We start from the raw sequence: 47,651 nt of genomic DNA, 5'->3' as shown, positions 1-47,651 counted from the left end.
ATACCGGAGGTGGGGACTGGATAGAGCTTTCTATCCTTGGTATAAAGGCATTCCAATTATGGATGGGCGTTTTTTGGGTGATTTTTTTCTAAAAATATTTCTTTATACCAATTTATACCATCTGATCCGGATTCCAGATAACCCCATTAGGTCATCAACTTTTCTTCTATTATAGTGCACTATTCTGATGGACGAGATTCCATCTCAATCTTTCGGTCAAGCGCCTTTTTGGCCCTATCCTGCAAATGTGCGATGGCAATTTCCTCTGTTTCATAAGAGTTGCCAGACGAGGAAACTCGGTACTTTAGTGCCGAGAGGAATCGTCGTCTTGGGCAATTCACTTCCTTTCAATTGTTTTTCGTTAAAACGTAAACACTCAAAAAGCGCCCACCCCGTTAGGAGTGAGCGATCTCAATTGAACATTTAAAAACTAGAAATTGAAAGTTAACAAAAATTATAGCAAACGTAAGCCGCTTGCCGTAGTTCTTTTGTTTCCTGCCAAAAAGTCTTCCCCCAACCACGAATATACCTCTGCCAATGATAAACCGGTATCCTTAGAGATGCTTTCCAGAACGCTTTCGGATAAAGTATTATTTGAAAATTTAATAGCACTTTGAATATACGACGGGTTCTCGATTGGAATTACATCATCCAAGGGTTCCCTTATTCTCCATTTATTTCTGTAGATAGTTTGCCGTAAAAAAAGTGCTTGATCGTCAGCTATGAGTCCCAGCTCGTTCCCTCGATAAATAAGTGCTTGGATGGCCACCTTCCAATGGCTCTTTAGCTCGATCAAAAAATTCATATTCGACCTTATCATATCTAACGAAATTCCATAATCAGGCATAAGCAATGCACCTGCAAAATGGTTTGCCTCGCTCTCAATTGTTCGCCTATTTGAACTATTGGCAATAACGTTATTCGGATAATGCGAATGTAGCAATACATGTCCCAATTCATGTGCGAGATTGAATCTTATTCGAACGCTTGAAAGACGTCTTGAATTAAGCAATATATATGGACGCGATAAGATATTTCCATTGATAGCATCGATCTTTTCGCTTTCCAAATCTTCAAATTTAACTCTAATTCCCATTCTTTCAACTATTAGTGTCATGTTTGCAATAGGACCGTCTCCCAATTCAAACTGGGAACGTACACTATTCGCCACTTTATCTATAAATTCATACGATAGAACATTAAAATCCTTAGATTTATTTGCATAGCTCGGTTCCAAATATTGTGGCAAATTTAAATAGTTTGTCAGCAAATTATCTACTAGTGCATAACCTCTTTCTTTCGATTCAGCCTGGATAATTTTTCTTTTAGGTAAGACCGCAGCCTTTCTAAAAAAAATCGGCCCTGAAAAGTCCGGTACAATCGATTTAGATAGAAAAAAATTATGATTTACGCCGAAATGTTTAGACAAATTTAGTATTCCTTCAAATCCAGGTACAGCCCTGCCTTTTTCCCACTTAGAAATTGTAGTTACACTGTATCCAATATCATCAGACACCTGTTTTAGACTTTCCCCTTTTAAATCACGAAAAAAACTAAGTTTAGCTGCTGAAAACTTTCCTGGTAAACTCGATAGCATAATACTCATCCTTCAATATTAAATTCCTGGTATTGTTTGAACTCATCTGCGCTGAATGATGCTACTTCTCTTGAAGTAGTTTTAATATCCTGTTTTTCGCCTGCAGAAATTAACTGTACATTATTTTGCAAATTAAGTCTAGCTTCCCAAGACCCATTAGTATCTGGTTTACCTATCACCGTAAACGCTGGTTTCTCTGTCTGGTATCCATGATTTAATTCTAGATACATAAAGTCTTCGCTGCGAACTTCATCATCAAACAGAACTAATTTATTTTCACATTGATCAAATAAATTAGTTCTAAACTTAGCATTGCGACTGGCACGTTTATCTGATGGCGTTTGGTTTACAGTTAAAACTACATGACTGTCTTTATTGATTAATTTTAGGTACTTGTTTTTATTGCTTTCGATAGTTCCAATCTCATATGAGAACGGAATAATGTGCCGATCGCAAGCACGTCTTAGTGAAAATTCAACTGCCATATTTTTCAACTCAGGGTACAATTTAGCGGCCCTGTCAATTCGCAACCAATCTGGAGCGTTAGTCGTTACGTATCGCTTTTCAGCTTGATAACCAGCAGATACTATGCCAATCAATAGTCTCTGTTCAGAATTAGTAAGCAATGTCTGAACCAACTGCTGTGAGGACTTGCTAGATGCAGAAAAATATGGGACTTTTTTCATTTGAATTAACCTTCTTTACGTCTTTTTTCCTATTTTACATCTTTTACGCATTTTTGTAAACTTGCGTACCAAAAAAGGCGCCCACCCCGTTAGGAGTGAGCGCCTTTTCTAAATCAGTAACGTACAGGCATGGTTGAATTATACTCTCATTTAACGAACTTGTTAATCTTTTTGTTGCCACTGATAAATAATCCATTAGCCAATTGGATTCGAGTTGTGTCTCCATGCTTGACGATCTTAGCAACATCAAACTCAGTCCCAGCTGGTTGCCAGTCCACAACATGCTTGAGGGCTTTGTCCTTGTACCGATGAGTACCGCGAACAGACTTCACTCGTTTGACGCCGCCATCAACGGAATAATATAAGCGATTAACGTTGGCTTGGTTAGACGTGATGTAATAGCCGTTTGCCAACTGGAACCGGGTAATTTTGCCGTAGTTAATCACTTTGGCAATCGTAAATACGGTGCCGGTTGGAAAATTGTCCACTTTGTGTTTGAAGGCAATGTCCTTGTAGCGATTAATTGGCGTCCGGGCATAGATCATCTTGGGATTGTACCGGTAGTAGATGGCCTTCTCCGGCTTAGCTACATGAGTGGTAGTGCCATAGTAGTAGTTTGAGTACATTTGGGACACATCGAAACCACCATAGCACCCGGGGAATTTATGGGTACTGGTCCACTGCCAACCATTATAACTACCATAAAACTTTAGCCCAGCAGGGTTTGACGGGTAATTGGCAATCCACCCACCACGACTCGAATTGTTGAGTGGCATTGAATTGGTCCAAGACCCCATGGTGTAGACGTCGGTCTTGGGATAACCCATGCGCTTAACCTCAGCAACCCATGCTTTAATGATCGCAGCGTTTCGTGACCAACCGGAGTTAGTAGCTTCAAAGTCCAACACAATCACTGCATCTTTACCGAGTCCCGCGTTGAACGCACAGTGAGCCGCCATCTGGGCTTCTGCCTTGGCTCCTGCCACAGTAGTGAACCGCGCAAAGTGATAGCCGTTGACGTGCAAACCGGCTTTGACTGCGTTTCGGATACTTGTCTTAGCTGTTTGGTCCGTAAAAAAAGTGCCCTCCGATAGCTTTGCGACCATCGCGCGGACACCATATTTTTTCATCGATAGCCAATTAGCTTTAGTCATGATTCCGTTATTATTTGACGTATCGACCATATCTAATCGGGGCATTACTTAGCATCTCCCTCCGTTGGGGCTTGAGTAGTAGCCGGGACATTTAAGGGAGCGACTACAGCATCAGCCTTAGCTTTCTGTTCGGCCAATTGTACCTCTTTATCTGCGAACACTTGCTCTGTGGCCGCCTGACCCTCATCAAATTGAGCCTGTTTCGCTTGGGCCACAGTGTTTTGAGTGGTCATCAATTGATAGGCCTTTTCGATAGCAGCTGAGATAATAGCTGGGTCGACATCATGACCCAAACCATTAAGTTGACTAGTGACATCGGCAATGGCCTTCTCTCGCTTTTCATCGCCAGGTATTTCATAAGATGCCGACAGCAGATGAACCGCATTGCTTGCCAGATTGTCCAGTAGACCAAGAACTTCACGCTGGTTGGCGGATTTATTGGATGCAATCTTAGTTTTTACGGCTGGATTGATCCGGGTAAACCAGCCAACCAGGGCAAAAATTAAGACACCTAAGATACCGGTGTCGTTGAGTAATTTAATAATCTTCGTAAATTCAGACATGCGTTTTCCTCCTAAAGTTCACCGTACCGTTCCCGGTACGCTTGATTCTCACGTTCTAAAGCGGCGTTGCGTTTTCGTAAGGCTTCATTCTCACTAACCTTCAAGGCAATCTGCTGGTTAAGTTCTTGTTCCATGGCATCTTTCTTATCCTTCAATTCGTTCAAATCTTTCGCAAATTGTGCTTGATCACTCTCGCGTTCTTTACGAAGCAATTCGTTATCAGCTTTGACTTGCTCCATAATGTACTTCTCCATGCCCTGGCGATCCTGGTCAGCTTGCCATGTGTCAGAATGGTAGCCATGAATAACAGCCCAGATAGTGGTTGCAAACGTTCCCAGCGCACCTAAAGCAACTGCCCAGGACTTAATATCCATGCGTGTCCCCCCTAATCAACGTACCGACTAGCAAGAACAGCATGAGTAAGGCGAATACCCACGTTAGGTTAAACCACACATCAAACAAGCCCCGAACAATAAAAGCCATTGATAAGGCCCCAATTGCTGGTGATAGGGCGACTAGGCCACCATCACGTAACAGCCGCCGGTTGTGAAAGACGCCAACCAGAATAGCGAGACCACAGATAATTAACCACAATGAAAACCACCAGTCGTCAGCAAAGGCAAAGATTGCATGTTCGGCTGGTGGCGGCGGTGGCGGCGGTGTCACCCGTGGATCATCTAAATAACCTTGATGAAACCAAATATACAAACCACCTATCATTGAAAATAAGCCAAAACAAAAATGATTCCAATGTGAAAAGGCCCGTTGAACCGGGCCATCTTTAATACGATGCAATTACTTCACCTCTTTCCCACAAAAAATCCCAAAAGAAAAGCACCGACTAGAAGGATTAAGCCTGCGCAGAGGTATCCCCATCGGTGCTCGTAGAGTTTTTTGCGGAGCCAAGGACATTCTTCACATCGTCCTGCAAGTAGGTTGGAACTTCATCAATAGTTCGGCCCCCGTCCAAGACGTTAGCGGCGTAGATTGCTGAGAGTGCTGAAAATTTAAAATTTAACATAGTTGATTATCTCCTTATTTAGTTTGTTGTAGCTGGTCTAACGCGGTTTGCGTGTCGGCGCGGAACGGTGCGGGGACCTCTTCGAGTGTCCGAGTGCCTTCCACAATCGCTTGTGCGTAAATCTGCGCCAATGCTGAGAATGCCATTACTTCGCCTCCCCGGTTGAAGTGTCAGTTACTGTGGTAGGCGTCTTTGCCAGTTGTGCCGACAGGTAGTCAACAGCCTCCATCAGTCCCTGTTGAGTAAGCTCATTGGCCGCCTTTAGGCTAGCAATTTCTTTGGCCTTTTCCGCATTATCTTGAAGAAGTTGCGTGGTCCCATCGTACACAGCAGGAACGGAATCATCGTCAACCCTTCGTTGTTGCTCTTTACCGCCCTCATCCGTGTAAGATTCAGACTTTTGCTTCACCATTTTCCATCCGAAAAATTCATGGTCACCGAGTCGCACGCCCGGCATCTGATACACTGCGAACCCCACCGGAACAGGGCCCGACAGCATCGCATATTCATCGTTTACTGCCATTAGACATTACCTCCTTAGCCTTCTTGATAGTGCAAGCAGGCTTCATGTATTTCATGTAGAATCCGTAGCTATCAGAGTGCTTGAGCCAGCCCCAGTAAGCTATAACGCTCGCCGCGTCAAAACGGTTTAGCGTTGCTTTCTTGGAAATCTTAGCCATTCTTCGCTTGATTTTTAACGCGTTACGGCGCCGCAAAGTCGTGTGGCCCCGGTAAAGGCGCATTCCCAAAAAATCAATCGGACGTGAATTTACCTTGAAAACCTGCCAATTTGGCTTAACCTTTAAGCCCTCAGCAGCTAGGTAGCTAGAGATGGCCCGCTCTGCCTTATGAAGTTTCTTCTTGTTGGGGCCAAGTAAAACCAAGTCATCGATGTTTCGCACCAGATACGGTACTTGCAAATCATCCTTGATGTAATGGTCCAGATCTTGTAGAAAAAAGTTAGCGAACCACTGAGAAGAGTAGAAGCCGATTGGTAGACCTTTATCGAACTGGTTTACAAGTGTATCAAGCAACCAAAGCGTATCCTGGTCTTTAATTTTTCGGCGGAACTTGGACTTTAAAACTGTGGTGTTGATGGATGGGTAAAATTTATGCACGTCCATTTTCAAGCAATATTTCGTGTTTTTAGGGTCGTTCTGCAGCCACTTCTTAACCGCCTTCTGGCCCATCGAAGTGCCACGATGAGGAATCGACCCCACACTGTACTCGTACATACCTTTCAAGAAGATTGGCTGTAGCACTAGCATGGTAGCCCACTGGATCACCTGGTCTGGGTAGAACTGGGGCTTAGCAATTGTCCGCGTTTTTACCTTGTCACGGATAACACGCCGAACCACATGGTTAGGCACGTACTCGTGGTCTACTAGCATGTCGTGAAGCTTCATGATGTAAAAATCCTTGTTAGCAAGAATCCGAGCGACGCCCTTACGGCTTCGCTTCCCTCGAGATGATTCATCAATTGCGAGCTCCAAATTATCCGAGCTCACAATTTTTTCGAACAGGTTTCCATATCGTTTCATTTGGTTCCTCCTTTCACATTAAATACGCGTTTATGCGGTTAACTATCCTTATTGGCTTCAAGAACGTTCGACATCGCTACTAGCTCCTGCTTTGAGCAGCCTGATTTTTGCCAAGTGGCAAGGAAAATTCGATGCATTTTATGATGCACAAGCTTAAGGAGACGCGACCCGTGGTTCACGTTCGAGTTCGTCGAAGAGTTGTTCAGGTTCCAGTAGAACGCCCCGCCGTTGCTATCCGTGCCGTTCCAGTAGTCGCGCACCGAAAATCCCTAAAATAAAGTTCCCGGGGGAAAGGTCCCCCGGTCCCCCTTTAACCCAAAGCCTTTTTAACGAGACGCGACCCGTGGCTCACGTCCGAGTACGTCGAAGAGTCGCCCAGGCTCCAGCAGAACGCCCCGCCGTTGCTATCCGTGCCGTTCCAGTAGTCGCCGTATGCAGCGACAGTGTTGCCAGTAGTAGTGTACTGGTAGTCAGCGTAATAGGTTGAGGCTGACCCGGAGGCCACAGTAGCAAACTGAGCGAACGGGTGGTTTGAATCATATCCCATTTTAGAAATCCAGCCTGTAGCAGTGGTGTAGCTAAGTGCCTGGTATGGGGCGGCAAACAGGTCTGATTGGTATTTGTTCGCATCATCGCATACCCAAGCATTTGCTCCCGTTAAGTTAACCCCGTCAGTCCACTGATACAGATTGCCGTACATATTCTCGATGCCACGGTAATCCATCGGCCCCGTGCTTGTAGCGTATCCAGATGACCCAGCGTGATTAGAACCGGTGCCGTTGGTCTTGGCTGAACCACTTGAACCATTGTCTAGGTTTCCGTGCATGATACTCTGAGAATCGAGTGTGGCAAACTCGATAAGAAAAAGAACTTGCCATACATCAACAACGTGAATATCAAGCAGCTGATAGCCATCGCCGTTGGCCTTTGCATCCGCACGAAATGAACCGATCGTTAAGCTGGCGGTTGCTGTCACTCCACTCTTAGACTGCAGCAGACCACTCGCGACCGTGCCTTGATAGCGGCCAACATCCACGTAATCCAATTCTTTGCTGTTCGTGAAGTCCCAGAAGCATTTTGGCAGGTACCAAGAATCGTCAATCTTGCTCAAGGAAACTTGCCAGGTAGCCAGCTTATCAGTCTGAGTCTTCTTGATATACAACTTGGGAATCCGAACGAAGGAGTTGCCCTTATCATCGATGATGGTTTTATCCATCTTTGCCCAGGGCCCAACAGTGTCGAAATCGTTTTTGGCGCCGTTAATCCCCGCTACTAATCCGACCGCGGAATCTGTGCGAGTTAACTTAGGATCACTGCTCATGTCCCATGACGCACCGAAGATACGGTCATCCATGGTCTTTACAGTCACCATCACCGAGTAGGGGCTATCGCCGGCATAGTTGGTGACAGAGGCTCGGAATTCGTATTCAGAATTACCCATGAGCCCGGTCACATGGCCCGTCAGCGTGGTTACTGCGGATTGAATGCTGGTCCAATCGGTGTCACCGCTCTTACGGTACTGCACAGTGGTAGACACGATTGAGGCCCCACCATCAATCTTTGGCAGGGTGACCGTCCATTGCGGCTTGTCAACTGAGAAATCCATCGACGCGGTGAACCCTGGTGCCTGAGGCTTATTTGCCATCAGTACTAGATCATCGCCGTATTTGAGCTTGCCAGCGTCGTCTACTCCCAGTTCAACGCCGCCAACTGACACGCCCCCCGATTCACTCGTTTTGGCAAAGTGTCCCTCGGCCGCTGCAATTGCTCCGGCGCCCGTTACATACGGATCACCCGCGGCGTCCACCGGGTCCTGTTTGAAAGTATTGGCGCCCGTGAAGGTGTTGTCTGAACCAGTCTCTGCGATGTCTTGCGGTAGTTGCTTACTCAAATCAGATGCGAGTACGTAAGACTTAAGTACGCCTTCCAGTTCCTCATTTGATACCGAACCATCGGGCGTTATTTTAATACTGACGTTATCAGCAGCACCAACGTGAACTTTCAATCTGAAACTAGTTCCAACGACAGTGGCACCGTTTTGGGCCACCATTAGGTCAGGACTATCAGCAACAGCAACTCCGTATAGGATTTCCCCATCATCATCGGAATTAATCGGCTTAGCATAGATAGCCAGCCCGCACAGCAGATAGTCCTGTGTGACATCCTGGTTCGTGACCTTAACTGGGACATTAACCGTGTGGTCGTCCTGCACACTCACAATTCCGACCGATAAGTCCTGAACAACGCTGTCTAGCTTCGTGACAGCCTTCAACTCATCTGACGTCATCGATGACATATCTTTATTGGTCGTTTGAGCGTGGGTGTATTGAATTTGTTTACCAGATAAGGTCTGAGCAGAAAGTTGGTATCCAGCATCGGTGATAACTAATTGATTCCATTTAGCCATGATCTACCTCCTCACTTTCGATTTCGTAATTCGTTGTAATCTGCTGCGTTGCTCTGATATAGGTACTATTGGTTAATATCCGTTCGGTTGTGTGTGTGTCAACATCGCTAGTCAGCTCAACTAGATTCATAGTCGTTAAGGCGGTCGCAATTGAAACATTCGCCAAAAGACTAGTCACAAACGTTACTTTTGACAGCGTAACGCCCATCAACAAAGCATTTTGAAGCTCTTCAATGAAAGTCTGGACAATTTCAGGGTGCTTAACATCATCTAGCGGAAGATTCCAGACAGACACCTGAAATGGCTTACCTGTAGTGGTGCCATCCTCGTTAATCTTATAATCATTGCTAACTTGAAAATCATGCGGATCAACATCGAAAGTCGCCGCAATGATGCGGATGACCTCGTTAAACGTCCCTTGAGATGTCCGATTCGTTGACCGCAATTTTAGTAGAAAGCGATAGACATCATCGGGCTTGCCAAGTCGTGGTAGTTTCCAATCATCCCCGTAGTCATCGAGTTGACCTCCAGCCATATTATCAAGTGAAGTCACGCGTTCCATTTCTTCAACATCCTTGATGTCGTCAAACAGGAATTTGTCAAATACCTTCATCATGCGTTCAGTTGGACTACCAGGGGCTGTGTTGATTCGATTGGTAGGGACAGACAGAACTTCATCTTCATGGTAAAGCTGAAACTCAGACTTAGTTGTCATTAATCGTCACTCCAATCGCAGTATCGTTGCTTTGCCCGACCGCAAAATTATCGAGTTGAATATCCGCCCGCTTCAAATTATCAGCCGCTGTCCCCCACGTCAGGTCAGTTACGTTGCTAACAGAATCGACGTCGTAAATCACACCGAAGAGCTGAGTATATTTCAGCTTATCTCCCATGCTGAACTCATCGAGCCAAGCTAGAATACTGTCACGAATATCTTCAATGACTTCGTCAGTAGTCATTTCACCGATATCACCCAGGTCGACCTTGATGCTCATATAGATTTGCTGAGTTGAACCTACAGAAAAAGCGATGTGATTAACATCGCCATTGTCCAAAGGTATATCGAATTTTTGATCACCGGTCAGCACGATTCCTAACCCTACATTGTCAGAAATAGTTTGCGCAACATCTTGCTGATTACCGCCCAAAATATATAGATGAGTCGTATAGGGTGCGTCCCCGCTGATTACAGGAACATCCGTATTGACTACGTGACGGAAACTCTTAACACCGGGAAGCTCAAACAAGGCCCGAGCTATCCCATTAGGTGTTGGTGAAATCGTAGAGTTCTGAGCCATTTGCACGCGACGTCTGAAGTCGTAATCTGATTCCATATCTGCTCCGCCACTCGCCGGAATCGGATTAGTAACATCGTCAATTTCCTCGCTGTAGGTAACCTGATCCGTGATAGTACCGGCATCACAGTTATAATCTTCCCCAACTTCCTCACCATACGCGGTTACTGATACAGTGCCAGCCTCGCCGATGGTAACCTCATCTTCAGTGGCGTAGTTGCGATCCTGGTTGTTGCTGAATAGTGTCTCAGCTTCAATCACATATCCTGGTGTACCGGTAATCGTGAGTGAGGTCCGCGCATAGGCCGCGGTATTCCGGGAAATGCCGAAATTATTTCCCAAGCGGCCCAACGCCACACCCTCAGCTAGAAGGATTGAAAAACAATCATGTAGATCTTGTTTGGTAAGGTCAGACTCTTCAAGCTGCCGAGCTAACGACTCCGCAAACGTTTCTACGTAGGACCCTGTCGATAAATCAACATCCGGGCCAAGATTCTCATTTTTCTTCAATTCATTTTGAATAGCTAGTAGCCATTCTTCATAGGATTTTGGAACAAATCCCGTTAAGGTCATCGGCATTGCATCACCTCCTTAGATGCCGATACTGGAGCTGAAGTCCAAATTGGGATTACCACCGTTATCAGTTATTAGATTGTCGTCAGCAAGCTTGCAGACAGTTTGAATAGTGGCCCTACGTGCGTTGTAGTCAGGAGTGACAGTAACACTCATCACAGACGAGATTCGGTCATCCTGTTCTAGTGATTCAGCGATTTTACTAGCTGCAATATCCGAATTATCGTTATCGCCAAAAAATCCCAACCACTCAACACCAAACTCTACATCGTTAACTGCCCACCCAACTTGTGATAGCAAGCGCATCTCAAGTGATTGTTTTAGCTCATCAACACCATTCACGATATCTTTGCCATTGGTAATATCAGGATCACCATTCTCATCCAGACGAACATCAAAGCTCATTTGACCACCCCCAATACGACACTGGAATCAATACTGTACTGGCGATTCTCATCTGAAATGTGGGCTTTGCCATCCTTGCTACTGTAATCATTAGCAGTCACTATGACGAGAACGGTATCACCCACTTTCAAGCCGCGAGAACCACCCATATCCAATTGACCAACACCACGGATAGGAACTTTCTTCTTCCCATCGATGGTCATGTCCAACGGTTGAATAGTAAGCGGCGCAGTATCTAAGACGGTTGCCTTGTACGGGCCATTCTGGTCTTCAGAATTCTGCTGAATCATTAAACTAATCAGCTCACGTAATTTATTTTCACCGGATTTCACCTAGTAACACCTCATTTTTTGGCTCTAGCAGCCCGTCTCTTACGCACTTTAGACTTGCCTTTGCCATCCTTGGCCCGTTTGTTCTTGGCCTTAAGCTTGGCCTTAGCACTGTCCTTAGCCGCAGCGGACTTGGCCTTCTTAAGCTTGGACGCATTGGCTTTCTTGTACGCGTCATAGGGCACGAATTGGAAAGTGATGGTACTCGAAGAAGCGGTAAACTCGCGCTGACCACTGAGGACAACGCACTTACCGTAGTTTTTTAATCCCGTATCATCGACGTTTACTAACGCGCCAACATCAATTTCTTTGTACATGAGGCACTGAACCTCAAATTTTTGTCCATTATAAGTATCGTCATCAGTTGGCGTTGGATGTGATAAAAGTCCTGACTTAGGATTAAGCGTCACAGTATCTTTTTGACCAGTCGTTATTTCACGGATGTACAACTTGCCGTTTTTAATTACGACTGTCGTTGAGGCTCCATCAGCTAGCTTCTTAATTGCGTTGATGGGCTTGCCACTAACCGTGTACCCATTTGGATACTTGCGGTCGTAAATGAGTTTGACGGCTCCCAGTGGGATTTTAGCCTTCTTAGCAACCGATTTAATCATCGTTGAAGTCTTAGTGTGCGCCTTGAATGACAGATTTTCGTACTTAACTTGCTTGGCATATTTGGCCTTCGACTTCTTACGTTTGGCAGTCTGTGCGTATTTCTTGCGAGTCTTAGCAGAGTATTTCTTTCGCTGCGCAGCAATTCCTTTACGCTTAAGGGCCTTCTCATGCACCGTGGCATTAGGGTTATTCTTCAGCCAGCTATTAAGTTCCTTCGTCTTCTTGGCATTATACGTACGAATTAATTCAGTAGCACTCTTACCACTGGCCTTCTTACGCGTATTTTTGACGCGAACCTTGACGGTCTTCTTTACTTTGATTGTATCGGCGCTAATATCCGGAAAGTGATTGAAATTAACCTGAACCGTTTTATCAACACCATCTTGTGCCATAGGTGTTGATGACTTGATTGTGCCCTTGGTGATTAGGCCACCGTTCTTATACGTGTAATCTGAATTATAGAACCCGGACGTGGCCTCAATAGTACGACCTTGCAGGAAGTCGCCAAACTCATCTTTTGTCAGGTTGTACAAAGTTAACTGGTTCATATCAGGGTTAACACCCGAAGTAAATGGTGAGGTTAACTCCATCGTGCCATTATGTGGAGGTTTATCCCAAGATAGATATATCTTCTGATTTCCTTTCCACTTCACATAAATTCTCATGTATGGGTGAACTAAATACATCGTTATTCGCCTCCGAATTCATCAACATCGTCACTATCATCGAAGTCGTCATCGTCATCATCCGGGAGGTCCGACTCATCGACATCCATATCCATCTTTGAATCATCGCCATCGGGGTTGAAAATACCCTCATCAGTGTTACCAGGGTCAAGCTCACCCGGAAAAGTATCGTCAATCGTGATGAAAATGTCTTTGTTGACGTTGGCAAAGTTAACACATGTTGACTTACCAGTTTCATCAATTAAGACCAGGTCCTCGCTTGGTAGATTAGTGTCAGAAACACCAGCAAATAGGCGCTCACCAGCCACTAACTTCTCATTGGTGACTAGCGGCTCAAAATTTTCATCGGAAATACTCAGGTAAAGCCGGTCATTGACCTTGTTGTACATGATTTCGAAATTGTATTCGACCCCGCTTAGAACCTTCGAGAAGTTTTCTGGCAATTCGTATTTGTTAAATTGAATCGTATTGCGATACATCAGCTCACCTACTTCACACGGATTTTCTTGCCAATCGGAAGTTTCCTATCAGGGAAACCGTTCCAGCTTCTTAGCTTTTTGATAGATGTTCCAAACTTCATGTGATACCCCCAGTAGGTGTCACCTTTTTTGATAGTCAAGTACTTTCGGCCTTGGGTTTAGTCGCCTTTTTGGTCCCCTTCTTAGACGACTTTGGCCCAGTATTTTTCTTCTTCGGTCCGGTCTTCTTAACCATGGTTTCGGCCCACTTCACGTCTTCGGCCGAAACTGATACCGGCAGAGCGTTATCTCGAGGTGCATCAAAGTTCGCCGCTACGGAAGTCAGAACCGCACTATTAGTCGGCCGCTGCCCGTGATGTATTTCAACTTCTGTTCCTCGTTGTGACCAGTGCTCCAAATTATCGAATTGCTTATTTAGACCGCCTAATCCGCCATCACCGGAGCTCAGCGCACCACCGAGCTTCCCATCAATTTGATGTTGAACTGGTGAAACCTGAGTGTAGTGATTCACGTACTGACCGGGCGAAATTGCGTTTGTGGTGATATCAGTCGTGGAGGTTTCACTTTCGCTAGTATTATCGATAAAGACCCAGCTATTAATCGTCCCTGGATATTTGGGAATGATCAACGGTCTCCCCGCCTTCCAGTAACCTGGCTTGTCCTTTTGCACTTTGGCCAAAATATCTTTTTTAAGTTGGAGGGTAGCCTTACGCTTCTCAGCCGCCTGTGACTTCTTAAAGCTCGATAAATCACTCTTTGCCTGCGTGTACTTGGTAGAAGCTTTATTCTTGGCGGTTTTAGCTTTATTAGCTGTTCTCTGTGCCTTCTTCAATTTACCCTTGAGCTTGTTTTTGGCAGCGGTGGTTTTGGCACTTTTAATCTTCTTGTTGAGCGTGGCAACTGCCTTATTATCCTTGGTATATGTGGATTTCGCCTTGTTGTACTTGGTTTTGGCCTTGGATACAGCACTATTATATGTGGCTAGTGTTTTCTTGCTTGCCATGAAGGTCCCTCCAATCGATTAAATTTATATATGTAAAAAGGCCCCCGATTGGGAGCCTTCCTTCTATTCTGCTGCCATGATTCGAGCACAGAAATCATTCATCATCGACTCAAAATTACGCTGATCTTTGGTCGACTGCTTTGCGAAAATCTTGGCGGTTTCCTTAGGGTCACCTGAACCAGTAATCGTAATTTTGGGGCTGTAAATGATTTGTGGACGAAGTGACATTTCACTCTTCTTTGGCGCAGAGCTATCGCTAGTTTTTGCCGTGAAGGTTGTCTGTGATTCCTTCATCTTGGCAAATTCATGCTGCATTTTGGTAAATGCCTTGAGCTGGCCAAAGACGCTGTTAGGCGCCTTGTTAGCTCGGTCACTCATAGCCTCCAACAGCAATGGGTCAGCACTCGGTCGCTGAGTATTTACGGCGACTTCGTTCTCACCCTTAGCTTCACCAAACACATTGACAGCACCATTCTTGGCCCAGCCACCATTAGCATGAAGAGCAGCTTGAATCTTGCGGGCACCTTCAACATGCTTTCCAGTATATCCACCACGTTCCCACTGATTAGAGAACTTAGCAGCTAGAGAAGCAACTGAACCTTTTCCACGCAGCACACTCTTTAAGAGCGCGCTGTCGCTACCTTCACCGTGTAAAGCATACTCAAGCTGAGCTCCAGCAGACTTCCAGTTTTTGTGATGACGTCGGGCATAGTTAATCAGCGCTGTCTTCCGACCGCCTAACCATTGACCAAGCCCTGAAGCACCACCGCCGGGATTAATTGCACCTGGATTCAGTCCACCAGATTCGAATTCCCAGTTACCAAGAACGGCAGCAATACCTGCATTTGTAGCAGCAGGATATAGCTTCTTCAAAGCTGCGGCTAAGGTGCGTGCACGTGAACCAAGTCCACCACTTAGGCTCAGGCTACCGATACTCCCGATAGCATCCTCACCCAACTTGTCAGAAACCCACTTCAAGCGGCTACCAAGTTCAGACTTAACAAGCTTGGTAAGCGCCGGATTCTTAGACTTCTTCTTATCAGTAGGGTTTCCAAAGCTACCATGAAGTTTAGTCACATCAAGCCAGCCTTTTGTTGATGAACCGCCATGATCCCAAAGACCTTGGGTCGTTGCGCCAATGTGGACGTGAGTACCACTTGGCCCAAGCTTGGCAATAGCTTGTCCCTGCTTAACATGGTCTCCCGCATGAACAAGCAAGGTGGCTCCGTGTCCACTCTTACCGTTAAGCTCTTGATAAATCAACCGTAAGCGACCGCCCTTAGTACCAATGACTTCACCAACACCATCGCCTCCAAGCCAGCGACCAGCACCAGCCTCTGTGACAATAGAGTCCTGAAGCGCGTGTACTGTCTTAGCGCCAGAAAAATCATTTCCGTCGTGGCTAGAAAAACCACCACTGACACCAGTACGATGGCCAAAACCAGACGTCTTAGACCATCCAGCACCAGGCGAATGAAGCACAGGACCGCCACCACTGCCAGACATAGCATCCTTAAACTGTGACCAGACTTCGCCATTCCACGGAAGACCAACGTGGCTAGAAGCACCCTTACTGGTCCTTAACAAACCATTCCCGAGTGCTGTGCCTAATCCAGCGTTGACATTAGATGTGAAATCACGATTCCAAGCTGACTTGGGGTCCTTGTTACTGCTAGTAATGAGTCGCTTAAGGCCGCCAGTACCCTTTGCAAAGTGTGGTAATGCGCCAACATCTTGCAGCTGAGCGGTTTCAGTCCCGTTTAAGACTTCGTCACCAGGAGCAAGTGGAACAGTGACGTCATTACCTTTCGGCAGTAACGCCCGACCGTTAGCCTTCACAATGGCTTCTTGACGTGGTCCGACCTTGGCGTCGTTGACCACTGCCATTGTGTGTTTACTGATGGGGCCCTTACTACCTTGAGCATAGTGAATCATAGGCAGAACACTACCACCGCCACCAAACTTGTTGAGAACCGTGTTAATACCACGAATCCCACCATTTAGTTGCTTGATAGCCGAGGCCATTGCCTTGTGAGCATAATTATCGAGCTTTCCAAAAATCTTGTAGAAGTCCTCAACCATGTCTTTTGCAACGGCGTTCATACCCTTGTGCATTTGTTTCATTTGCACGAGAGTACCCTTTTGCATGGAATCGAAGTCGTGAACGGTGTTCTTACGCAGCTGGTCCGTGCTCTTGCCGGTAGCTTTGTTAATCTTCTTGGTGGTCTTGTTAGTGTCCCGCTGAATAGTCTGCCACGTCTTCTTGTTGCCCTTTGAGAGCTTTCCAAGTGACTTGGTAGACTTCTTAGTAGACCCGCCGAAAGCGTCAAAATTGATGCTCTCTGTCCCCTTTTTCTTACTCTTGACGAGCTTAGCGGTACCTTTAGCATAGCCAGGAAGTGTTGTACCACGTCCAGCACCACCATTAGCAACACCAGCCGAGTCTTTGGCATTGAGGATACGTTCACCGGGGTTAACTCGGGCCAACGTGGGCCCGTTCTTCCCCAGCCAGCGCATATATCCTTTACCAGGATGGTAGGCCATTTCTGGACCTTGTTCCCCGACCAGTGCGACATGTTGCGAAGACATGAGGCCGCCTTTGGCATGGCCTTTGCCCTTAGGCGTGTCACCCCCGCCAAACCAGCTTGAAACTGTTTTGACTGGGTGCTTAACCAAGGTTGCAATTTTGCTACCCAGGTCAGCGATGCCATCCCAAACCGTTTTAAGAATATCTTTCAGCACATTCCCAAGCGTTCCAAAAATTCCGGAAAAAATTTGGACCGCGTCTTTCCAGATGTTCTTCCAGCGTCCGTGAATGATGTCACTAATCAGTGAAAAAACACCAGTGATTGTTTTAATCAAGCCTTCGACCACATGCGCAACAATCTTGATAGCGGTCTTCACAACCGCACCAAATACCTTGAATGCTGCCCCCGCAATCTTCATGGTTGGCACTAGAACCGCCTTGAAGACCTTCATTGTGTCTTTGATAGCCCCGCGGCTATTCTTACCAGACAGCGGTTTGATCACATACTTACTCCATGACTTCGAGATACCTTTAGTCGCTGAGCTCCAAACTTTGGAAATGGACTTCACAGTCGCTTTGAAAGGCTTGAGCAAGTTCTTAAACGTCTTGCCAATATTTTTAGATATTTTTCCTAACGACTTCTTGATACTCTTAGGCATGGATTTCTGAATTATCGATCCAAACTTGGTTCCAAGTGATTGGCCTATTACTGCCCCAGCCATGCCACCGATAGGACCAAACATAGAACCAATCGCGCCACCAGCTAACATCCCACCAGCAGAACCCACCTTTTTCCCGGCATTCTTTTTGTTCATTCCGATAAGGTTAGTTCCTGCCATCGCAACATCTAAAACTGGTACCTTGGACAGCACATTTCCACCAAGCTTCAAACCGCCTTTAGCTAAGCTGCCAGCTTTACCAAGCCCCGGAATCTTTGACAAAAGCCCTGCGGCTTTGGATCCGCCGGCCTTCAACCCAAGCTTAGCAAAATCAATACCTTTACCAGCTGTAGACATGGCCTTGGCGATTACCGACTTGACTGAAGCCTTGCCAAGGTCAATCGCAGGCGACACAAAACGACCAAGCCGCGTTGACTTGGCACTTTCTTTTACTGTTGATGCATCAGACTTGATGCCCTTCCAATTCCAACCATTCAAGATACTACTACCAGGAACTCTGGACTTCGTGCTGAAATGTGTTGAGCCGGAGCGTGTGAGTGCACCTTTTGGATTATTCTTTCCTTGACCAAGTCCTAGAAAACCACTGACTTGATCCAAGATACCTAATCCGCCTTCGGAACCTTCACCGCCTAATTTACTCATCGCTTCCATAGCAACACGCATTTTAATTAATGAACCAGCTGCCAACGCTAAAGGTCCGACAATTGCGGCTAAACCAACTGTAACGCTAATAAATTTCTTAGCCGGTTCAGGTAACTTTTGAAACTTTTGCAATAGGTCTGCAGCAGCTTTGGTTACTTTCGTTAAAGATGGCATCCACGTATTTGCGAGGTCCACACCGGTATTTCCAAGTATCGTTTTAAGCCGTTTCCACTGTGCTTCCAAGGTATCAAGGTTTTTCTGAGATAATTGGCTTACGTAACCTTTACCACCGTTCATCTTAGATGAGTCCTTGACCTTTTTATCCAGCTTATCGACTTGCTTATAGCTAGCACCTAAGGCTTGAGCGGCACTCGAAGCATTAGTACCAAACAAAGCAGCATAAACCGCACCTTTGTCGGTTTGGCTCATGCCCTTCATTTTGTTAGCAATCTTGCCAAAAATGTCTTGAATTGGTAGTAACTCGTTTTTTGAATCACGAAAATCACTGTAATTCAGTCCAATTTGTTTCATTGCATTAGGTGCCTTGCCTTTAGCGGGAGGGTTTATCAATCTTTGATAAATTTGCCGCATTGAGGTACCGGCTTGGCTACCATCAATTCCGTAATTACTAAGATCGCCTAGTGCAGCGGCCGTATTGTGCAGAGACTGATGTGCAGCGTGCGCATCGGGACCGGCAAACTTCATCGCCTCACCTAAGTCAGCAAAGCTTGTGGCGGTCAGGTCAGCACTATAAGCCATTTCATTAATGGCCGTCTTACTTGCCAATGCCATGCCTTTAACCGTATTGGTCTTCATGCCAAACTGTTCAATCGCAGATGCGGCGTTGTTAACGACATCGGTGTAAGAGTCACCCGAGGCAATAGCACCTTGCAAATAAGCTTTTTGTGAGCCTAACGCCTGATTAGAAGTGTAACCACGTCGGATGAGTGTTTCATACCCAGACGCAATCTTCTTTTGTGATATGCCATAAGTGTCAGAATACTTAGTACCATCTTTCTGCATTTGGTTCACATTGCGTTGAACCTCAGCCGACCTCTCACCGCCAGTGACGGCCAAATTGTTAATGACCTTATACCGGTTCTGCAAATTTGTTGCTGTTTTCAATGCGAGACCAGCACCAGCTGCAATCCCAGCTGATATAGCAGTCGCTTTAGCACCGAATGACTGCATCTGTCCACCAAGCTTGTTTAAATCACGTGTTTGTGATTTAAAATACGGTTTACCTGTTGAACGGCGCATCGTTTCGCCAAGTTTAGAGGTCTTAATTCGGGTTCGTTCAACTTCTTGCCCAGTTCGCTTTGCACTGACAGTAACATCATCAAAACCACGCTTTTGCTTATTTAGGCTAGTGTCAGCTCTACTACTTGAAGTAGCATCATTCATCCGTTTAATCGACTGTTGTGCACTCTGAACAGATTTGTTCAATCGTGGCATCAGTCTTTCAATCTGCGCTATGGTGCCCTTCATACCGTCAAGTTGTGATAGACCATCTACATCAATCCGGTAGTTAATGCGATCACCGGCAATATCTGCCATTAGGCTCCCTCCTTTCCTCCGAATGCAAGGGCGATGGAAGCCGCCTGGTTGTACCGACTCATCTTAGAGCGCTTCTCGATCGAGTACTGCAGAATGCTAAGCTCATTACCCGACATATGACTGATTTCATCACGCGTCACATTCACCGAACCATGAATGAAAGCCGACCACTCCATGGCCAGTTCTGGGTATTTCTCGAAAAGTTTCTCGATCTGGCGTTTGTCGAAGAAGGTATTACTCCTCGAGGTAAAACGTCTCGATGATACTCATCAGGTCATCCAATTCACTCTTGGTTACGCCAATCTTGGAAAGGCTGTCGAATGAGATTGAATGAAGTGGAGCACCATCAACTAAGATTATCCGGATAATGTCGGTCATGACCATTTCATAAACTGCCATGTTATTGACCATCATGTAACGTTCGCCTGAATCAGTTTCGTTGAACCGAATTTGTGCATCAGATAGCCGAGTGCTGACCCCTAAGTCCGGCTTGACAACTGAAATCTTTAATTCCTTACCATTCTTGAGCACGTATTTAAGATTGAATTTTTCATCAACCCCCACATTTTCAGTTTTCTTACGCATGATAGTTGGCGCGGCGTTCAAAATATCAGGATGCTTGTCTTCCTTTTTTGCAACCTCAGTAGTGGATTGTGCTTCGACACTAGTTTCTGGTTCTGGATTTGATGGTGCCACCGGTGCAGTGGTTGGTACCCCTGCTGCCCCATCGTTACCTTGAGCTAATACATCGTTAATATCTTCGGTCATGTGTTTCTCCTTTCAGCTAAGCGGCCTTATTTCCTTCGAGTGAAATCTTGACACATGAGAATGCGGCATCGACCGTTTGAGCGGCGCCACCAACATTGATGTCAGGGTTCTTCGTAAGCAGTGATTGACCTGAGTAAATGTGTTCATATGGAGTGGCAATATCGATCTTGTGGTAACCGGTCGATACACCTTGATTCATGATGTCTTGCCAAGTGTCCGATGCTCGGTTCAAGTGAAGCGTAATCGTCCCACGACCGTCATGGTTCTTGACAGCTGTCCCAGCACCTTGAGCGTCAATTTCAAGCGTGACGTTATCGGTTGTCCATGAAACAGACGCCATGTCGTTACCGTTGAAGTACTTAACCAACTTGTCATCTAAATAAATGGCAACGTCAGCCGCATCAAACAAAGGTTCATCGCTTTCAAGATTCGTATTTGCTAAATTTTGGGCCATTGTTTTCCCTCCTTTACATCACAATTGTGTTTTCGATATAGACATCTTCGATCATTCCCATTGGGTGGTACTTGGTCTTCACACCACGCATTTCGCGAGCCGTTTCGTAGCTCTTTGGCAATTCACCCGGCGTTACATAATCAACCGAGTAGTCTGGCTTGCCCGTTTCGGCACCGTTCACATCCAACAACGGTGCGATAATGTCCATATCCCCGGCATCAATAAAGGCACCACGAATGACGTTGACGATCGATTGAAAACCGATGTCACTGTACGGAATGCCTTGCTTGGCGTTTTGAACAAACAGATTGGTTGTCCGGGTATTGATGGTGTTTTGAATCCAATCCCAGCCAAGAATGGTATCAATGTGAACTCCATCCGCCGACATGCGGGAGCTAGTAATTCGAGGTGAATCTAGAACGTACGCATACGTGACGATGTTGGCCTTATCCAGGTCAGCTAAATCATCAGGAGTGAAATCAAATCGGTCTTGTGGCTTGGTATAAGGCAAGTCACCCAGTGAGTACTTCACTGCTGAGTGAGGGTTACGCCCGTATTCAGCACCAATGAAGGCAGCGTCCAGAACATTGTTGTAAGTGTCCTGAACATCTGCAGACGAGTCATCTACAGCAGGAAGCGTGAACTTCATCGTCTTTTTGTTGTCTGTGTAGCCTTGCAGCTTCGTGGCATCGTTGGCATAGAGCACGAAGATACCGGTGTTTTGCAGTTCGACAAAGTTGGATACTGCTTCGGCAACACCTTCATCGAAGTCTGTCAGGAACCAGAATTGTGGTCCGGCAAAGTAGTATTTCTTAAGCGCAGTCACTGCCCCCATAGCATCCGCTGATAATTCAGCGGTCGTTGGTGTTGCAGCCGTCTTCGGCGTCCCTCCGTCTTCCGTTGGGGTCGTTGGTGAGCTGGTTGGGTCACCAGCAGACGTATCCCCGGGAGCGTAGGTCAGGGCCAACAGGCTGGCCGCTTCATTGTTGGCTGAGAAGTAGGCCCGCGCCTTCTTCCAGAATGGAGAGTAAGCTGCGAAATCATCTTCTACAGCGTCAAGGTTTTCGTAGACTTTGATACCTTGCTTGTCGCCCTTGACTAATCCGCCAGCGAAGACGGTTTTAGCAGCGGTAATATATTGATTTGAGATATGAGCCGGAGAAATCCGGTTCAGCGTACTAAATAATGTAGTCGCCATTATTCATCCTCCTTTGTGGTATAAGAAAAGCCCCCGACACTAGTAATCGTGTCGATGGGGCTTTGATACTTTCTGAAATATTGAATTGTTAAATCAAATCCGTGGTGATGAACGGTGGAAAATGGCAGGTCAGTAATTGACCTAGTCTGCGGTACGCTAGCTGAACGAATGGCAATGTGTCCATCTCGTTTGAGTAGCTGCCGTGTGTATCGATCTAGCAAGTATGACCGCAAGTCCCCGCATTTCTGCATGCCTACAGACAGCGTATCAGCGAACACGTCCAACGAAATGACAGCTTCAAACTGTCCATCATTGGCCGTAGCATCTCCAAACACCGGATCATCAAAGGTCAGCGGGTAATACGTCACGAAGGGAGGCTTGGTAGCCTTTTTAATCTGCTCGTTTGGAACCACTTTGATATCGGTAATCTGACCAATCATCTTGATTAGCGGAGTCAACGTCTGCTCAAAATCCACCGTCTTATGATCGAACGGGCTCAAGCGCGTCATCTCCCTTCAAGTAATAGACGAAGATACCGGCAACGTGGTCATAGTCAGCAATCTGGTCAATCTGGAAAACGTGACCTAAACATTCAACGAGAGTGCCAGCTTTATAGGTGTGCTCTGAATACCAAGCGTATTGACGTGGGACAGTGTTACCACCACCAGATAACGACTGTGACAAGCTAGCTGTAATGTTTGACGACCGCGGTACTACTGGGTCACTTAGCTTTTCAGTACTTTCATCGGCTGCCAGGTCATCTCCAACAATGGGAACAGTCTCATTAAGCCCGTTCAGCTTGCCGCCTTCCAACACGTTCAAACTTGGATGAACGACAATTGGAACGCTGAAAACGCTGAGTGCTTCATATAAGTCTTGAATCACACTCATCGCCTCAACACCTCCCCATCGATTGACCGATACAGCCCACCAGTATCAACCAGCGGTTGGTTACGTCCCTTCCGTTTGATAGTTGATGCCGCATTTTGAGGGCCAATCGTATCAATTTGCTGATGAACATCGTCCACCATTTGTTGACCCATAATCTTGTAGGCCTTGTTGCCGGTAATTTGACCAGCAACTACTCGCTTAACCACTTCATGACTTGCAAACCGCCAGCTATGCTTACGATTTTTGTACACCGTGGCACGCAAAAAAGAACGCGCTGGGATTTTACTGGTCCCGAACTCGTTGTATCGAACAATTTTTTGCAACTCCTCAGGCGTGTGTTCTGGGACGCTCTTGATAGCTCCGACACTTGCCTGATAGGCATTAAGCTGGTTTAATCGGTTTCTTTGAAGTCTGAGCTTCTTAATTACCGCATCGGCTCCCGACTCCATTAGAGCACCAACGGAATCTTAATGGACTTACCAGATTTGACAACATTGGTAGTCAACTTGTTGGCCGTCTTAATAGCGCCAACAGTAGTGCGACTGCGGTGTCGTTGCCAAATACTATAGATGGTGTCACCATCCTTAGCTTTATATTGAGCGTATGGAACCTCTCGCTGGTTTAGGAGCACAGTACCCTTAGACACCAGCCCTGTTACATTCTTCTTAGTTACAGACATAGAAACCTCCAATCTAGTAAAAATGGATGACATTGCGGCCATAGCCTTGCTCTTTCAGTAATCGCTTGAACTCATCCCAAGCGTCATCTGAATTAGCACCGTCAAATTTCGTATACTCGCCGTTTTCTGCCTTAACTGACTTGAACCGTCCCTTACGCTTGAGAACTCGCATAAAGAGCAAGTGGCTAGCGTAAAGGTAAGTAGCATAGCCAATAATCTCATCCTTTAGCGGATAAGCTTTGACCAGTTCAGTTGCATCAGAAACAGCATTATCAATTTCGCTGACATCAATGGACTTGTAGTCCGGAGCCAGCTTGATGCGCGTAGTGATTTCATCATTAGTCAATCAGCTCACCCCTATTCTGCTGTTAGATATGCTAAAAGCTGGGCCTTAGTATCAGACGCCTTGTAAGCAATCCCTTTAGTGTCTAGGTATGCTTTGATCTGATCGTTGGTCCAGCTCTCGTCTGGGTCGCCGCCATTTTCAGACGGCGTACTTAGTTTTTTGCTGGGGTGTCAGTAGTCGTTGTCGTACCAGAATCACCGGCTGGTGTTTCAGCTCCCGCAACGTTCATGACCACAATGTTACGCGCCTTATCCAAGGTAGGCAGTACCTTTTGTGAGACGTAAGTCATGGTGGCGACTGGATTGTCTGTTCGCTTGGTATACATCGTGATACCGTCGGAAGTCCGGGATAACTGATATTGACTACCGCTTAATCCCAAATCTTCATTGGTGTCTGTCCATGACATCCGACCAACACCACCATCTGGAATCAGAACAACCACATCATCAGGAATAAAACGGTCCTTGCCCACTCCCTTGTTATAAATTAAGGGTTGTACACCGCCCAAAGTATCAGTAAACAGCGCTTTTACCGACGATTGTGAAATAGCGATGTTGTTATTAGTCTTGGCGATTGCCAAACTATTAATGACTTCACCAGACTTGCCAATCTTCCGGAAAGTGCGCCCGTTCATGATGGCATACGCAATGACTGTTCCGTTATCATCATTAATTTGGTCAATTTGGTCTTGAAGGTCAGCCAATGGCGTTGAATCCATAGTTCCCCAAGGAGTCTTAACTGTTACTTTGTGCTCTTCAGGTAACTTGAAGTCTCGCTTATAAAGAATACCGTTGCTATTTACCGTGATACGACCCGTTGTTAAGGCCTGCATTGCTAAAATTTCACGGGTATACAATGCGTCACTAAGCAATGAAGCTGGGTCTTTGTATTGTGTATTGGTAATAGCTTCGACTTGTGCAGCATTAGCATTATTCGCTAAGGCACGAACCAAGTCATTACGGCGCTTTTCGTTCATCGCCTTATAGTTCTTGAAAGGAATGGCCTGCAGCGTTTCACTTTCAAATCCGATGTTATCGCGCTTGATTGAAGCCACATCATCAGTCGTAGCTGACATCATTTCAACCGGGTGTTCTTGTCCATAAAGCATTTCAATTTGATCCGTAGCGCTATATGACACATCAAAAACGCTTTGATATAGATATGGCCCACGCTCGTTTACCCGCGTATTCCACCATGCAATAATGGCGGTTGGATTTTCAATATCTGAAATTGTTCGCATTAATGTTCCCTCCTAATTCCGGTCGATTACTGACAATTTAGGCAGAACTGCCTTTAAAGAATTTTTAAATTCTTCAGTGTATGTCTTTTGAGTATCTGAATTCATTCGATGCCGGTTAATTGTCCCAGAAGTGATAATTGACGCCGGAATCGCACCTTCCAAAATGTTATAATCTTGGCGCAAAATGCCTTGAACAGCCGTTGCATCAGTTGTTGGTACTAAAACTACCGAACCATCGTCACTCAATTCGAAGTCTTTGCTTGCAGTCAAAGGTGTACCGGCCAACAAATACTTATTACCATCTGTATCTACGACAGCGGTGGGATCATCAACCATACCAGCAATCATCGTGGCATTTTCGTCGTCAATTAAAATATCTGGACTAGTTCCATATTTCTTAGTCACTGTAAATTCCTCCTATTCGTATCTCTACTTAAAACTATCCAAAGAAGCACGTGACTGATTTGATTTAGCAATCGATTCGCCAAGATCCGTAAGTGATTCCGTCTTATGCTTGGTATCACCAGGAATTTTGCCAGCCTGATACTCTTTACGGACACTAGTTTCAGTATCCTTCTGGATAAAAGTGACGAATTTCAACAACTTACTGGCATTGTCGATAGTTTGGTCATGATCGTCAGTAACAAGAACCTCAACAATGTCTTTGGGAACGCTGACACCACTTTCGTTAAATACATTCAGCGTTTCATCAACAGTGTCGCGGCGAGCTAGCTTAGCTTCAAGCTCAGCAACCTTCTGTTGCTCAGGAGTTTGTTCGATAGGTTTCTTGTCAGGCTTACCCTTGCGGAGCTTCTCCAATTCAGACTGAGCCTTGTCCAGTTGTTCTTGCAATGCGTTCTTCTTCCCTTGTTCCTGTCCGATACGGCCTTTTAGCTTTTCAATAATGGCTTCATTTTTGTCATCATCGTCTGGCTGTTCAGAGCCAGCCCTTCCATCAGGTTCAACATCATCATGGCCGGGTTGTTCTTCCGCGCTTTCGCGCTCTGTTGCGGTAGAATTATCATCTGGATCAGGGTTAGGGTCAGCAAAGTATTGCAAGTTCATTGGCAAAGTCGTTGTTTTAAGTCGTTTCATGTCATTTACTCCTTTCGCGCATTTAAGGCCGTGGGAGGCCATACTCGGTTGTTTTTTAGGCCGCAAACAGGAAAAAGGCCATGAAAAAAGAGCCATAATTGTAGGTTCACAAATCGGCTCCAAAATATTATTTCTTATTCTTTTTCTGTCCTTCAATGAACTTATCAATCAATGCTTGATACTCACTGTCGGGCATACGTCGTTCACCAGAATAAGAGGTGTTAGATTCAGGAAACATTGGCGGAAGACCACCATATTCCGTAATGCCATCATGAGTGTACGGCTCACCAGCTAGCATCTTCTTGATATTTTCTTTCTCATCATCAGTTTTACTCATGCCCATCATCTCCTAGTTCAATTATGAACTTATTATCCTTGTCAACAAAAGTGTCAAGTACCCTAAACTCTGCTCCACGCTCATATAATACTTCACCTTCAGCTTCGTTAAAAGCACCGAGATTATGTCCACCTTTTGATTCTTTAATAAACAGTTGAACAGCGGCTGTACCATTATATTTATCCGCATTTTTGGTAAAAGAAAGGTACTGCTTTGAACTATACGAAGAACTGTTGAACTTCCAAAGAAAGTCATTCAGCTGTTGACCACTTAGATCGACTGAACGTTGAATGTATCCGTTATACCTTGGTAGCTTTGCCAACGCTGAATCTAATTCATCCATAGTTGTCTTCAGTAATCCAGTTGGTTCATTACCTTCACGAAGTACTGAATTGAGCTTATATGAATCTCCACTAACCCAACGTAATACTCCCGCTTGCTCATCTTGAGTCAAACCGTACTGCTTAACAGTCTTTTGCTGATTATCCATCGACTTCACATAAGGAACAATGCTACACCGACAATTAGGATGGCTATCACCTGGAATTTCTGGAACGTCATCAATAGCGTAAGGACCACCAGCGGCAATCCCTTGGCACTTGCTGCAAGCCCCGGGCTCCGTGAGCCACTTAACCCACTTAACACCTTTCATACGATAGGTCGCCAGGTCAGTCTCATACTTCAGTCTTGCCGACTCTGTCCGAACCAATCGCTTAGTCTCATAGCTCATTTGCTCAACTCTGTCAGCAATAGATTGGCCTGGTTTAAACTGGTTGGGATTAACATGCTTCTCCAACAAGCGAGGGAGATTATCAAGTGAAAGCCCATGTTTCAAGTTTTGATTAACCAGATACTGCACATCCCCAGCCAGCTTATCGCTATCGACCCACAGGTTGGCGCTCCACTGCTTTCGACTACTTACTTGTGTAATTACACTGGTTGTCTTTTTTACCTGCTTAGGCGCTAATTTTAGGGCCTTTTTAAGATGACTTACCTCGTCGACTCCGTCAGATTCAACACGCTTTTCAATGGTTCGCTGATTCTTGACCGTCAAGCCGATAATTCCCAAGGCTAGGACGGAACCAATCAACTGCTGCCGATTAATACTGGCTACATAGGTTTGAATTTTGAGCCTGTTTTGAGCTTCCTCAGGCCAATCGCTGGTATCCCCCAACGAATCCAGTGCCTGTTTCCACTGCTCAAGGTCCCACTTAGAAACGCGAGTCATCGTCTGAGCCAGCGTCAATCCATTATCATCAGCATAATGTTGATAAAATGCCGTTAAGTGGTCACGAATATAGCTAAGAAACTCATCGTAGTACTGTTCGCTCTGCTTATCGGACTGACTGTCCATTTTTATCAGTTGCGCCATTCTTTGACGCTCCTGCTGAACCGTTATCATCGACGGATTCGCCATCAGCTACACCGCCCTTCTGTTGGTCATTAAGGTATTTTTGCATTTGTGATTGAGCTTGTTTGGTCTCCTCATCTTGCTGGTCCTTCAAACGTTCTACAGCCTTCTGTGGATTATCGATACCAGAGAAGAAACTCAGCTTGGTAGCATCGTCGACTTGACCATTTAACTTGGTTACAATATCAGCTTCTTCGCTAAGGTTGTGCGGAATACTCTGCTTGTGGTCAAAAGTTAAATCGCTAACATGAAGTTTAGGATTTCCCCAGAAGTCAAACAAGATGGTGAATAGTAATCGGAGCGCTTTATCCATCTTGAGAGCCTTAGTACGTGCCTTCGCCTGCATAGGCTGATAGCGCTGCAACAATGCAACACCACTAATTGACTGAGCCGACATTCCCATGCTGGAATCGTTCAAATTAACAACCTGTGAAATCTGGTAAACCATGTCAATCGCACGATTGAGAAAGTTTTCTTGAGTGTCATCATTTGATGCAGGTGTTAGAAACGCTGCTGATTGCTCACCATACCCGGTATTATTCTCGAAACTATTACCTTGTTGCCACAGGTTAATCAACCGATTATCCTGAATGTCCTTAATCTGGTCCTCGGAAATTTTTTGCCCAGTGATAACTAAATAAGCATCAGCAAACGAGGTAATATCATTTCCCTTAGATGACTGCACACTATCAATGGCGTCAATTAAACTGATGACATCATCGAAGATGCCCGTACGCTCTTCATCCTCAGCGAGTTCAATCAGTGGAAGTTCTGGAAAACGGTGCATGTCATTCTTACTAACTGCAGTTGAATCTTCATCACTCGCATTAGTCAGAACGATTTTGCCATCTTTTTTCTTTAAGTCGAAATTGGCATCCCTTGTTATTAAAGTTGGAATTAGTCCGTCAGTTGTTGTAGAGTACCGAATACCAAATACAGGCCGATGCATGACACTATCATCATAGACAACAATCGTGTCACGCGGTGAGCAGACAGTGAATCTAAGCTCACCATCATCGAGATATGCATACAAATAGCCCCGGCCAAAAATGTCCGCCTGCTTGGACCATTCACTAAATGTGTCCGCCGCGTCATTGTCATTCAACCAATCCTGAATGCTTTCGTTAAGTGCCTCATCATCTGTACTATCTGACTGGTGCTTAATCGATACCGGGTCACCGCTAAAGTAACCATTGAAAGTATTAACAAGCTTCTTTGGCAGGTTAATGATTAGCCGATGGTCCGGCTTGTTGAGCGGCTTCTTATCCTTGTGGATGATGTCATAATGGCGGCCTTTGTAGTATTCACGCTTCATCTTGTACTTCGGGGCAATGAAACTATCATGATAGGCAACAATACTGAACACATCCTCGAGGTGTTCCTTGATGTCCAATCCTCGTGGATACAAAAAAACGTCATCATCATCGATAGTGACGTTCTCGCTTAATTTTGTTTCGCTGTCACCAGCTTGGTCGGACTTACGCAACGGCATACCACTCAAGAGAAAGTCCTGGTTATTGACAGCGAAATAATTTTGCATATTCAAATGAATTCCTCCTAGTAATAGGCCACGGCTTGGAGCCCACTTTCTTCAGTCGTTGGTGCTAACACCTTCATGCAGAAATACCTCATGGCATCACACGCATGGTCGTGTTCCTTAACAACTTTATCTTCGCCGTGCTCCGCAGCCTTATCATCCCAAACATAGCTAGCGAGCTCCTTGAATAAGTTCGTTAACCCTGGGACAAATTTAATCAATCCATTGCTCATAGCCGACTGAGTGATTCTGATTCCATCTAATACATCGTTATTAGCTGGAACTACCGTGAATCCACGCTGCTTGAGCTTGATGGCAAAGTGAACAGCCGATGGGTCAAGAATGACTGGTGCTCTAATTGGCCCAAGAAACCGCTCGAGGTCATCGGCATACTGGTCATCACTCTTCTGACGGCTATTCGAAGCCTCACGGGCGTTGTAGTAATACTCATTGAGGCAGTACCAAACGCCATTAGAAAAACCCCACAGCAGAAATACCGTAGGGTTCAACGCGCCGTAGTCTGACGACACCACATATTTAGTTATGGATTTAGGGTCAGGCGACTCGGTAACCATCCTTTGTTTATCGAAATTGTCATAAACAATCCCGTCGCTGAGTACCCATAGTCCTTGAATGAAGCGCTGATAGAAGACACCGGTGTACATACGCTCGTACCGGTCAATGGTGTCTTGCGACAATGACGGATTATCCTGCATCGTGAAGTGAATATGCACGGCTTTATGTTCCTTTAATTTATCTAGCCATTCCAGCTTGAACCAATGATAGGGACCGGCCGGGTTACAGTTGAACCAGAACTTGGCGCCGTCTACAGAAGCACGCGCTGTGGCCTGATTAACAAATGATTGTGGCATTAATGCCACTTCATCGAAAAAGAAGGCAGCGACCGTGATCCCTTGGACTAGGTCTTGGCTTCCTTCGTCCTTACCACCAAACAGGAAAAAGGTGTTAGTGGTCGCGCCATAAGTGATAGTCAGAATATTCTCTGACCGTGAGTCCTTTACCGTGTAATGCCGAGCCTCTAGCATGCGTTTAAGCGGCCGTATGACGTTCCGACGCAATGACCCGATAGTTTTACCGGCAATGCCAAATTGCTGGCTCTGGTAGTTTGTCATGGCCCACAGGACATACGACATTGACATAATCATCGTCTTACCAGCACGGACCGACCCATCACAAATAATTGCTTCCTTGTCACGCCGGTTTAACCACTCAGGGTGTTCCTTAATTGCGGCGTCAAAATCATCAGCCTCAAAAGCTTTCGGGTCAATCCACCAGCTCAGTACGTCAAGCTGTTTATCAGAGAATGGTGCGTAATCAAACTGTGCTTTCTTAATACGCTCACTCCCTTAATTCTCACCATCTCCGCCATCCTCATGTTTTTTGTGCTTGATAGCCTTACCAATAGCACCTAGGAAGCTATCATTCTCAATATCCGTGTCAATTGGTTCAGGCAGCCGGTCTAGCAGCTCACGCATAGCCTTTTGATTGTCATGAAGTTTAACTACTAGGCCATCTTTGCCAGTATGAATATCCTGAATCACGGACCAATCAATCTCATCACTCGGCTTCAAAAAGATATCCGTAACGTGACGGGTAATTGGATTGTCGTCCGTATCAAGCCGCGGCATCCCCTCACTGTCAGTCGCCATCTCTTCATGGACTCGATAATCCATAACATCCCCAAGTGAAGCAAATGCCTGTTTGGCGTACTCTTTTAGAATGTCATCGGCAGTTAAATAAATATCGGCTTGCTGCTGTCGTTTTAACTGCTCGATAAGTTCCTTCACGTTAGCATTAGTAAGCAGACGGCTCCCGTTGGTCTTAGCAACGTCATGCCTAGTCCCATACGCCTTCTGATAAGCCCAAGTTGCGTTGTAACGCTGTAGGTAGTAGGCACAGAAAAGTTTTTGCTTCTCAGTTAAGTTACTAATATCGATGACGTGCAATGCCGTTGCAACGTTGCGATGTGTTGCAACGTTTTTTTGTTTCGTTGCAACACCATTGCGTTTTCCATTCTTAGGTGGTGCGTCACCAGAACGATGCCAATGCTCTCGGCTCTTGCGGCTTCAGAGCGTAGCAACCTTCACGCCATACTTAGCAGCTAGTTCTTTTGGCGTGGAATCTGAGGCCTCATAATCCTTTCGTATTGTTGTCCAGTCCATTAATCATCACATCCAACTACTGGAGGGTACTATACGGTGGGTTCAGCTCAACTCCTGCAGTCTTGCAAGCGATAAAGAAGGCTTGGTCATCGCTAAGGCCAGCACTCAATCCTTGCGTATAGGTATTCGTCACAATTGCAATCGCGTTTGTAACCGTTTGATCCATCGTGCCATCCGAAATTTCACGCTTCAGCGTCTCGGCGCGTACCGCGTCCTCATTACTAATCTGACTAATCTTATCGTCAAGCTGAGCAATGAATTTATCCTTACTTGTCATATGAATCCTCCTTAATTATCAGCGACAACTTACCTAGATAACCGTGAACATCACGCTATCTAGATCCTGTGAGTCAGGCATCTTTTGTTGGAATACTTCAAATTCTTTCTGAAAGTCAAAATATACTTCTCGCAAGCCATATCTTCCCTCAATTAAGTCCATGGCTGTACGATACCATTTATCGCTCGGACTAATCTCAACACACACTTCCTCACCTGGAGAATGGAACATGCTAATGTCATTAAGCATTTCTCTTGTGTGATCCAAAAGCTGCTGGCGATTATCATTGAATTGCTGTACCTGATACTTATTTTTCACCACCGTTGCCTTCACAATTTATCTTCCTTTCGGTTGCTTCGTCTACAGAAAAAGCACCACTCTTTTGCGAGTGATGCTTGATTCAAAATCTGAAAATTTAAATTTATAAGTGTCATTTACACTATCTCTTGCAGGATCTCCTTATTAGACAAGCAAATTAAAATGTGGAATAATACTGTTGTAACAAATACATTATGGGAGGTTATATTATGAGTCTAGATGACAAGATTGATAGCACCAAAGATAAGGTAATTGGAAAAGCTAAAGAAGTTGAAGGCAAGGTTACGAACGACAAGGCCCGTGAAGCTGAAGGTAAGGGTCAAGGTATTCTAGGTAAGGCTAAAGATAAACTGTCAGATGCCAAAGATGCTGTTAAAGATACGGTTGATGACGTAAAGGAAAAGTTAGATAAAGACGATAAATAAATTATCATTTTTAAGAAGACCAAAATCTGGTCTTCTTTTATTTTTTCACGCTTGTTACCTTTTTTTCCACACTGTAATACGCGGCTTATGTGGTCGCTGCGGCTTTTTACGTTGCCACCGTCCATCTTTAAGCTGTCGCTCTAACTCGCCCAAACAACGCGCTTCTGTGCGGCTGACTAGGCCAAATTTTGTTTTGATCATTCTGGCCATGCCGGCCACCTCCTATTTTTGGGCAAAATAAAAACGCCCCGTAGGACGTTAATTATTTCTATAAACCCAAGTCTTCATACACTTTATCTTTATAAACATATTCACCGGTTTCCCCATTGCCTCTATGTCTTTTATCACTATCTGGCCAATTATCCATTGCGTACTTAATAATTTTTTCTTTATAGGGAACAGTTATATGTAATTCGTCTCGCAAAACTGCAGGCATTAAATCATCACCTTGTCGTTTGTCGTTCAAATTGACGGCGATAATTGGTAAATTCAATCGAATCGCCACTTCAATTTCCCATTTAACAAACTTTGTTAAGTATCTTGTGTGTTCGCCAATCAAAAGAATGAACAACTTAGAATTATTAAATCTGTCCATTAAACTTTTTTTAATTGATTCTTCGGTACTTGAATCCCTTGCACTGTGTAAGTCGTGTGCATCATTAAAGTCAAAATCATCTTTGACGTTCCACCCTCGCATCAAATCATAGTACCGCATATCGTTGTCACCATCAAATGCAACATATACCTTATTTCTGTAAGCCATAAAATTTACTCCTTAACAGGAAATAGTCGATTTCCCGATTTGTATTTTTGTCTAGAAGGATAATTAACTTAGTAGGCCTCTTAAATTTAATTCTTCGGAGCTTGAAAGTCCAGAGTATTGTATCCAATATCTCTGTCGCACTATACCTATCATGGTCTAGCCTGGTTATACCCGATCCGAATAGAGTTATGACTACAGTTCTTCCAGCATACATTTCATCAATTTCATCCCAAAAGTTAATTAGAAATTTCACATAATCTTGAATAGACAAGTACGCTCGGTTTTTGTCATCAAAATGAGTTAAGGCTGTCAAGAAAACATCTTCTGAAAATTTATGAATTGATCCAAGTTCGTATCTTGTTTTTTTACCTCTTGGCCTATCTCTATTGATATCCAATTTGTGTCTATGTTCTAGTCTCCCATCTTCATCAATAGAAACATCTAATTTTGAGATGTTATTTACTTTTTTATCAATAAATTGTCCGTTAAGAGAGCCATGCGATATTATCTCATCATCAACTTTTGTATCAAAATACTCGTTGAAAGCAAACACTTTAATAAACTTACCGTTGTCATAATATTTACTGCTAAATATATCTCCGTGTTTCACCGATATATTCGAATCCCCAACCTTAAAACCAGCGCTTCTTATCAAGTTTGCCCAAATTAATTTAACAATATAAAATACAAGCGTGAGCAATACAAAACCAATTAGTACATCCTTTTTCGTCTGTTCCTTGAAATCAACAAATGACAATAATGCACCAATAACCCCGAAAAGCCAACCGGCACTTGCAGATACTGATTTCAACAGTTCTTTATTAAAAAATCCTACATTCATATTTCTATATACTCCCCGGTGGTTAATTTAATATATCATCATATTACTCCACCGTTAGTGAGAAAAGAAAGGCTGAAATAGAAAATATGAGGGCATTAATATTTCCAATGAATATTGACATAAAAATCAAATCGACGGAAATAATAACCTTCACACATTTGAATGTTGCCATCATAGATCCCTCCTAGTTGATGTACTGTGTACAAAAAAGGAGCCGCTCTACCACAGACGGCTTCTCAGACTAATTTCAAACTAAACTGAGAGAAGTTTTCACCTCTTTTCAGGTTAGTTTTATGACCCAACGTTAAGCAAGATTTGTTTAGGGTCAATGTGATTGGTGTGGAATCAACCACACGCGGTAATGAACCTCCTGACGTGGACAGTCCCCATTAGTGGGGAATTTCTCAGCCACGTTTCAACCACCCGTCGACTTACGCTTTTAAGCTTAGCGTATAGAACTCGCATTTGGGGATTGCGCAATACCGTGGTTGCTGACCAATGGACCTTGTGGGACTCGAACCCACAACCGACAGATTAGAAATCTGATGCTCTATCCAATTGAGCTAAAGATCCCTAAGACAATACGTGCAACGGGAGTCGAACCCGTATCTTCTTTGCTCTGCCGTTGAGCTATGCACGTTACTCAGGGAGGTAATCTTGTGGCCGGTTCATCATTCTACCACAATGCACGCAGCGGGGTTCGAACCCGCGTCAGGCAATGACTGCCTGCTCTGCCATTGAGCTATGCGTGTTTTTCTTAATTCTTTCGATGATACTAGAATAACCCTTAAATATGGCTGGTGCCTGCAGTCCGACTGCACAAAAACTGCACTCAAACTGCATCAAAACTGCTTTTTCTTAAAAATATGGAGATCATCCAGCATGTAGCAATCGGCAAACTGTAATAGTGCTTTGGGCTTCCAAACGTGGAAATAGCTAGACTCGGAAAATCCTAAGTCCATAAAGCACATAGTATCTGATAGCTTTTGTAGATATAGTTCATCTAAGATATTCTGGCAATCTTTATCACAGTGTTTAATCGCTTGGATTGTCCGTTTGACGACCTCTTCAGCATATAACCGCCGCACAATTCTTGACTCTGTCGTGTTACCTGATGGCTGAGATTTTGGCATTCCATCATAGCTAGGTGATTTTAAATCACTCATTGATTGTCCACTGATACGAACCATCTTAGGCAATACTACAGATAAAAAGTGTGTCACGTTTTGCAAAGTTGCTCCAACATCTACCTCTGGGAAGAGACTTCCCATGTTCATATTGTCAAAATCTAATTCAGCCAACCCTTTCAGCCCCTATCAATGGTATAATTAATTTGTTGACCATTGAGTAAGAACGAATTGGGTGAGGGCTGTTGCGTCAGCCCTTTTTTGCTATCTAAAATGGCCGTGTAAGCTTGTGTAGCACGTTAGTAATTTCCACATTGCTCAGCATACCCAAAGCAATGTAAACTTCCTTAGGCACGCTGTGCTCGCTTAATCTGGATTGAAACTCAGCTATTCCTATCAATACACCGCCATTGTCAGCTCATGAATAACCTGGTTGCGTTCCTTCGCTGATAACTTGTTAATCGCGTTGCGTTGGCTGTCGTTCAGCTTGATAAAGTGATTGCCACACCACACTAACGCCTGTGCCACATCGCCACCATAGCTTGCCATGCCTTGCAGCACGTATTTGCGATACTCAATCTGTTCGTGTGTCATGCTGTGCCTCCACTTGATACCCGTCCAGCCATGCCTGAGCAACTAATTCCTGATGTTTTCGGTAACGATCATTATCAAAATTATAATTTCCGCGCGTCTCATCGGTAGTTGTATCAACATTCTTCGGATACTTAAACTGTTTTAGCCGACCAATGTAAGTCAAGGCCTTATCTAAGTCCTCTTCGCCATTTTTATCCGCTTCGCGAGTTAGATACTTGATGGCATTGGCCTTGTAAAAGCCGATAGTTTCCTCAGGGGACAAAAGTCCAGCCTCAAATCTGTCAAACAAATCTTTGCCATCACTACCGCGGTAATAGTCTGGTCTAATTTCTGTCATTGTCTGCCTCCCGTAGCTTCACTCGCATGCAGCGCACCCAATCTTTGTCGCGTCCCATAGCGCTAGTAATTTTTGGGTTGCTAGGATTGTCCATGTGATCGAGGTTGTATTTCAACTGTGTTAATTCATCTGGTGTGGCTTGGTAATCCAATTCGTCACGACTTTTCATTCTGCCACGTAATTGCTTTAGATATTTCAGTGACTTTGACCGTTCTTGTGCAATATATTCGCTGGTGTATCCACGGATAATCAGGTGGCGTAGGATATTATTTTCTGCCGTATGCTGTTCCTCATCTTGACCGCGGATTTCTTTTTTAACATTTTCCGGCCACTTATCTGGATCATCACCATAATTGGCGTAAGCAGCTCTAATTTCAGCCATTTCCTTGTTTAATGACATACGCTTCTACTCCTTATCAACAATTTTGAACGTGATTTCTCCTGATTTTTTAATCATTTTTGTTTACCTTCCTTAGCCTCAGCTTGGTGTTCCCGCGCGTGTTCCGCCATACGACGCTTCTTTTGCTTCACTGTACGTCACTTAGAGTGCTTCCGTTGTTTCGACATTACTCTGCCGCCTCAAATGCAATTTCAGTGGTCTTGGCTCCCAGATAGTCTAGCAACTCACGCATTCTTCGAAAGCTCTTCCCCGTAGCCTCAACCTTTTGGGTCGAAATATTAACCAGCATGAATTCCCCTGAAAATGTGTTGAAGACGATGCTGTAAAGATCACCCTTAAGCATGAAGAAGCGGCCATTCATATCCACTCTCATACTCCCGCCTCCGTAACCGTGACTTCAATCCGCGGATCGTCCGAGTAGTACTTACTGGCCGTTAAATCAACAATCAGGTTATCATCTTCCCAGATAACGCCTGTGAGCGCGTCTTCAATCAACTTGACGTAATTTGAGGTGTCCGGCTTAACGATTGGCCGCTCTAGTCCTTCAGCTCGACGCTTATGCTTGAGCTTACTTATACTGGTCTGAATCGGTCGGTAAACCTTGATTTCAACGCGAAGCGCTTTATGCTCGAGCATCGGCCCTTTGTACTGTAGCTTGGCCTCCTGAGTCACCATTCTCTTGTAGACGTGACTCTTTTTTGGGTCGTAGGCGTGACCAGTTCGTGTAAAACGTGGGCGTCCTGCAGGTACTGGATCACCATTAACAACGATTGTAATAGGAGGAATACGATCCAACGGTCGGGCCCGTAAGCCCTTTGGCAGTAGCATTTCCTTTATGCCTTTTTTAGCGCTGGCCATCGATTCATTAAATGAAATTCCCCCGGTATTAATTGGCATGTATTTCCGCCTCCTTCAGTACCCGTTTACCCTTGCTGGTCACCCGAATGGTTCGCGTTTGCATCGGCATATAAGTAATGCAGTCTGCTTCGTACAGCGCCGTAATCCGGTCATAAATCATCGAGCTACTTGTGTACCCTGCCAGCTCTCCAATCTCGCGAACAGACGGGGAATATCCGTGTTCTCGAATTAGGCGATCAACGGCGGCAAGTACCGCAATTAAATTAGGATTAGTCATCGTTGTCCCCCTCCAACAGTTCTGGGTCCTCGTGGATGTTCCCAACAACTTGCAGCGCTTTGTAATCGGTCCAGTATTCTTGCCGCCACATCGTCTTTACGCCGTTGTAGAAAAACACGCAGTATCCATAACGTGAGTTGTATCGGATGTCGCCTACGATTCCCTGGGCGGTCGCAAACAGCTGAAAACGTATGATGTCGCCCTCGTAGATCTCTCGGCCATTGGTATCATTTACCCCGGTGTACTGCTCAGCAATCAATCCCGAATCATCTAAAGCATCAGAGAAGCAGCATAGGTCATCGTCGTATTCGTGCTCTACGTTGTAGATATAACACTTTCTCACGCAATTCCACGCTCTGAATTTAATCTCTCGCATTGCCTACGCCTCCTGCTTGATTCTCAAGAACTTATTGATGAAGTACCGCTGCCCTTTGCCAGTCACAAGCGTGGTTCCTTTGATGGTCGTGTGACCGTCTGAGTGCTCAATGACCAGTTCTCTTACCCGAAATAGTCCCAAATCCATGGACCGTTGTGTCGGACGATTACGGTCGCGCCCACTACGGATTAAATATCCGTGTTCACGAAGCCAAACGAACAGGCGATTCTGACCAATAAGCACGCCGTTTTGTTTCAATAACTTGGCTAGTTCACGAATTAGAATCGTATCGGTTGATCCTCCGACAGCGTCTGCAAACCGTGCCTTAGGTGCCATAATCTGGTTCTCGTCGTGTAGGCGTTGAACCTCAGCTTGGGATCGCTTGTACTTCTCCAGAAACTTGATCATGTTATCCGGATTCGACATCCAGTCATAGGCCGTTTTCGGAGTCACATAGGCACCCTCTCGGCGAATGGATGGGAGCACTTGCTCGTAAATCCAATCTTGAAAAGGCTCAGCACTTGGCAAGTGGCTTTGACCGGCTAGCTGATAGACACCTGGCTCAGAAATAACCGTCATCAGCTGGATTCCAGAGGGGGTAACGATTCGTTCCTCCCTCTGATACTTAGCCTTTACATGATCTTTAATGGCTTTGCTCGTGTTTAGATATCCGATTGCCAGTGCAACGTCTTTCCCAACAAAATACGGTTCATTGTCCATAACTACCGTACGTACTTGTTTCCCCTCAAAGTCAAAGGGTGTAATTTCGTTCATGCTTGTGCCTCCTCAGGCGCTCTCTTCGCTTTAAATTTCTTGATGCGTGCATCCAACTCCGCCTGCTTGTCAGGACTTAGCCCCTTTGTCTTATCCGCGAGCTTATCAGGCGTCTTCTGCGCCCAGTCTGGCAGTGTCTCCTTGGCCCTTGTAGGCTTAGATCCACCTCGTCCGCGTGACGCCGCCTGCATTTTCATTTGGTCGAATTGTTTACGGAGCTTGGCTCCTGATAAGATATTCGACTTCCAGAAATCATCGTGCTGGCACCAGTCAACCATGCCATCAAGCTTGTCGTATGCGTGGCCATCTTGGGTGTGAGCCAAACGAATATCATTAGCCCAGGTCTGTAGCTTGCGTTCGTCACCCTTAGGCGAGAAGTCAGGGTCATTATCCCGAATGGCCTTAAGCAAGTGCTGGGCGATTTGATACGGCTGATCATCAGGTCCGTACTTCGGCTTGTCCGAGTTCGGACGTATTGTTTTTTTATCCTTTACTTTACTTTCCTTTACTTTACTTTCCTTGCCATCCGAATCAGATGGCATTGCCATAGCATTGCTATTTTTCTGAGATGGCTTTGGCTTAGATTCTTCTTCGCCAGTAGATGGATTAGCTTTAGAATTGCCATTCCAACGGGAATTGGCACCCTTTTTACCAGCTTCTGACCGCCGCCTACTTTTAGCATCCTTTAACGCCATTCTTTTGTTAAATCCTTCGGAGTAGAAGTACTTACCATCATCGGTAAAGGCAAATAACCCGAAATCTTCAACAACCGCTTTTATCTGCGAAGCATCAACACGAAGGTCAAAGGCTATAGCATTATAATCTTTGACACTCGTGTAATCGTCTTCATCGCGGAGACGTTCAAGAAGCATAAAGTAAATGGCGTACCCGATTGCACCGACTTTCATCCGAACCTGCAGCATCTTACTTGAATTTCTAGCATTGCTATCATGAGAGAAGTAATTATTCAAAAGTCGTTCACCTCTCTATTCCTCCCACCCACCACTTGCTTTACTAGAACGGTAAATCGTCGTCTGTAACGTCGATTGAATCGCTAGCCGGTACGGTCTGCTGGGTATTATGTTGTTGTGATTCACTCTGACGATCAGGCAAGTCAAAATCATTAACATTAACCCCTAGCTGGGTCTGACCATTGTACTCAGTGATTTCTAGGTCGCCCGATACAATAACATGGCTTCCCTTATGGTAGAAACGTTGAATGACGTTCGCACGGTTCCCCCAGACGGTGCATCGGAACCAGTCGGTCCCATACTGGCCATCTTCACTCTGCCGGTTCTGACGAACCGCAACACTGAAATTAGCAACCTGCATACCGTTTTGTGTTGATCGCACTTCTGGATCCTTACCTACGTTTCCGGATATTGTGATTGTTCTCATGCTGTTTTATTCCCTTCTTCAGATAACTTAGTTAGCTTGTTTGTTGCTAAAATAACCAGTTCATTTGCGCTTTCGTGTGTTAGCTGATCCATACTCGTTGCCTCTGCCTTATTGAGAATGGCGGTCGCAACGACATTTAAATCGGTCTTAGCCTTGTCTGAGATTGCTTGAAATAGTTTCCCCAGCGTGTCCTTTTGTTTCTTAGATGCTGGCGTAGGATTAGGATGTTGGCGTTTTTGAGTTCCCTGGGTATACCCGCCATTGGGATTACTATCATCGGCGTCCGGATCTTCATCCTTGTCGGTAATATTGAATAGTTGTTTGTAGAAGTACTTCTGCGCACTCGTGCAAGCCTTAGCCATTGCCTTCTCACCAGAATCTTGACCACTACCGGGCATGGTTCCAACAACCGTATTTTCTCCATCCGTAATGGTAAAGGTACCCATCACATCGACGAAATGATTCTCGCCGCCTCGCTTTGAAGCCTTATCGTACTGATTGATGACTTCATACTGAGGAATAATTCGAATACCAGCTTCACGAATTGCGGACTCGACAGCGTACTTAATTGCTGTTTCGCTTTGGAAACGATAATTTTGGAAGGAGTTGTTTCCGTCCTTTCCGATTGGACCGATATGTTTTGAAGCTTCATTCAATTTCTGAATCAAATTGAGTTCTTTTGTCTCGACCATAATGTTTACCCCCTATCGAATCCGAATGGATCGGCCTTGCGTTAATTCAGCTCCTGGAACGTCTTCACCGTCTTTAAGGGCGGCGAGAATACCCTTCTTATCGAGACTAGTTGTCGTTTTGATAAAGTCACCAGGTACTTTCTCCTCGTCCGTTAAATTGACACTGGCCGGGTTATTCTGAATCCAAATTGCTAGGTCAACGTCTTTAACGTGGTCTAAACCGGCCGCCTCTAGTCCTTGCTGTAAGGCATCCTTTAATCGTCTAATGTTGCTAGCGAGTGAAGCCTTTCGGTCAGCATCGGCCTTCATTTTCTCGGCAAGTTGCTTTTCATCAGACGTTAGCTGCTTGATTACCTTGCCATAGCCGATTGCCTTATCTGCAATGCCATCTTTCAGACTGAGAATCGTGTCATCAAACGCCTGTTGATCTTCCGGATCGGCACTTTCGGCTAATCGAACGACTTGGTATAGATTGTCTTCCAATTGATAAAGATTCATTACTTAACCTCCACTTCGGGTTGCCATTCTGCCAGCTGATCGTTAATTCGATACAAATGATCGAGTTCTTCGTTGGTGATTGGGTGTCCCGGTTCGTCGATCGCTTCGATAAGATTAAATAGTTCGCCGCGAATATCGGCCAACCGATTACGACTTTCGCTAGTAACCTGGGCCACAAGAATTACGGGGCCGCTTGCAGTTTGCTTGCCTAATACTTGATCCATGTGATCACCTCCATGTCGCCAAACTCTTCGCCAACTAAATCAGTTAGTTCCGATCGATTGTCCGGGAGGCTGTCGGTGTCCCGGTCGCTGTAGTCGTACAGGAAGTTCCGAATCGCTTTGACATTGCGGGGCACGTAGATATCCCCACCGTCGAGCTTTAGATACTCTTCGCCGTCGAACAGTCGTAACCCGGTGATGTCTTGCGGGGTAGTGTCGCCAGCCGTTAACTCATCGTAATGTGGTGCAAATCCGCCTAAAGTCATTGAATCCACCACCCTTTCAGAGTAGAATTGAAGTCAAAGAAATGTGATACATGCAATTTATCTTCGAGTTCTGACGGCCAGGTCAGGGCTCTTTTTTTGTGCCATAGAATCATTTCTGTTCCTCCTTTAACTCAAGTCCAAAGAAATCAATTGACCAGGCCTTCCAGCCGCCCATTGCGTGAACCGATTCAGATAGCCAGTAACCGAAGCTGACACACACTGCAATCAGGCCGAACCATGAGACGACCTCGCCAACATAGTAGTAAAATAAATCCATAATTATTAACTCCTCTCATCTAAGTACCTGCGCCAGGCGTCCCGAACTTCCGGGAACAACCAAACGCGTTTGCCACGCTTGCCAGGGGCTCCTGCACGACGTTCGAGCTTTGCCACGTATCCCAGTGGAACGAAGTTTTGCTCAAGATTGCTAGTGGAGACCCCGGTCATGTCCGCCAGCTGACTAAGGTTAACGGAGATTTGAAGCTTGTCATTTTCGCCAAGCATTTGGTTCACTTGGTCTTCGATGACCCTCTTGGCAACCGCTTGTGGATCGAACGTCGCCATGGCTCTAGCCTCCTAACCTTGTGTTAGCTTTATTGAAGACATTCTGTAAATTGATGCCTGCATAATCTGCCTTCATCACAATATCGGTATTTTCCGACATGATTTCTTCGGCATATTCATCAAAGTATTTGTCGATGAGTAGCACTTGCTGTGGAGATCTAAACTTCTTTTCAGTACTCATTGCCTCATCGAATTCCTCTTCAATTGCTCGCCGATCGTTCTCCTCCTTGCGCTGCCGAAACATCGCTGAGATAACATCGTTGTGCTTCGTCGTGTCTTTCAAGAAAGACAGCAGCCCATAATCCGTTCTGGCACCCGACAGGGCTAAGAGAATGCTGTGCAGCCTGTGCGCAATTGCAACTCTCATACTCTTGTCACCGGACCGTTCACCATTGGACATCCGGGTAAGCTGTGACTTAGAAATATGTGCTCCTTCAGCGACATCTTTCCGCATAAAACCAACGAGATCCAGACTTAGCTGCTCTGCAAATTTATTTTTCATTCAATCACTTCCTTTACTTGGCAACCCATTCAAATTCCTTTGACGAGGACCACTGATACAATTTAGTTATTGGAGGAACCGGCAAGCATCACCACCACAACGATGATTCCCAATACTCCGGCCATCAGCTCACCTCCTCGGAATGCCTTCCCTATGCGATAATCGTTTTAGGGAGGTGAAAATTATGAAGCCAAAAGCATATTTCAAGGCGAGAATCACACTTAAATACCTTATAAAGACTAGGGTCACCACTACTAACGAAATAATGGAGTATTCCGCACACGCGGCAATTTATAAAAATCCTTGGTATCGGTTTATTAGACATATAAAGGACCAGGATGTGTACGACGCCACTGATTGGTTGGAAAATAACGGATATATTAAACGTGACGTTCACGAATTAGGCGACATATACCTAACGCAAGAAGGACTACATTACTTTGAGTTACTTCAAGAAGATAAAAAGTCTGTCTTACTAAAGAGCTTTGCATTACCACTCATTGTTTCGATAGCCATAAACACACCAAACTGGTGGCCGTGGCTACTAAAATGGGTATCCAAACATCTGTAACAGTTGGGTGCCTCTCAGTAAAGACAAGAAACCAATCCCCAAAAGACAAATGGTGCTTCTTCATCAGCTCACCTCCTCAATCTCAATGGAATTAAGTGTTGTATTTTTCTTAACGGTTACATCAAAAAAAATATCATTAACACCCATATTTTTATTTAACCGTTCTGACAACTTAACAGCAATCTTTAATGCCGTGGTGGGCGCCGGATTAGCCTTACCATTAATAATGGTAGATGCATAAGATGCCGTTATATCAACGGATTCCGCCAATTCCTTTGTTGTTAGTCCAGCCATTGCAATTTGATGTTTCAGCGCTCTTGAACTTCTCACTTTCAGTCTTGATTTAGTAATCATCGTTTTCACCTCGCTCTTAACAATATCTATATTACCCCTTCGTTTAGAAACATGCAACACTTATTGCTATTTTTTATACATTTTTCTCAACAGATATATTATTATTAGTTCATGAAAAGTAAAGGAGTGAGCCGACAGATGCCTGAAATAAACGATTCTCAGCTTGGAGACTACATTAAAAATATTTTAGACAAGAACAAGTGGTCAATACGTAAAGGTGCGCTTCAAATCGGCGTGTCTGCTGCCTACTTATCCAAACTAATCAACCATAAAGCTGACTCAAATCCTAAGCCAGCTACTCTGCGGAAACTTGCGAGCGGCTTGCATGTTAGTCCAGAAGAATTATTTGAACTCGCAGGTATTAAACTAAGTGATACAAGCGATTCAGACAAGCCCGAATACGTTGACCTTAAGGAACAAATCAACGATAAAAAGAAAATCATGACCTTTGAAGGTCGAATAATACCTGATGAAGACTTAGAGTATATGGAGCGTTTGCTCAGGGGCGGAAAGAAGGACTAGCTGTATGGACGTAATTATCGTTAATCTTATGAAATACGCGTACGATCATAAAATAACCGTAATTTTAACCAACCATTTTGATGGCCATACCCCTTCTGCATCCCGCCCTGATACTAAAACGATTGTCGTTAATACGAATTGGCATGAGAAGAAAGAAATCCCCTTCCAAATGGCTCATGAACTAGGACACGTCGTTAATGGCGATGAAGGAACACTCTACTATTCTAGTTTCTCCAACAAGTCAAAGTATGAACGCGCGGCCAATATGACCGGATTAGACATTTTGATTCCAATTTATGTTGATGCTACTGGATACACGTTCAATAATGTATCTCCCTTTATGGAGCAATTTGGCATCCCCAACTATCTACTAAATGCTGTAATTTCACGATTTAAAAAGTGCATCAATAACTAGAAGAAACGCATTGATTAGATTTTAATGCGTTAGAGACTAATATTTCCGTCCACACCCGACGACGTTAAAAGCTGTACATATTTTTAGGAGGAATTATCTTATGGATAATGATACGAAAACGCATTGCACTAATTGCGGAAAGGAAATACCGTCAAAAGTTGATTTTTGCCCTTTCTGTGGTGCTAAGCAGGCATCTTCAGCGAGTAGCGATCAAGCAAAAGACGTCGAAAACGCCGAAGATAAGATTGAAGGTTCGCCCAAGAAACCAAAGAAAAAATGGTATAAGCGTTGGTGGGTTTGGATTGTAATTGTTATTTTAGCCATTGGAGTTATTGGTGCCCTTGGCAGTTCTGATGATTCGGATTCATCATCTTCCTCTGATGAATCTTCTGCAACATCCACTGCAAAAAAGAATAGCTCTTCCAGTTCCAGCAGTAGTGCATCAACTTCCGTACGCAAATCCGTACAAGTTCTCGATAGTAACAGCGAAGATCAATTAGCCGAAAAAGGGGAAACTAACGCCAACCAAATTAGATACGGAGAATTAATCAAATCTAATGATTATTACGGAAAGCCCTACTCTATTAGTAAAGGAGAGGTCCTACAAGCTAGTGAAAGCAAGGGCGTTACGACATTACTTGTTTACATCGATGACGACACAGATCAACTATTTGAAGTAGCAGTTCGTGGAAAAACTAAGGCGATTGAGGACGACTATGTTTCCATCAATGGTGTTCTAGATAAAATGACTGACTATGATACACAGTCTGGTGGTTCTAATACCGTCCCGGTAATATTTGCAAAAAAAGCAACAGTCGTTGGTCATGACGATAATTAGTCCTTATTTTTAATTAAGTAATAAGCTCCTAGCTTCAGTCTGGTGACTCCCCTCGGTCCGATTCCGGGGTGAAGCATAGTCCCAAAGATGGTGACATTAAAAGATAAATATGTACTTGGGCCCGTTCAGGGCTTTTCTTTAATCGTCAAAAAGAACGCACGTTCGGAATGGAGGAATTATCATGGCTCAAATATTCAAACGCGGTGACAGCTGGAAGGCCAAGGTCTACTTCAAAGACATTCACGGCAAGCGGACGTCACGCTCACAGGAAGGATTTCGCACTAAGAAGGAAGCCGAAGCGGCCGCCCGGGTGATGGAAGACACTTACAAGAACGGATCCGACGTCGACGACAAGAACATCTCTTTTAGCGACTACTTTCAGAAGTGGTTCCACATCTTCCGGGAACCTGGTCTGTCAGATACCACAATTGCCCGGTACCAGTACACCATCAACGTCATTGATGAGTATTTCGGCGACACCCTCTTACGTAAGATCAAAACGGCCGACTACCAGGAATTTCTCAACTGGTTCGGGAACGGAAACGGCAAGGACGCGAAGCCCCACGCTAAGGCGACAGCTGACAAAATCAACACACACATCCGGGCCGCTGTCCGCAATGCAGTCAACGATTCGGTCATCAGCCGGGATTTCACGCAAAACACTCACGTCGTCTACGACAGCAGCCGGACCCGTGAGATCAAATGGCTCTCATATGACGATGCAGCCAAGCTGTACAACTACACGCTGAACCACTTGGAAGGCATTGACGTTGTTCCCTATATGGTTCTGACTGCCCTACTCACCGGCATGCGCCAGCAAGAAATCGCGGGGCTTACCTGGGACGACATCGACAGCAAGGGTGGCTTCATCAAGATCACGAAGACCTGGAACTGGACGAAGCGTGACTTTGGCCCCACCAAGAACCCGGCATCCGTCCGGACCATCTCGATTGACCGCAACCTGGTGAACATCTTGACCAAACTGCAGTATGAGCAAAAACGCTACTTGAAAGTGAACGACAAGACCAATCCACACAGCCTGGTTTTTCTGTCGCGCTACAACCGTGTCCCCTCTTCTAAGGCCCTCAACGACCGGTTACACGAACTGATGAAGGACGCCGACATCAACATATACCTGCGGTTCCACGGGCTCCGGCACACTCACGCGTCCATTCTGCTGTATCAGAAGATGTCGATTGCCTATATCAGCCACCGACTTGGTCACCAGGACATCGCCACAACAACGAAGACTTATCTCCATATCATCAAGGAACTGGAGCAGGAAGAGACCGTCCGCACCCGTGAGATCTTCACTGACCTGGGGAAGAAGGCCGACTGGTCCGACTTCAAAGTCAAGGCCGAGTGATGGGTGCACCCAAATGGGTGATTCTCACTCCTGAATGGGTGCACCTTGGGTGCGCACTTTTGCAAAACCATATGCGAATATATTTTTTTAGATATAAAAAAGAGCAGGAACGCTGTTATATCAACGTTCCTGCTCTTTTGAAAGTGGTTTATGAATTATAGTTATACCGGAGGTGGGG

General features: G+C 45.1%; 65 protein-coding genes, 2 tRNA genes and 1 pseudogene. 6 read left to right on the top strand and 62 right to left on the bottom strand.

The window, feature by feature from the left end:
• Positions 1 to 454: 454 nt before the first annotated feature.
• From EKM96_RS09090 to EKM96_RS08910, 38 genes and pseudogenes are all read right to left on the bottom strand, one after another.
• On the bottom strand, positions 455 to 1,597 hold the full coding sequence (locus EKM96_RS09090; RefSeq protein ID WP_125642828.1) for a helix-turn-helix domain-containing protein: 1,143 nt from the start codon (positions 1,595 to 1,597) through the stop codon (positions 455 to 457).
• A 5-nt stretch (positions 1,598 to 1,602) separates the two neighbouring features.
• Positions 1,603 to 2,283 (bottom strand): hypothetical protein, encoded by a 681-nt coding sequence (locus EKM96_RS09085; RefSeq protein WP_011667833.1) that lies wholly within the window; start codon positions 2,281 to 2,283, stop codon positions 1,603 to 1,605.
• A 146-nt stretch (positions 2,284 to 2,429) separates the two neighbouring features.
• Entirely contained in the window at positions 2,430 to 3,482 is a 1,053-nt protein-coding gene (locus EKM96_RS09080; protein ID WP_125642810.1) for a GH25 family lysozyme, read from the bottom strand.
• A complete protein-coding gene (locus tag EKM96_RS09075; protein ID WP_125642807.1) occupies positions 3,482 to 4,000 on the bottom strand; it encodes a hypothetical protein in 519 nt (172 codons plus the stop codon). Before EKM96_RS09075 ends, EKM96_RS09080 begins: the two co-directional genes overlap by 1 nt.
• An 11-nt stretch (positions 4,001 to 4,011) precedes the next feature.
• The gene (locus EKM96_RS09070) at positions 4,012 to 4,374 is read right to left on the bottom strand and encodes a hypothetical protein (RefSeq protein WP_125642804.1); all 363 of its coding nucleotides are present in this window, start codon (positions 4,372 to 4,374) and stop codon (positions 4,012 to 4,014) included.
• The gene (locus EKM96_RS09065; protein ID WP_225417737.1) at positions 4,364 to 4,795 is read right to left on the bottom strand and encodes a hypothetical protein; all 432 of its coding nucleotides are present in this window, start codon (positions 4,793 to 4,795) and stop codon (positions 4,364 to 4,366) included. Before EKM96_RS09065 ends, EKM96_RS09070 begins: the two co-directional genes overlap by 11 nt.
• Before the next feature lie 55 nt (positions 4,796 to 4,850).
• Positions 4,851 to 5,021, bottom strand: coding sequence for a hypothetical protein (locus tag EKM96_RS10615; protein ID WP_164511016.1), 171 nt, complete (start codon positions 5,019 to 5,021; stop codon positions 4,851 to 4,853).
• A 14-nt stretch (positions 5,022 to 5,035) separates the two neighbouring features.
• Positions 5,036 to 5,167 (bottom strand): CD1375 family protein, encoded by a 132-nt coding sequence (locus tag EKM96_RS10775; protein WP_258115468.1) that lies wholly within the window; start codon positions 5,165 to 5,167, stop codon positions 5,036 to 5,038.
• The gene (locus EKM96_RS09060) at positions 5,167 to 5,544 is read right to left on the bottom strand and encodes a hypothetical protein (RefSeq protein ID WP_125642801.1); all 378 of its coding nucleotides are present in this window, start codon (positions 5,542 to 5,544) and stop codon (positions 5,167 to 5,169) included. The genes EKM96_RS10775 and EKM96_RS09060 overlap by 1 nt, the downstream gene beginning before the upstream one ends.
• Entirely contained in the window at positions 5,528 to 6,562 is a 1,035-nt protein-coding gene (locus EKM96_RS09055) for an RNA-directed DNA polymerase (protein WP_125642798.1), read from the bottom strand. Before EKM96_RS09055 ends, EKM96_RS09060 begins: the two co-directional genes overlap by 17 nt.
• Before the next feature lie 310 nt (positions 6,563 to 6,872).
• Positions 6,873 to 8,969 carry a fibronectin type III domain-containing protein gene (locus EKM96_RS09050; protein WP_125642795.1) on the bottom strand — a complete coding sequence of 699 codons (2,097 nt, stop codon included), beginning with the start codon at positions 8,967 to 8,969 and terminating at the stop codon, positions 6,873 to 6,875.
• Complete coding sequence (locus EKM96_RS09045) at positions 8,962 to 9,684, bottom strand: hypothetical protein (protein ID WP_125642792.1); 723 nt, start codon at positions 9,682 to 9,684, stop codon at positions 8,962 to 8,964. The genes EKM96_RS09050 and EKM96_RS09045 overlap by 8 nt, the downstream gene beginning before the upstream one ends.
• Positions 9,674 to 10,843 carry a baseplate J/gp47 family protein gene (locus EKM96_RS09040; RefSeq protein ID WP_125642789.1) on the bottom strand — a complete coding sequence of 390 codons (1,170 nt, stop codon included), beginning with the start codon at positions 10,841 to 10,843 and terminating at the stop codon, positions 9,674 to 9,676. The genes EKM96_RS09045 and EKM96_RS09040 overlap by 11 nt, the downstream gene beginning before the upstream one ends.
• Before the next feature lie 12 nt (positions 10,844 to 10,855).
• On the bottom strand, positions 10,856 to 11,242 hold the full coding sequence (locus tag EKM96_RS09035; protein WP_125642786.1) for a GPW/gp25 family protein: 387 nt from the start codon (positions 11,240 to 11,242) through the stop codon (positions 10,856 to 10,858).
• Positions 11,239 to 11,574, bottom strand: a complete 336-nt coding sequence (locus EKM96_RS09030) for a hypothetical protein (RefSeq protein ID WP_125642783.1) — start codon at positions 11,572 to 11,574, stop codon at positions 11,239 to 11,241. Before EKM96_RS09030 ends, EKM96_RS09035 begins: the two co-directional genes overlap by 4 nt.
• Positions 11,575 to 11,585: 11 nt before the next feature.
• Entirely contained in the window at positions 11,586 to 12,734 is a 1,149-nt protein-coding gene (locus EKM96_RS09025; RefSeq protein ID WP_164511015.1) for a hypothetical protein, read from the bottom strand.
• A gap of 140 nt (positions 12,735 to 12,874) precedes the next feature.
• Positions 12,875 to 13,351 (bottom strand): phage baseplate plug family protein, encoded by a 477-nt coding sequence (locus EKM96_RS09020; RefSeq protein WP_125642776.1) that lies wholly within the window; start codon positions 13,349 to 13,351, stop codon positions 12,875 to 12,877.
• A gap of 136 nt (positions 13,352 to 13,487) precedes the next feature.
• Complete coding sequence (locus tag EKM96_RS09010) at positions 13,488 to 14,354, bottom strand: phage baseplate protein (RefSeq protein WP_125642770.1); 867 nt, start codon at positions 14,352 to 14,354, stop codon at positions 13,488 to 13,490.
• Between the two features lie 63 nt (positions 14,355 to 14,417).
• Positions 14,418 to 19,760: a phage tail tape measure protein gene (locus EKM96_RS09005; RefSeq protein WP_125642767.1), complete on the bottom strand. Its 5,343-nt coding sequence runs from the start codon at positions 19,758 to 19,760 to the stop codon at positions 14,418 to 14,420.
• 234 nt (positions 19,761 to 19,994) lie between these two features.
• Entirely contained in the window at positions 19,995 to 20,528 is a 534-nt protein-coding gene (locus EKM96_RS09000; protein WP_125642764.1) for a hypothetical protein, read from the bottom strand.
• Between the two features lie 16 nt (positions 20,529 to 20,544).
• On the bottom strand, positions 20,545 to 20,982 hold the full coding sequence (locus EKM96_RS08995; RefSeq protein ID WP_125642761.1) for a hypothetical protein: 438 nt from the start codon (positions 20,980 to 20,982) through the stop codon (positions 20,545 to 20,547).
• A gap of 13 nt (positions 20,983 to 20,995) precedes the next feature.
• Positions 20,996 to 22,180: a hypothetical protein gene (locus EKM96_RS08990; protein WP_125642758.1), complete on the bottom strand. Its 1,185-nt coding sequence runs from the start codon at positions 22,178 to 22,180 to the stop codon at positions 20,996 to 20,998.
• On the bottom strand, positions 22,180 to 22,680 hold the full coding sequence (locus EKM96_RS08985; protein WP_125642755.1) for a phage neck terminator protein: 501 nt from the start codon (positions 22,678 to 22,680) through the stop codon (positions 22,180 to 22,182). Before EKM96_RS08985 ends, EKM96_RS08990 begins: the two co-directional genes overlap by 1 nt.
• Complete coding sequence (locus EKM96_RS08980) at positions 22,661 to 23,071, bottom strand: hypothetical protein (protein WP_125642752.1); 411 nt, start codon at positions 23,069 to 23,071, stop codon at positions 22,661 to 22,663. Before EKM96_RS08980 ends, EKM96_RS08985 begins: the two co-directional genes overlap by 20 nt.
• A complete protein-coding gene (locus EKM96_RS10610) occupies positions 23,068 to 23,277 on the bottom strand; it encodes a hypothetical protein (RefSeq protein ID WP_164511014.1) in 210 nt (69 codons plus the stop codon). The genes EKM96_RS08980 and EKM96_RS10610 overlap by 4 nt, the downstream gene beginning before the upstream one ends.
• A 242-nt stretch (positions 23,278 to 23,519) precedes the next feature.
• Positions 23,520 to 23,750: a LysM peptidoglycan-binding domain-containing protein gene (locus tag EKM96_RS08970; protein ID WP_164511013.1), complete on the bottom strand. Its 231-nt coding sequence runs from the start codon at positions 23,748 to 23,750 to the stop codon at positions 23,520 to 23,522.
• 13 nt (positions 23,751 to 23,763) lie between these two features.
• Entirely contained in the window at positions 23,764 to 24,096 is a 333-nt protein-coding gene (locus tag EKM96_RS08965; protein ID WP_125642744.1) for a hypothetical protein, read from the bottom strand.
• A gap of 11 nt (positions 24,097 to 24,107) precedes the next feature.
• Positions 24,108 to 24,203 (bottom strand): annotated as a pseudogene (locus EKM96_RS10850) (hypothetical protein); the annotation flags it as partial.
• Positions 24,204 to 24,247: 44 nt separating this feature from the next.
• Positions 24,248 to 25,336, bottom strand: a complete 1,089-nt coding sequence (locus EKM96_RS08955; protein ID WP_125642741.1) for a major capsid protein — start codon at positions 25,334 to 25,336, stop codon at positions 24,248 to 24,250.
• 12 nt (positions 25,337 to 25,348) lie between these two features.
• Entirely contained in the window at positions 25,349 to 25,741 is a 393-nt protein-coding gene (locus EKM96_RS08950) for a hypothetical protein (RefSeq protein WP_061776563.1), read from the bottom strand.
• A 24-nt stretch (positions 25,742 to 25,765) separates the two neighbouring features.
• A complete protein-coding gene (locus EKM96_RS08945) occupies positions 25,766 to 26,431 on the bottom strand; it encodes a capsid assembly scaffolding protein Gp46 family protein (RefSeq protein ID WP_164511012.1) in 666 nt (221 codons plus the stop codon).
• 127 nt (positions 26,432 to 26,558) lie between these two features.
• Entirely contained in the window at positions 26,559 to 26,768 is a 210-nt protein-coding gene (locus EKM96_RS08940; RefSeq protein ID WP_125642735.1) for a hypothetical protein, read from the bottom strand.
• On the bottom strand, positions 26,761 to 28,140 hold the full coding sequence (locus tag EKM96_RS08935; protein ID WP_125642733.1) for an ADP-ribosyltransferase family protein: 1,380 nt from the start codon (positions 28,138 to 28,140) through the stop codon (positions 26,761 to 26,763). Before EKM96_RS08935 ends, EKM96_RS08940 begins: the two co-directional genes overlap by 8 nt.
• Positions 28,103 to 29,719, bottom strand: a complete 1,617-nt coding sequence (locus EKM96_RS08930) for a phage portal protein (RefSeq protein ID WP_225417744.1) — start codon at positions 29,717 to 29,719, stop codon at positions 28,103 to 28,105. Before EKM96_RS08930 ends, EKM96_RS08935 begins: the two co-directional genes overlap by 38 nt.
• Before the next feature lie 17 nt (positions 29,720 to 29,736).
• Positions 29,737 to 31,071, bottom strand: coding sequence for a PBSX family phage terminase large subunit (locus EKM96_RS08925; protein ID WP_125642727.1), 1,335 nt, complete (start codon positions 31,069 to 31,071; stop codon positions 29,737 to 29,739).
• A 12-nt stretch (positions 31,072 to 31,083) separates the two neighbouring features.
• Positions 31,084 to 31,683, bottom strand: coding sequence for a terminase small subunit (locus EKM96_RS08920; protein ID WP_225417735.1), 600 nt, complete (start codon positions 31,681 to 31,683; stop codon positions 31,084 to 31,086).
• A 232-nt stretch (positions 31,684 to 31,915) separates the two neighbouring features.
• A complete protein-coding gene (locus EKM96_RS08915) occupies positions 31,916 to 32,176 on the bottom strand; it encodes a hypothetical protein (RefSeq protein WP_125642724.1) in 261 nt (86 codons plus the stop codon).
• A gap of 33 nt (positions 32,177 to 32,209) precedes the next feature.
• Positions 32,210 to 32,509 carry a hypothetical protein gene (locus EKM96_RS08910; RefSeq protein ID WP_125642722.1) on the bottom strand — a complete coding sequence of 100 codons (300 nt, stop codon included), beginning with the start codon at positions 32,507 to 32,509 and terminating at the stop codon, positions 32,210 to 32,212.
• A 194-nt stretch (positions 32,510 to 32,703) separates the two neighbouring features.
• Here EKM96_RS08910 and EKM96_RS08905 point away from each other — a divergent pair, with 194 nt between their 5' ends.
• On the top strand, positions 32,704 to 32,919 hold the full coding sequence (locus EKM96_RS08905) for a CsbD family protein (protein WP_061777550.1): 216 nt from the start codon (positions 32,704 to 32,706) through the stop codon (positions 32,917 to 32,919).
• Between the two features lie 54 nt (positions 32,920 to 32,973).
• On the opposite strand, the gene EKM96_RS10605 is transcribed toward EKM96_RS08905, so the two are convergent.
• The 23 genes from EKM96_RS10605 to EKM96_RS08800 all read right to left on the bottom strand — a co-directional run bounded on the left by EKM96_RS10605 (position 32,974) and on the right by EKM96_RS08800 (position 43,407).
• A complete protein-coding gene (locus EKM96_RS10605; RefSeq protein WP_156470530.1) occupies positions 32,974 to 33,129 on the bottom strand; it encodes a hypothetical protein in 156 nt (51 codons plus the stop codon).
• Positions 33,130 to 33,187: 58 nt separating this feature from the next.
• Complete coding sequence (locus tag EKM96_RS08900; protein ID WP_125642719.1) at positions 33,188 to 33,682, bottom strand: TIR domain-containing protein; 495 nt, start codon at positions 33,680 to 33,682, stop codon at positions 33,188 to 33,190.
• A complete protein-coding gene (locus tag EKM96_RS08895; protein WP_125642716.1) occupies positions 33,666 to 34,523 on the bottom strand; it encodes a macro domain-containing protein in 858 nt (285 codons plus the stop codon). The genes EKM96_RS08900 and EKM96_RS08895 overlap by 17 nt, the downstream gene beginning before the upstream one ends.
• A gap of 499 nt (positions 34,524 to 35,022) precedes the next feature.
• Positions 35,023 to 35,096 (bottom strand) — tRNA-Arg (locus tag EKM96_RS08890).
• A 9-nt stretch (positions 35,097 to 35,105) separates the two neighbouring features.
• Positions 35,106 to 35,163, bottom strand: a tRNA-OTHER gene (locus EKM96_RS10600).
• A gap of 202 nt (positions 35,164 to 35,365) precedes the next feature.
• Complete coding sequence (locus tag EKM96_RS08880; RefSeq protein WP_125642713.1) at positions 35,366 to 35,824, bottom strand: ArpU family phage packaging/lysis transcriptional regulator; 459 nt, start codon at positions 35,822 to 35,824, stop codon at positions 35,366 to 35,368.
• Positions 35,825 to 36,046: 222 nt separating this feature from the next.
• On the bottom strand, positions 36,047 to 36,244 hold the full coding sequence (locus EKM96_RS08875) for a hypothetical protein (protein ID WP_125642711.1): 198 nt from the start codon (positions 36,242 to 36,244) through the stop codon (positions 36,047 to 36,049).
• Positions 36,225 to 36,581, bottom strand: a complete 357-nt coding sequence (locus EKM96_RS08870; RefSeq protein WP_125642708.1) for a DUF3310 domain-containing protein — start codon at positions 36,579 to 36,581, stop codon at positions 36,225 to 36,227. The genes EKM96_RS08875 and EKM96_RS08870 overlap by 20 nt, the downstream gene beginning before the upstream one ends.
• On the bottom strand, positions 36,568 to 36,981 hold the full coding sequence (locus tag EKM96_RS08865) for a hypothetical protein (protein WP_125642706.1): 414 nt from the start codon (positions 36,979 to 36,981) through the stop codon (positions 36,568 to 36,570). The genes EKM96_RS08870 and EKM96_RS08865 overlap by 14 nt, the downstream gene beginning before the upstream one ends.
• Positions 36,982 to 37,147: 166 nt before the next feature.
• A complete protein-coding gene (locus EKM96_RS08860; protein WP_125642703.1) occupies positions 37,148 to 37,354 on the bottom strand; it encodes a hypothetical protein in 207 nt (68 codons plus the stop codon).
• On the bottom strand, positions 37,351 to 37,878 hold the full coding sequence (locus EKM96_RS08855; RefSeq protein WP_225417734.1) for a RusA family crossover junction endodeoxyribonuclease: 528 nt from the start codon (positions 37,876 to 37,878) through the stop codon (positions 37,351 to 37,353). The genes EKM96_RS08860 and EKM96_RS08855 overlap by 4 nt, the downstream gene beginning before the upstream one ends.
• A complete protein-coding gene (locus EKM96_RS08850; RefSeq protein WP_125545413.1) occupies positions 37,868 to 38,116 on the bottom strand; it encodes a LexA family protein in 249 nt (82 codons plus the stop codon). Before EKM96_RS08850 ends, EKM96_RS08855 begins: the two co-directional genes overlap by 11 nt.
• On the bottom strand, positions 38,109 to 38,492 hold the full coding sequence (locus EKM96_RS08845) for a YopX family protein (protein ID WP_061777460.1): 384 nt from the start codon (positions 38,490 to 38,492) through the stop codon (positions 38,109 to 38,111). The genes EKM96_RS08850 and EKM96_RS08845 overlap by 8 nt, the downstream gene beginning before the upstream one ends.
• A gap of 3 nt (positions 38,493 to 38,495) precedes the next feature.
• Positions 38,496 to 39,266: a phage antirepressor KilAC domain-containing protein gene (locus EKM96_RS08840; RefSeq protein ID WP_061777461.1), complete on the bottom strand. Its 771-nt coding sequence runs from the start codon at positions 39,264 to 39,266 to the stop codon at positions 38,496 to 38,498.
• A complete protein-coding gene (locus tag EKM96_RS08835) occupies positions 39,263 to 40,237 on the bottom strand; it encodes a Lin1244/Lin1753 domain-containing protein (protein WP_225417733.1) in 975 nt (324 codons plus the stop codon). Before EKM96_RS08835 ends, EKM96_RS08840 begins: the two co-directional genes overlap by 4 nt.
• 43 nt (positions 40,238 to 40,280) lie before the next feature.
• Complete coding sequence (locus tag EKM96_RS08830; RefSeq protein WP_318531043.1) at positions 40,281 to 40,619, bottom strand: single-stranded DNA-binding protein; 339 nt, start codon at positions 40,617 to 40,619, stop codon at positions 40,281 to 40,283.
• Positions 40,620 to 40,660: 41 nt separating this feature from the next.
• Positions 40,661 to 41,356 carry an ERF family protein gene (locus EKM96_RS08825; protein ID WP_125642700.1) on the bottom strand — a complete coding sequence of 232 codons (696 nt, stop codon included), beginning with the start codon at positions 41,354 to 41,356 and terminating at the stop codon, positions 40,661 to 40,663.
• Positions 41,357 to 41,368: 12 nt separating this feature from the next.
• The gene (locus EKM96_RS08820; protein WP_125642697.1) at positions 41,369 to 41,854 is read right to left on the bottom strand and encodes a siphovirus Gp157 family protein; all 486 of its coding nucleotides are present in this window, start codon (positions 41,852 to 41,854) and stop codon (positions 41,369 to 41,371) included.
• Positions 41,854 to 42,078, bottom strand: coding sequence for a hypothetical protein (locus EKM96_RS08815; RefSeq protein WP_125642693.1), 225 nt, complete (start codon positions 42,076 to 42,078; stop codon positions 41,854 to 41,856). The genes EKM96_RS08820 and EKM96_RS08815 overlap by 1 nt, the downstream gene beginning before the upstream one ends.
• Positions 42,063 to 42,341, bottom strand: coding sequence for a hypothetical protein (locus EKM96_RS08810; protein WP_125642689.1), 279 nt, complete (start codon positions 42,339 to 42,341; stop codon positions 42,063 to 42,065). Before EKM96_RS08810 ends, EKM96_RS08815 begins: the two co-directional genes overlap by 16 nt.
• Before the next feature lie 109 nt (positions 42,342 to 42,450).
• Positions 42,451 to 42,618 carry a hypothetical protein gene (locus tag EKM96_RS10595; RefSeq protein ID WP_164511011.1) on the bottom strand — a complete coding sequence of 56 codons (168 nt, stop codon included), beginning with the start codon at positions 42,616 to 42,618 and terminating at the stop codon, positions 42,451 to 42,453.
• 5 nt (positions 42,619 to 42,623) lie between these two features.
• On the bottom strand, positions 42,624 to 42,905 hold the full coding sequence (locus EKM96_RS08805; protein ID WP_125642686.1) for a hypothetical protein: 282 nt from the start codon (positions 42,903 to 42,905) through the stop codon (positions 42,624 to 42,626).
• 4 nt (positions 42,906 to 42,909) lie between these two features.
• Positions 42,910 to 43,407, bottom strand: coding sequence for a hypothetical protein (locus EKM96_RS08800; RefSeq protein ID WP_056964407.1), 498 nt, complete (start codon positions 43,405 to 43,407; stop codon positions 42,910 to 42,912).
• Between the two features lie 184 nt (positions 43,408 to 43,591).
• On the opposite strand from EKM96_RS08800, the gene EKM96_RS08795 reads away from it, so the two are divergent.
• Positions 43,592 to 43,978, top strand: a complete 387-nt coding sequence (locus EKM96_RS08795) for a hypothetical protein (RefSeq protein ID WP_125642680.1) — start codon at positions 43,592 to 43,594, stop codon at positions 43,976 to 43,978.
• Positions 43,979 to 44,041: 63 nt separating this feature from the next.
• On the opposite strand, the gene EKM96_RS08790 is transcribed toward EKM96_RS08795, so the two are convergent.
• Positions 44,042 to 44,332, bottom strand: coding sequence for a helix-turn-helix transcriptional regulator (locus EKM96_RS08790; protein WP_125642678.1), 291 nt, complete (start codon positions 44,330 to 44,332; stop codon positions 44,042 to 44,044).
• A gap of 138 nt (positions 44,333 to 44,470) precedes the next feature.
• On the opposite strand from EKM96_RS08790, the gene EKM96_RS08785 reads away from it, so the two are divergent.
• From EKM96_RS08785 to EKM96_RS08770, 4 genes are all read left to right on the top strand, one after another.
• On the top strand, positions 44,471 to 44,854 hold the full coding sequence (locus tag EKM96_RS08785) for a helix-turn-helix domain-containing protein (protein WP_069360050.1): 384 nt from the start codon (positions 44,471 to 44,473) through the stop codon (positions 44,852 to 44,854).
• Between the two features lie 4 nt (positions 44,855 to 44,858).
• Entirely contained in the window at positions 44,859 to 45,269 is a 411-nt protein-coding gene (locus tag EKM96_RS08780) for an ImmA/IrrE family metallo-endopeptidase (RefSeq protein WP_225417731.1), read from the top strand.
• A gap of 100 nt (positions 45,270 to 45,369) precedes the next feature.
• Entirely contained in the window at positions 45,370 to 46,107 is a 738-nt protein-coding gene (locus EKM96_RS08775) for a zinc-ribbon domain-containing protein (RefSeq protein WP_125642672.1), read from the top strand.
• A 181-nt stretch (positions 46,108 to 46,288) separates the two neighbouring features.
• Entirely contained in the window at positions 46,289 to 47,473 is a 1,185-nt protein-coding gene (locus EKM96_RS08770; RefSeq protein ID WP_125642669.1) for a tyrosine-type recombinase/integrase, read from the top strand.
• Positions 47,474 to 47,651: the final 178 nt, after the last annotated feature.

Source organism: Levilactobacillus tangyuanensis, from assembly GCF_003946545.1.
Taxonomy (GTDB): Bacteria; Bacillota; Bacilli; order Lactobacillales; family Lactobacillaceae; genus Levilactobacillus; species Levilactobacillus tangyuanensis.
The sequence above is the reverse complement of the archived record's forward strand: the minus strand, read 5'-3'. Positions and strand labels throughout refer to the sequence as shown.

Coding starts and splice junctions, on each gene's coding strand:
- EKM96_RS08955 (WP_125642741.1), bottom strand. CDS start 25,336: ATGCGAACAATTTCAGATATTGAAAATCCAACCGCCATTATTGCATGG.
- EKM96_RS09025 (WP_164511015.1), bottom strand. CDS start 12,734: ATGAACCAGTTAACTTTGTACAACCTGACAAAAGATGAGTTTGGCGAC.
- EKM96_RS08945 (WP_164511012.1), bottom strand. CDS start 26,431: ATGAAACGACTTAAAACAACGACTTTGCCAATGAACTTGCAATACTTT.
- EKM96_RS08770 (WP_125642669.1), top strand. CDS start 46,289: ATGGCTCAAATATTCAAACGCGGTGACAGCTGGAAGGCCAAGGTCTAC.
- EKM96_RS08850 (WP_125545413.1), bottom strand. CDS start 38,116: ATGACTAATCCTAATTTAATTGCGGTACTTGCCGCCGTTGATCGCCTA.
- EKM96_RS09005 (WP_125642767.1), bottom strand. CDS start 19,760: ATGGCAGATATTGCCGGTGATCGCATTAACTACCGGATTGATGTAGAT.
- EKM96_RS08940 (WP_125642735.1), bottom strand. CDS start 26,768: ATGAGTAAAACTGATGATGAGAAAGAAAATATCAAGAAGATGCTAGCT.
- EKM96_RS08805 (WP_125642686.1), bottom strand. CDS start 42,905: ATGGCGACGTTCGATCCACAAGCGGTTGCCAAGAGGGTCATCGAAGAC.
- EKM96_RS08990 (WP_125642758.1), bottom strand. CDS start 22,180: ATGGCGACTACATTATTTAGTACGCTGAACCGGATTTCTCCGGCTCAT.
- EKM96_RS08820 (WP_125642697.1), bottom strand. CDS start 41,854: ATGAATCTTTATCAATTGGAAGACAATCTATACCAAGTCGTTCGATTA.
- EKM96_RS08995 (WP_125642761.1), bottom strand. CDS start 20,982: ATGGCCCAAAATTTAGCAAATACGAATCTTGAAAGCGATGAACCTTTG.
- EKM96_RS08840 (WP_061777461.1), bottom strand. CDS start 39,266: ATGAACGAAATTACACCCTTTGACTTTGAGGGGAAACAAGTACGTACG.
- EKM96_RS09045 (WP_125642792.1), bottom strand. CDS start 9,684: ATGACAACTAAGTCTGAGTTTCAGCTTTACCATGAAGATGAAGTTCTG.
- EKM96_RS10615 (WP_164511016.1), bottom strand. CDS start 5,021: ATGTTAAATTTTAAATTTTCAGCACTCTCAGCAATCTACGCCGCTAAC.
- EKM96_RS09060 (WP_125642801.1), bottom strand. CDS start 5,544: ATGGCAGTAAACGATGAATATGCGATGCTGTCGGGCCCTGTTCCGGTG.
- EKM96_RS08815 (WP_125642693.1), bottom strand. CDS start 42,078: ATGGATCAAGTATTAGGCAAGCAAACTGCAAGCGGCCCCGTAATTCTT.
- EKM96_RS08795 (WP_125642680.1), top strand. CDS start 43,592: ATGAAGCCAAAAGCATATTTCAAGGCGAGAATCACACTTAAATACCTT.
- EKM96_RS08860 (WP_125642703.1), bottom strand. CDS start 37,354: ATGAGAGTGGATATGAATGGCCGCTTCTTCATGCTTAAGGGTGATCTT.
- EKM96_RS08870 (WP_125642708.1), bottom strand. CDS start 36,581: ATGACAGAAATTAGACCAGACTATTACCGCGGTAGTGATGGCAAAGAT.
- EKM96_RS09080 (WP_125642810.1), bottom strand. CDS start 3,482: ATGCCCCGATTAGATATGGTCGATACGTCAAATAATAACGGAATCATG.
- EKM96_RS08785 (WP_069360050.1), top strand. CDS start 44,471: ATGCCTGAAATAAACGATTCTCAGCTTGGAGACTACATTAAAAATATT.
- EKM96_RS10605 (WP_156470530.1), bottom strand. CDS start 33,129: ATGGCCAGAATGATCAAAACAAAATTTGGCCTAGTCAGCCGCACAGAA.
- EKM96_RS09055 (WP_125642798.1), bottom strand. CDS start 6,562: ATGAAACGATATGGAAACCTGTTCGAAAAAATTGTGAGCTCGGATAAT.
- EKM96_RS08935 (WP_125642733.1), bottom strand. CDS start 28,140: ATGGCGCAACTGATAAAAATGGACAGTCAGTCCGATAAGCAGAGCGAA.
- EKM96_RS09075 (WP_125642807.1), bottom strand. CDS start 4,000: ATGTCTGAATTTACGAAGATTATTAAATTACTCAACGACACCGGTATC.
- EKM96_RS09000 (WP_125642764.1), bottom strand. CDS start 20,528: ATGACCGAAGATATTAACGATGTATTAGCTCAAGGTAACGATGGGGCA.
- EKM96_RS09085 (WP_011667833.1), bottom strand. CDS start 2,283: ATGAAAAAAGTCCCATATTTTTCTGCATCTAGCAAGTCCTCACAGCAG.
- EKM96_RS08930 (WP_225417744.1), bottom strand. CDS start 29,719: ATGCAAAATTATTTCGCTGTCAATAACCAGGACTTTCTCTTGAGTGGT.
- EKM96_RS08855 (WP_225417734.1), bottom strand. CDS start 37,878: ATGCCAATTAATACCGGGGGAATTTCATTTAATGAATCGATGGCCAGC.
- EKM96_RS09040 (WP_125642789.1), bottom strand. CDS start 10,843: ATGCCGATGACCTTAACGGGATTTGTTCCAAAATCCTATGAAGAATGG.
- EKM96_RS08790 (WP_125642678.1), bottom strand. CDS start 44,332: ATGATTACTAAATCAAGACTGAAAGTGAGAAGTTCAAGAGCGCTGAAA.
- EKM96_RS08780 (WP_225417731.1), top strand. CDS start 44,859: ATGGACGTAATTATCGTTAATCTTATGAAATACGCGTACGATCATAAA.
- EKM96_RS08845 (WP_061777460.1), bottom strand. CDS start 38,492: ATGCGAGAGATTAAATTCAGAGCGTGGAATTGCGTGAGAAAGTGTTAT.
- EKM96_RS08825 (WP_125642700.1), bottom strand. CDS start 41,356: ATGGTCGAGACAAAAGAACTCAATTTGATTCAGAAATTGAATGAAGCT.
- EKM96_RS09070 (WP_125642804.1), bottom strand. CDS start 4,374: ATGGATATTAAGTCCTGGGCAGTTGCTTTAGGTGCGCTGGGAACGTTT.
- EKM96_RS09020 (WP_125642776.1), bottom strand. CDS start 13,351: ATGTATCGCAATACGATTCAATTTAACAAATACGAATTGCCAGAAAAC.
- EKM96_RS08865 (WP_125642706.1), bottom strand. CDS start 36,981: ATGTCATTAAACAAGGAAATGGCTGAAATTAGAGCTGCTTACGCCAAT.
- EKM96_RS10775 (WP_258115468.1), bottom strand. CDS start 5,167: ATGGCATTCTCAGCATTGGCGCAGATTTACGCACAAGCGATTGTGGAA.
- EKM96_RS08810 (WP_125642689.1), bottom strand. CDS start 42,341: ATGACTTTAGGCGGATTTGCACCACATTACGATGAGTTAACGGCTGGC.
- EKM96_RS08800 (WP_056964407.1), bottom strand. CDS start 43,407: ATGAAAAATAAATTTGCAGAGCAGCTAAGTCTGGATCTCGTTGGTTTT.
- EKM96_RS08895 (WP_125642716.1), bottom strand. CDS start 34,523: ATGAATGTAGGATTTTTTAATAAAGAACTGTTGAAATCAGTATCTGCA.
- EKM96_RS09035 (WP_125642786.1), bottom strand. CDS start 11,242: ATGAGCTTTGATGTTCGTCTGGATGAGAATGGTGATCCTGATATTACC.
- EKM96_RS09090 (WP_125642828.1), bottom strand. CDS start 1,597: ATGCTATCGAGTTTACCAGGAAAGTTTTCAGCAGCTAAACTTAGTTTT.
- EKM96_RS08875 (WP_125642711.1), bottom strand. CDS start 36,244: ATGACACACGAACAGATTGAGTATCGCAAATACGTGCTGCAAGGCATG.
- EKM96_RS08980 (WP_125642752.1), bottom strand. CDS start 23,071: ATGAGTGTGATTCAAGACTTATATGAAGCACTCAGCGTTTTCAGCGTT.
- EKM96_RS09010 (WP_125642770.1), bottom strand. CDS start 14,354: ATGGCAAGCAAGAAAACACTAGCCACATATAATAGTGCTGTATCCAAG.
- EKM96_RS09050 (WP_125642795.1), bottom strand. CDS start 8,969: ATGGCTAAATGGAATCAATTAGTTATCACCGATGCTGGATACCAACTT.
- EKM96_RS08970 (WP_164511013.1), bottom strand. CDS start 23,750: ATGTCTGTAACTAAGAAGAATGTAACAGGGCTGGTGTCTAAGGGTACT.
- EKM96_RS08915 (WP_125642724.1), bottom strand. CDS start 32,176: ATGACAAGTAAGGATAAATTCATTGCTCAGCTTGACGATAAGATTAGT.
- EKM96_RS08775 (WP_125642672.1), top strand. CDS start 45,370: ATGGATAATGATACGAAAACGCATTGCACTAATTGCGGAAAGGAAATA.
- EKM96_RS08905 (WP_061777550.1), top strand. CDS start 32,704: ATGAGTCTAGATGACAAGATTGATAGCACCAAAGATAAGGTAATTGGA.
- EKM96_RS08900 (WP_125642719.1), bottom strand. CDS start 33,682: ATGGCTTACAGAAATAAGGTATATGTTGCATTTGATGGTGACAACGAT.
- EKM96_RS10595 (WP_164511011.1), bottom strand. CDS start 42,618: ATGGATTTATTTTACTACTATGTTGGCGAGGTCGTCTCATGGTTCGGC.